The organism is Mycobacterium sp. NGS24 (assembly GCF_059813065.1).
In genome coordinates, this window is the sequence record NZ_JCALDW010000024.1 from 1 (window position 1) to 57671 (window position 57671).

45 protein-coding genes and 2 pseudogenes (1 of these 47 running past the window's edge) are annotated in these 57671 nt (G+C 67.8%); 26 read left to right on the top strand and 21 right to left on the bottom strand.

What is annotated here, in order from left to right; genetic code table 11:
* Positions 1 to 45: 45 nt before the first annotated feature.
* The 8 genes from AC5Y6Y_RS22900 to AC5Y6Y_RS22935 form a co-directional block, all read right to left on the bottom strand.
* The gene (locus tag AC5Y6Y_RS22900) at positions 46 to 1608 is read right to left on the bottom strand and encodes a PPE family protein (protein WP_473140242.1); all 1563 of its coding nucleotides are present in this window, start codon (positions 1606 to 1608) and stop codon (positions 46 to 48) included.
* A 2-nt stretch (positions 1609 to 1610) separates the two neighbouring features.
* Entirely contained in the window at positions 1611 to 1919 is a 309-nt protein-coding gene (locus AC5Y6Y_RS22905) for a PE family protein (RefSeq protein ID WP_463828709.1), read from the bottom strand.
* Positions 1919 to 5953 carry a type VII secretion protein EccCa gene (gene eccCa / locus AC5Y6Y_RS22910; protein WP_473140241.1) on the bottom strand — a complete coding sequence of 1345 codons (4035 nt, stop codon included), beginning with the start codon at positions 5951 to 5953 and terminating at the stop codon, positions 1919 to 1921. Before eccCa ends, AC5Y6Y_RS22905 begins: the two co-directional genes overlap by 1 nt.
* On the bottom strand, positions 5950 to 7548 hold the full coding sequence (gene eccB / locus AC5Y6Y_RS22915) for a type VII secretion protein EccB (RefSeq protein WP_473140240.1): 1599 nt from the start codon (positions 7546 to 7548) through the stop codon (positions 5950 to 5952). Before eccB ends, eccCa begins: the two co-directional genes overlap by 4 nt.
* Positions 7545 to 9422 (bottom strand): type VII secretion AAA-ATPase EccA, encoded by a 1878-nt coding sequence (gene eccA / locus AC5Y6Y_RS22920; protein WP_473140245.1) that lies wholly within the window; start codon positions 9420 to 9422, stop codon positions 7545 to 7547. The genes eccB and eccA overlap by 4 nt, the downstream gene beginning before the upstream one ends.
* A gap of 271 nt (positions 9423 to 9693) precedes the next feature.
* On the bottom strand, positions 9694 to 10596 hold the full coding sequence (locus AC5Y6Y_RS22925; RefSeq protein WP_473140239.1) for a class I SAM-dependent methyltransferase: 903 nt from the start codon (positions 10594 to 10596) through the stop codon (positions 9694 to 9696).
* A gap of 10 nt (positions 10597 to 10606) precedes the next feature.
* Positions 10607 to 12175, bottom strand: coding sequence for a PPE family protein (locus tag AC5Y6Y_RS22930; RefSeq protein ID WP_473140238.1), 1569 nt, complete (start codon positions 12173 to 12175; stop codon positions 10607 to 10609).
* 167 nt (positions 12176 to 12342) lie between these two features.
* Positions 12343 to 13254, bottom strand: coding sequence for an oxygenase MpaB family protein (locus AC5Y6Y_RS22935; protein ID WP_463828704.1), 912 nt, complete (start codon positions 13252 to 13254; stop codon positions 12343 to 12345).
* A 95-nt stretch (positions 13255 to 13349) separates the two neighbouring features.
* Here AC5Y6Y_RS22935 and AC5Y6Y_RS22940 point away from each other — a divergent pair, with 95 nt between their 5' ends.
* Entirely contained in the window at positions 13350 to 14015 is a 666-nt protein-coding gene (locus AC5Y6Y_RS22940) for a TetR/AcrR family transcriptional regulator (RefSeq protein ID WP_463828703.1), read from the top strand.
* Between the two features lie 10 nt (positions 14016 to 14025).
* On the opposite strand, the gene AC5Y6Y_RS22945 is transcribed toward AC5Y6Y_RS22940, so the two are convergent.
* Positions 14026 to 14610 (bottom strand): VOC family protein, encoded by a 585-nt coding sequence (locus tag AC5Y6Y_RS22945; protein WP_463828702.1) that lies wholly within the window; start codon positions 14608 to 14610, stop codon positions 14026 to 14028.
* A gap of 64 nt (positions 14611 to 14674) precedes the next feature.
* Between AC5Y6Y_RS22945 and AC5Y6Y_RS22950 the strand changes: the two genes are divergently transcribed.
* Genes AC5Y6Y_RS22950 through AC5Y6Y_RS22960 form a run of 3 tightly spaced genes read left to right on the top strand, consistent with a single transcriptional unit; the run spans position 14675 to position 18637 of the window.
* Positions 14675 to 15304, top strand: a complete 630-nt coding sequence (locus tag AC5Y6Y_RS22950) for a TetR/AcrR family transcriptional regulator (RefSeq protein ID WP_473140244.1) — start codon at positions 14675 to 14677, stop codon at positions 15302 to 15304.
* Positions 15301 to 16416 carry an alpha/beta hydrolase family protein gene (locus AC5Y6Y_RS22955; RefSeq protein WP_473140237.1) on the top strand — a complete coding sequence of 372 codons (1116 nt, stop codon included), beginning with the start codon at positions 15301 to 15303 and terminating at the stop codon, positions 16414 to 16416. The genes AC5Y6Y_RS22950 and AC5Y6Y_RS22955 overlap by 4 nt, the downstream gene beginning before the upstream one ends.
* A 58-nt stretch (positions 16417 to 16474) precedes the next feature.
* Positions 16475 to 18637, top strand: a complete 2163-nt coding sequence (locus tag AC5Y6Y_RS22960; RefSeq protein ID WP_499930472.1) for an acyl-CoA dehydrogenase family protein — start codon at positions 16475 to 16477, stop codon at positions 18635 to 18637.
* Between the two features lie 312 nt (positions 18638 to 18949).
* Here the strand turns inward: AC5Y6Y_RS22960 and fadD2 are convergent.
* A pseudogene (gene fadD2, locus AC5Y6Y_RS22965) lies at positions 18950 to 20611 on the bottom strand (long-chain-fatty-acid--CoA ligase FadD2); the annotation flags it as partial.
* Positions 20612 to 20679: 68 nt separating this feature from the next.
* Between fadD2 and ligD the strand changes: the two are divergent.
* From ligD to AC5Y6Y_RS23015, 10 genes and pseudogenes are all read left to right on the top strand, one after another.
* Positions 20680 to 21909, top strand: coding sequence for a non-homologous end-joining DNA ligase (gene ligD, locus AC5Y6Y_RS22970; protein ID WP_473140235.1), 1230 nt, complete (start codon positions 20680 to 20682; stop codon positions 21907 to 21909).
* A 32-nt stretch (positions 21910 to 21941) separates the two neighbouring features.
* Positions 21942 to 22919 (top strand): ABC transporter substrate-binding protein, encoded by a 978-nt coding sequence (locus AC5Y6Y_RS22975; protein ID WP_473140234.1) that lies wholly within the window; start codon positions 21942 to 21944, stop codon positions 22917 to 22919.
* An 87-nt stretch (positions 22920 to 23006) separates the two neighbouring features.
* Positions 23007 to 23663: a 5-oxoprolinase subunit B family protein gene (locus AC5Y6Y_RS22980; RefSeq protein ID WP_473140233.1), complete on the top strand. Its 657-nt coding sequence runs from the start codon at positions 23007 to 23009 to the stop codon at positions 23661 to 23663.
* A gap of 11 nt (positions 23664 to 23674) precedes the next feature.
* Positions 23675 to 24553: a 5-oxoprolinase/urea amidolyase family protein gene (locus AC5Y6Y_RS22985; protein WP_473140232.1), complete on the top strand. Its 879-nt coding sequence runs from the start codon at positions 23675 to 23677 to the stop codon at positions 24551 to 24553.
* A 29-nt stretch (positions 24554 to 24582) separates the two neighbouring features.
* Positions 24583 to 25115 (top strand): annotated as a pseudogene (locus tag AC5Y6Y_RS22990) (GNAT family N-acetyltransferase).
* A gap of 133 nt (positions 25116 to 25248) precedes the next feature.
* Entirely contained in the window at positions 25249 to 26655 is a 1407-nt protein-coding gene (locus tag AC5Y6Y_RS22995; RefSeq protein WP_473140231.1) for a nitrate/nitrite transporter, read from the top strand.
* Between the two features lie 176 nt (positions 26656 to 26831).
* Positions 26832 to 28241, top strand: coding sequence for a nitrate/nitrite transporter (locus AC5Y6Y_RS23000; RefSeq protein WP_463828693.1), 1410 nt, complete (start codon positions 26832 to 26834; stop codon positions 28239 to 28241).
* A 34-nt stretch (positions 28242 to 28275) separates the two neighbouring features.
* Positions 28276 to 29421: a uroporphyrinogen-III synthase gene (locus AC5Y6Y_RS23005; RefSeq protein ID WP_473140230.1), complete on the top strand. Its 1146-nt coding sequence runs from the start codon at positions 28276 to 28278 to the stop codon at positions 29419 to 29421.
* Entirely contained in the window at positions 29418 to 30155 is a 738-nt protein-coding gene (locus tag AC5Y6Y_RS23010; RefSeq protein ID WP_473140229.1) for a sirohydrochlorin chelatase, read from the top strand. Before AC5Y6Y_RS23005 ends, AC5Y6Y_RS23010 begins: the two co-directional genes overlap by 4 nt.
* A gap of 24 nt (positions 30156 to 30179) precedes the next feature.
* Positions 30180 to 30629 carry a TetR/AcrR family transcriptional regulator gene (locus AC5Y6Y_RS23015; protein ID WP_463828690.1) on the top strand — a complete coding sequence of 150 codons (450 nt, stop codon included), beginning with the start codon at positions 30180 to 30182 and terminating at the stop codon, positions 30627 to 30629.
* A 10-nt stretch (positions 30630 to 30639) separates the two neighbouring features.
* On the opposite strand, the gene nirD is transcribed toward AC5Y6Y_RS23015, so the two are convergent.
* Both nirD and nirB read right to left on the bottom strand, forming a co-directional pair.
* Positions 30640 to 31005 (bottom strand): nitrite reductase small subunit NirD, encoded by a 366-nt coding sequence (gene nirD, locus AC5Y6Y_RS23020; protein ID WP_473140228.1) that lies wholly within the window; start codon positions 31003 to 31005, stop codon positions 30640 to 30642.
* 15 nt (positions 31006 to 31020) lie between these two features.
* The gene (gene nirB, locus AC5Y6Y_RS23025) at positions 31021 to 33561 is read right to left on the bottom strand and encodes a nitrite reductase large subunit NirB (RefSeq protein ID WP_473140227.1); all 2541 of its coding nucleotides are present in this window, start codon (positions 33559 to 33561) and stop codon (positions 31021 to 31023) included.
* A gap of 217 nt (positions 33562 to 33778) precedes the next feature.
* On the opposite strand from nirB, the gene AC5Y6Y_RS23030 reads away from it, so the two are divergent.
* The 6 genes from AC5Y6Y_RS23030 (at position 33779) to AC5Y6Y_RS23055 (ending at position 38492) form a co-directional block, all read left to right on the top strand.
* A complete protein-coding gene (locus AC5Y6Y_RS23030) occupies positions 33779 to 34216 on the top strand; it encodes an Hsp20/alpha crystallin family protein (protein WP_463828687.1) in 438 nt (145 codons plus the stop codon).
* A gap of 160 nt (positions 34217 to 34376) precedes the next feature.
* Positions 34377 to 34673: an Rv0250c family protein gene (locus tag AC5Y6Y_RS23035; protein WP_463828686.1), complete on the top strand. Its 297-nt coding sequence runs from the start codon at positions 34377 to 34379 to the stop codon at positions 34671 to 34673.
* A gap of 79 nt (positions 34674 to 34752) precedes the next feature.
* Positions 34753 to 35583: a succinate dehydrogenase subunit SdhC gene (gene sdhC, locus AC5Y6Y_RS23040; RefSeq protein WP_473140226.1), complete on the top strand. Its 831-nt coding sequence runs from the start codon at positions 34753 to 34755 to the stop codon at positions 35581 to 35583.
* Between the two features lie 41 nt (positions 35584 to 35624).
* Entirely contained in the window at positions 35625 to 37538 is a 1914-nt protein-coding gene (locus AC5Y6Y_RS23045) for a fumarate reductase/succinate dehydrogenase flavoprotein subunit (RefSeq protein WP_463828684.1), read from the top strand.
* On the top strand, positions 37538 to 38284 hold the full coding sequence (locus AC5Y6Y_RS23050; RefSeq protein WP_473140225.1) for a succinate dehydrogenase/fumarate reductase iron-sulfur subunit: 747 nt from the start codon (positions 37538 to 37540) through the stop codon (positions 38282 to 38284). Before AC5Y6Y_RS23045 ends, AC5Y6Y_RS23050 begins: the two co-directional genes overlap by 1 nt.
* 46 nt (positions 38285 to 38330) lie before the next feature.
* Positions 38331 to 38492, top strand: a complete 162-nt coding sequence (locus AC5Y6Y_RS23055; RefSeq protein ID WP_463828714.1) for a hypothetical protein — start codon at positions 38331 to 38333, stop codon at positions 38490 to 38492.
* A gap of 9 nt (positions 38493 to 38501) precedes the next feature.
* Here AC5Y6Y_RS23055 and AC5Y6Y_RS23060 read toward each other — a convergent pair whose 3' ends face one another.
* Together AC5Y6Y_RS23060 and AC5Y6Y_RS23065 are read right to left on the bottom strand one after the other, a co-directional pair.
* Positions 38502 to 38993 (bottom strand): flavin reductase family protein, encoded by a 492-nt coding sequence (locus AC5Y6Y_RS23060; protein WP_473140224.1) that lies wholly within the window; start codon positions 38991 to 38993, stop codon positions 38502 to 38504.
* A gap of 50 nt (positions 38994 to 39043) precedes the next feature.
* Positions 39044 to 40039 carry an isopenicillin N synthase family dioxygenase gene (locus tag AC5Y6Y_RS23065; protein WP_473140223.1) on the bottom strand — a complete coding sequence of 332 codons (996 nt, stop codon included), beginning with the start codon at positions 40037 to 40039 and terminating at the stop codon, positions 39044 to 39046.
* 212 nt (positions 40040 to 40251) lie between these two features.
* On the opposite strand from AC5Y6Y_RS23065, the gene AC5Y6Y_RS23070 reads away from it, so the two are divergent.
* The gene (locus tag AC5Y6Y_RS23070) at positions 40252 to 42087 is read left to right on the top strand and encodes an acyl-CoA dehydrogenase (RefSeq protein ID WP_463828680.1); all 1836 of its coding nucleotides are present in this window, start codon (positions 40252 to 40254) and stop codon (positions 42085 to 42087) included.
* Positions 42088 to 42467: 380 nt separating this feature from the next.
* Here the strand turns inward: AC5Y6Y_RS23070 and AC5Y6Y_RS23075 are convergent, their stop codons facing one another.
* Positions 42468 to 43781 carry an acetyl-CoA C-acetyltransferase gene (locus tag AC5Y6Y_RS23075; protein ID WP_473140222.1) on the bottom strand — a complete coding sequence of 438 codons (1314 nt, stop codon included), beginning with the start codon at positions 43779 to 43781 and terminating at the stop codon, positions 42468 to 42470.
* A 121-nt stretch (positions 43782 to 43902) separates the two neighbouring features.
* On the opposite strand from AC5Y6Y_RS23075, the gene AC5Y6Y_RS23080 reads away from it, so the two are divergent.
* Both AC5Y6Y_RS23080 and AC5Y6Y_RS23085 read left to right on the top strand, forming a co-directional pair.
* Positions 43903 to 45267, top strand: a complete 1365-nt coding sequence (locus AC5Y6Y_RS23080; RefSeq protein WP_473140221.1) for a 3-oxoacyl-ACP reductase — start codon at positions 43903 to 43905, stop codon at positions 45265 to 45267.
* A 5-nt stretch (positions 45268 to 45272) separates the two neighbouring features.
* A complete protein-coding gene (locus tag AC5Y6Y_RS23085) occupies positions 45273 to 46115 on the top strand; it encodes a MaoC/PaaZ C-terminal domain-containing protein (RefSeq protein ID WP_473140220.1) in 843 nt (280 codons plus the stop codon).
* Between the two features lie 58 nt (positions 46116 to 46173).
* Here the strand turns inward: AC5Y6Y_RS23085 and AC5Y6Y_RS23090 are convergent, their stop codons facing one another.
* Genes AC5Y6Y_RS23090 through AC5Y6Y_RS23100 form a run of 3 tightly spaced genes read right to left on the bottom strand, consistent with a single transcriptional unit; the run spans position 46174 to position 49227 of the window.
* Positions 46174 to 47403 (bottom strand): chloride channel protein, encoded by a 1230-nt coding sequence (locus tag AC5Y6Y_RS23090; RefSeq protein WP_473140219.1) that lies wholly within the window; start codon positions 47401 to 47403, stop codon positions 46174 to 46176.
* Positions 47384 to 47998: a TetR/AcrR family transcriptional regulator gene (locus tag AC5Y6Y_RS23095; protein WP_463828675.1), complete on the bottom strand. Its 615-nt coding sequence runs from the start codon at positions 47996 to 47998 to the stop codon at positions 47384 to 47386. Before AC5Y6Y_RS23095 ends, AC5Y6Y_RS23090 begins: the two co-directional genes overlap by 20 nt.
* Before the next feature lie 41 nt (positions 47999 to 48039).
* Entirely contained in the window at positions 48040 to 49227 is a 1188-nt protein-coding gene (locus AC5Y6Y_RS23100) for a glycoside hydrolase family 3 N-terminal domain-containing protein (protein ID WP_473140218.1), read from the bottom strand.
* A gap of 98 nt (positions 49228 to 49325) precedes the next feature.
* Between AC5Y6Y_RS23100 and AC5Y6Y_RS23105 the strand changes: the two genes are divergently transcribed.
* Genes AC5Y6Y_RS23105 through AC5Y6Y_RS23115 form a run of 3 tightly spaced genes read left to right on the top strand, consistent with a single transcriptional unit; the run spans position 49326 to position 55083 of the window.
* The gene (locus AC5Y6Y_RS23105) at positions 49326 to 49499 is read left to right on the top strand and encodes a DUF2613 domain-containing protein (protein ID WP_463828673.1); all 174 of its coding nucleotides are present in this window, start codon (positions 49326 to 49328) and stop codon (positions 49497 to 49499) included.
* Positions 49450 to 53640, top strand: coding sequence for a DUF3367 domain-containing protein (locus AC5Y6Y_RS23110; RefSeq protein WP_473140243.1), 4191 nt, complete (start codon positions 49450 to 49452; stop codon positions 53638 to 53640). The genes AC5Y6Y_RS23105 and AC5Y6Y_RS23110 overlap by 50 nt, the downstream gene beginning before the upstream one ends.
* A gap of 39 nt (positions 53641 to 53679) precedes the next feature.
* Entirely contained in the window at positions 53680 to 55083 is a 1404-nt protein-coding gene (locus AC5Y6Y_RS23115) for a lipase maturation factor family protein (RefSeq protein WP_473140217.1), read from the top strand.
* Here AC5Y6Y_RS23115 and AC5Y6Y_RS23120 read toward each other — a convergent pair.
* The 3 genes from AC5Y6Y_RS23120 to AC5Y6Y_RS23130 all read right to left on the bottom strand — a co-directional run.
* Complete coding sequence (locus AC5Y6Y_RS23120) at positions 55050 to 56222, bottom strand: NAD-dependent formate dehydrogenase (RefSeq protein WP_463828671.1); 1173 nt, start codon at positions 56220 to 56222, stop codon at positions 55050 to 55052. The genes AC5Y6Y_RS23115 and AC5Y6Y_RS23120 overlap by 34 nt on opposite strands.
* Positions 56223 to 56320: 98 nt before the next feature.
* Positions 56321 to 57214, bottom strand: coding sequence for a LysR family transcriptional regulator (locus tag AC5Y6Y_RS23125; protein WP_473140216.1), 894 nt, complete (start codon positions 57212 to 57214; stop codon positions 56321 to 56323).
* Between the two features lie 24 nt (positions 57215 to 57238).
* Positions 57239 to 57671 carry the final stretch of an acetolactate synthase large subunit gene (locus AC5Y6Y_RS23130; RefSeq protein ID WP_473140215.1) on the bottom strand. The gene runs 1214 nt beyond the window's last position, so only the last 433 of its 1647 coding nucleotides appear in the window; its start codon lies beyond the right edge, outside the window; its stop codon occupies positions 57239 to 57241.

Here is a 57671-nt window from a genome sequence, read left to right on the forward strand (position 1 = left end):
AGCTCTTCCTTTCCATCTCTTCGATTCAGCCGAATCGCAAAACCATCACTGCCCGTTACGCGGTAAGTCATCTCGCTGACTTTCCGGCCCCCCTTCCTCTCCGGCCTGCTCCCAGGTACCTGGCATCATCGGAACCTTTGGGCCACCGCCGAATTCGTCGCCGGCCAGCGCCGTCAGCCCGGCGGCCTGCTGCACCGTCTGCCTGGGGATGGTGCCGGCGTAGCCGAACGTGCCGGCGCCGCGCTCGGACGCCTGCGCGTCGTCGCCGTTCCAGATGGGATCGACGGCGGAGTCCATGTCCAGGAACTCGTCGCTGTGGTCGTGCAGCGGTGCGCGACGCCGCCGCTTGGCCCGGGCCGCTGCGCTGCTCACCGCGGCCGCTCCGGCGGCGGGAATGGTCGCGGCGGGCGCCTTGGCCGCGGTACGGCCACCCACGGTCGGACCCAGACTCGGCCCCCAGTCATCCGGTCCGGCAACGGCATACGGGAAAGCCGCCGTCGCCGGGGCGGTCGCGGGCACCGAACCGGCGGGCACACCCGCGGCCGGCGCGGACGCCGGCGCCCCGGCCGGACCCGCCACCGTCGAACCGAGTCCCACGGCCGGGAAGCTCTGGTGCTGGGCGACCGGCATCGGCGCAGGCGGCGGTGCCGCCGCCGGGACCTCCGGAATCACGTCCACGTTCAGCAGACTCAGGAAACCCAGACTGGCCAGCCCGACGGCGAGCAGCGGGGGTGCCCACAGCGGCGCACTGAGCACCGTGCCCCAGGTACCCCAACCGACCGGCTGGAAGAACGCCTGGTAACCCAGCGCGAACAGCAGCGGCCCCCAAGTGACCAGGGCGGCCTGCGGGTTGGTGGCGAAGTCGATGATCATCTGCTCGATGGCCGGCAGCGGATTGGACAGGAAGTCCCACAGCAACTGGCCGTCGGGCAGCGTCAGCACGTAGGAACGCAGCAGGTCCACGATGATCTGCAGGATGTTGAACTGCGAACCGGCGTCGGCGGCGGGTGCGGCTGCGGCGGCCTGGGTGACGTCGGCCGCCGATGCTGCCTCCGCACCGGGGTTGACGATGGTCGGCGCCGCAGTGCTGCGGGGCGCCGAGGCCAGCGCCGTCCCCGCGGCCGCCTGGTACAGGCCCATCGTGGCCGCGGCCTGCAGCCACATCCGCGTGTAGTCGGCTTCGTTGAGCGCGATCGGGATGGTGTTGAGCCCGAAGAAGTTCGTCGCCACCAGCACGCCGTGCATGACGTGGTTGGCGGCCAGCTCCGTCAGTGTCGGCATGGCCCCCAAGGCGGCGGTGTATGCCGACGCCGCGATGTCGTGCTGGGCCGCCGTTCCGGCCGCATCGGCGCTGGCCTGTTGCAGCCACGCTACATACGGCAGATGTGCCGCGGCATATTGTTCGGCGGTCGGCCCCTCCCACGAACCCGCCTGTACTCCGCCCACCAGACCGCTGAGTTCTGCTGCCGTCGCCGCGTATTCGGCGCTGAGCGCGTTCCAGGCCCCGGCGGCCGCCAACAGCGACGCCGGTCCCGGCCCACTACTCAGCAACGCCGAATGCACCTCAGGCGGCGATGCAATCCAGATCGGCCCCAGGGGGGAGCTCATGGTCAGCCGCCCGCGATCCCGTAGGTCGCAGCGGCCGCCGCGTCACCGGCGAGGTAGCTGGCGCCCGCCGTGCCAACACCGACACCGGCCCGGCCCAGCTCTTCGACACCCTGCGCCGCGACGGCGGCGTGCTCCTGGCCCTGGGCGCTGAACCCGGCAGCGGTCTGCAGCGACACGGGGTCCGCGGCCGGTGGCACCACCGCGGTGATCAGCGGCGCCGCAGCGGCGTGCGCCGCCGCCAATCGGGCGGTCAAGGCTTCCACGGCGGCGCTCGCGCCGGCCAGTCCTTCAGGAACTACTCGCAACGCCATTACTGACTTCCTTTCTGTTGCGTATCACCGAATATCGCGGCTGCACCGACGAGCGGATTGACCAACTGGATGAAGGTCGGGTAGTCGCTGTCGGTGAGGAGCATGGCGCGGCCGGCGGGCAGCCGGCTGAACCGCTGGCCGCGAATCTTGCCGCTGTCCTGTGGATTTCCGGCCAGCATCAGGGTGGTCGCCTGCAAGTCGTTGAACCGGCGCAGCAACGGATTGGTCATCAGGCCGTGTGCCGACCCCGAGGCACGGCCGGTGACGATCACCCGCAGTCCCAGTTCGCTGGCCTGGCCGAGCAGACCGATCAGCGGGGTCCACGGTCGCTGCCCGAGGTAGGGGCCGCTGGTGGCCGGTGAGTCCGGGATCTGATCGACGTCGTCGATGATCAGGTAATGGGTGTGGCCGGACGGGTGGTCGGCTGACTGGTCCCGGAAGTTCCAGCGGGACAATTCAGCCGGCGACAGGCCCGCCGGCGGACGGCGCGATTCGATGAGGTTGGCCAGCCCGATCATCGCCGGGGTGATCCGGTCGATGTTGGCCGTGTACTCGTTGTCGGCGAACAGCGGCTCGTCCACCAGGTGCAACCGGCGGTCCAGCACGGTGAAGGCCACCTGGTCGGCGGTCGAGTTCTCGCGGATGGTCCGGATGATGTGGCGCAGCAGCGTGGTCTTGCCGGACTTGCTGTCGCCGAACACCATCAGCAGCGGGTTCTCGACGAAGTCGTGGACCACCGCCGCAAGGTCTTCCTCGCGCTGGCCGAGCACGACCCGTTCCGGTCCCCGATACAGCGCACCGACCGCTGCCGGCGTGAGGTCGGTGGGCAGCAACCGCACCGGCGGTGCGGCCTGGCCCGGGTAGCGCGCGTTGATCGCGGGGATCTGGTCCAGCTCCGGTTCGGCGAACAGGAAATGCTGGGCGGCCATGGTCAACCCCCGACCCGGCTGGTCGTGCGGCACCGCCTCGGCCGGGCGTTGCAGCGCTCCGGTCACCCGGACGTTGCTGTCCCGCGCGTCGTGCAGCTTGAGCTCCAGGCGCAGGCCCAGCCCGTCCCGCATCGCCAGCGGCACCTCCAGCCAGCTCGGCGTGGTGATGACCACGTGGATGCCGTAGGCCAGGCCGACGTTGACCAGTTCGGTCACCTTGGCCAGCAACGGGTTTCGAGTGTTGAACTGGTCGGTGTTGTCGCGGCCGAAACCGTACAGGTTGTCGATGACCAGGAACACCTCGCCGAACCCGTCGTCCGCGAGGCCGGAGTCCGGCGCGGCGTGCTGGCCGTTGCCGGGACGGTCGCGGAAGGTCTCGCGCTGCTGACGCGACAGCAGCAGCTGCTCGAGCTCGCCGAAGGTGCGCCGGATGCGTTCGGGCTCCAGCGCCGAGGCGACACTGCCGACGTGCGCCAGACCCTCCAGCGCGCGCAGCTGACCGCCGCCGTAGTCCAGGCAGTAGAACGTGACGTCGCGCGGCGAGTGCAGACCGGCCGCCGACATGATGAACGTCTGCAGCGCAGTCGATTTCCCGGACTTCGGACCACCGTGGATGACCATGTTGCCGGCCGACGAGGTCGCGTCGAACACCAGCGGGTCGCGCCGCATCTCGAAGGGCTTGTCGACCTCGCCGAGCGGCCAACGCCACTGCCGGGGCGGTATCCCGGCCCGGGCGAGCACCGAGGTCAGCGGGATCGGCTCGTCCAGCGGCGGCAGCCAGAGCTGCGGTGCCCGCGGCCCGTAGGCGGCCAGCTGCTCGCCGATGGTCGCGATCAGCTTGCGCGGCGGACCGGCCGGTTCGTCTTCCTCGATGCCGGAGATCACGGTGCCCGGGTCCGGCTCCACGGCGCCGGCCGTGAACAGCTTCGGTTCTGGAGCTGACTGCACGACAAGGGTTTTGGCGGTCTGCGGCGGCTCGTAGATGCCGTCGACGTAGGTGGACCGGAACTTGATCGGGGTCGCACCCGGCGCGGGCACCAGGAACCCGATGCCTTTGTGCTCCTTGCCCGATTCGATGTGGTAGGCGTCCTCGACGCCGATGATCTGCCGGGACACGCTGGGGCTGGCCACCTTCAGACCGATCCGGTACGAGGTGTTCTTGTCGATGTCCTTGATCTTGCCGACGTCCAGGGTCTGCGACGCGAACAGGATGTGGATGCGGAACGAACGGCCCTTGCGCGCGACGTAGTCGAACAACTCCGCGTACTCCGGGTGATCGGCCAGCATCAGAGTGAATTCGTCGGCGACCACGAAAAGTGTTGGCACGGGCGGTAAGTCGTGCCCGGCAGCCTGCGCCGCCTCGTACTCGGTCACCGAGTTGAACGCGCTGCCCTGCACCCGCCGGCCGGCCTCGCGCAGCAACATCTCGCGCCGGGCCACCTCGCCGCGCAGCGTGTCGGCGAACCGGTCGGCCAGCGACTTCTTCTCCGCCATGTTCGAGATGACCGCGACCACCTGCGGGAAATTGCGGAAGCTGTCGGCCCCGGCTTCACCCTTGAAGTCGGCGTAGATGACGATCAGGCGGTCCGCGGAGTGAGTGGTCAACAGCGACAACAGGATCGACATCAAGGTCTGCGACTTGCCCGAACCCGTCATACCGATCATCAGGCCATGCGGACCCATCCCGCCCTCGGCCTCGTCCTTGAGGTCGAACATCAGCGGCTCGCCGGTCGCGGTCACGCCGATCGGCACGCGCAACTCGTCGTCGCGGCGCCGCGGTGCGAACAACGCGGGCACATCCAGCCGGGAGGCATCCGGAATCCCCAGCAGCGTGGTGAAATTCGCCCCGCGGGTGGCCGCCGACCGCAGCCCGGTGTGGGTCGGGTTGGAGTCCCAGCGGGACAGCCGACGCGCCAGGTGCGACGCGTCCTCGGCCCCCAGTCCGTCGGCGGAGTCGATGTAGGGTTGCCAACCGCCGGTCTGCCAGCGCTGGATGCCGCCACCCGCGATCCGCAGGATCGGCTTCTCCGGGTCGGAGTACTGCTCGCGGTTGGGCGGTGTGGCCGAGATGTGCAGGACGGTGACGCCCGCGCGTCCGACGGCCAGCGTGGACGCGGTCAGGTCGTAGTCCGGGTCATCGACGACGATCAGCAGATGCCGCAGGGCGTCGACCGGCTGCCCGGTGAACGCCGGGCGGTCCTCCAGCGCCGGCGCCAGCAGCTCGGCCAGATCGTCGGCATCGGTGGTGAGGTAACGGGCCGGGCCGACGCCGTCGACCTGGCCGGGAATGTCGACGTGCGGCAACCACTTCAACCACGACCAGTCGGCACTCTCCAGATTGCGGGAGGCCAGCGCGACACTGAGCACGGTCGGGTCATGCCAGGTGACCGCGTGGGCGATCCACGCGCGTACCGCCGCGTGCACGTCCGGCTCGCCGCCATCGGGGCCGGGCAGCACGCTGATCCGCGAGACCTTGCTCAGGTCGATACCCGTCGGCACGTCGGCGACGGTCCGCTGGGTGTCGAGCAGGCTACGTAATGCGCTGTGCGACACCGGTTCCAGGTCGATCTCATCGGCGATGTCATTCACCCGTAGCGTGGTGGTGAGCGGCGCGGAGTGGCGACCGGCGCGCAGTACCAGGAAGTCCGGGTCGTGGGGGTCACGCTCCCACTGGCGCCGGGAACCGGGCACCGCGGCCAGCGCCCCGGGCTCCGGATGCGACCACTGCGCGGCGGCGCGCTGCTCGGCGGCGGCGGCCCGGATGTTGTCCCGGACCACCGACAGGTACCGCAGGTAGTCGGCACGTTCTGCGTCGACTTCCTCGGTACGCATCTTGTTGCTGTCGCCGCGGTAGAGCGCGGTGGCGGCCAGCAGCAGCACGAACGGGAAGAACAGCGTCTGCGGCGAGATCAGCCGCATGCCGGTGGCGAACAGCGCGACGATCATGCCGACGATCAGGATGCCGATCAGGTACGGCATCGCACGCCGGAACAGCGACGGCGGGATGACCCGCGGCAACTCCGGCGGCGCCTCGATGGTGATGGTGCCCTTGCGGGCATTCGGCGGCGCCAGCCGTCGGCGTGCCTCGAAGATCAGTCTGCTCATCGGGGCTCCCCTTCGGCGGATACCGGACGGCCCGGTCGGCTGTCCGGCGGCAAACCGTCATGCGCCAACAGCGCATCGGCGCGCGACAGCGTCGGACCTGCTGCGAACAAGGACAGGATCGACCACGGGATGGCCAATGGCGGCGACTGCAGCCCAAGTGCCTCAACGGCTTTGCCGTTGGTCCCGGACCGGTCGGACTCGTTGTCGATGCCGTACCGCACCCCGGTGTCGGAGACCCAGAACAGCGAGCCGGTCGCCGGCGCCGCCGCACCACCGCCCACCGTCTGGGTGAAGTATCCGGTGCCCGGGGTGAGCGCGATCTTGGCCCCACCCCCGACCAGATCGACGGTGCGCACGCCCTCGGCCACCGGCAGTGCCGAACCCGTCAACAGGGTCAGGGAACTGGTGGCGGCGCCGGACGGCTTGCTCCACAAGGCACAGGCGAGCGGGTTGCTGGCCGCGTTGACCAGGGTGACCGGCTGGGCGGGGTAACGCGAGGTGTCCAACATCCGCGAGACGGGCAGCTTGGCCACCTCGTCGGCGGCCAACCGCGGCGGTTGTTGCAGGCCATAGGAATTGGTGTTGCGCAGGATCGAGGCCAACACCGGCGAGATCGGCTGCAGACCGTCGGGCAGTACCGCGTAGAAGGTGTCCGAGCCGGCCCTGTCCAGCGAATAGGCCACCACCACGCCGCCGATCGGGGCGGGGACGGGGTAGCCCGCCGGGGCACCGGCGTTCGGGATGGGCGGCGCCGCCAACGGCGCCGACTCCGGAATCGCATTGAACAGTCCGGCCGCAACCGGCCGCGGCGCCGGCACCTCGGTGCCCAGGCCGAGCGCGTTGGTGACCGCATGGTCGGCCAGGTTGATCTGGCTGCGCTTGCCTTCCCACAGCAGCCAGGTGCCGTTGCCCCCGGAAGCGGCTGCGTCGACCAGGATCACCTGCGTCGGACTGATCGCCGCGGCCCGGGTGCCGTCGGTCTTCGGTTGTCCCGCAATAACAGTCACACCGGTGCTGCGGGCGCCGCGCCCACCCTGCCCGGTGACGCCGTCGCACACCGTCCAGGCCGCGTCGCGGGAGCTGCTCTGCACCATGCGCTCCGGGGCGCCCGGGATGCCGATCAGGTTGCCGCGCGCAAACCGGTCCAGCTCAGCACTTTTCACTGTGGTCGGGTTGACCGGCTGACCGGCGATCAGCCGGGCGGAGGTCAGGTTCAACACCGGGTGCAACTGATCGCCCACCCGCACATACAGTGCGGCCGTGGACCGGTCGGCCAGTACCACGTTGTTGCCGACCTGCCCATTGGGCCGGATCAGCGAGAACACGAAGCAGCCGATCAACCCGGTGATCAGCAGCAGCACGCCCATCATCACCGCGCGCGACTGGGTGCGCAGCGGGTCGACCAGCATCCTGGTGTCGTGCAGCGCGATCCCAGAAGCGATGCGGCGCATCACAAATCGCCAACCTGTCACCTGGTGCCGGGTGACGAAACCGCGCCGATATTCCACCTTGTCGGGGTGCTCGTTGACCGGGGTGCGAGAGGTGAACGAACGTCGGTCGTCCGCCCATTCGCCGTCGGCGTCGTTCTTGCTCATGCCGGCACCGACAGTCCCAGCCCGCGCAACAGCGGGGCCACGGTGTTGCCGACATCTTGTGCGGTGATTGTCATCAGGTCCTCATCGGTGAATTCACCCGTACCGGCCTGCTCGGAGTGGTCGAGCCGGAATTCGCGCTCCTCTTCCGACCGTTCGACGATGTTCCGGACGAACCGGCCGTTGCCCGCGATGTCGAGGCTGCGCCGGCTGATCCCGTTGCTGTCCGGCGAAGACGTCTGCGCCAGGTGGGTGAAGAGTCGCTGCATGTCCTCCAGCGCGGCCGGCTCGAATACGCTGTCCCGTTGCTGCGCCATGAGATTCGCGATCTCGGTCAGCTCCGCCGGCTGGTAGGACGGGAAGTCGATGCTGCGGGTGAACCGCGACCGCAGACCCTCGTTGGTGTCGAGGAACTTGTCCAAGTCGGCTCGATATCCGGCGATGATGACCACCAGCCGGTCGCGGTCATTCTCCATGCGCGCCAGCAGCGTGTCGATGGCCACCAGGCCGAAGTCGTTCTTGGCGCCGGTGGCCACCAGAGCGTAGGCCTCGTCGAGGAACAGCACGCCGTCCAGGGCGCTGTCGATGATGGCGTTGGTCTTGGCTTCGGTTTCGCCGATGTGCTGACCGATCAGGTCGGCACGGTGCACCTCGCGGATGTTCTCGCGTTTCAACAGCCCCAGGCCGCAGTAGATCTTGGCGACCACCCGGGCAATGGTGGTCTTACCCGTTCCGGGCGGGCCGGCGAACACCAGGTGGTGGGTGCGCTGCGCGACGGTCAATCCGCGCTGCTGGCGCAGCACCGCCATGGCGACCGAGCTCTTGAGCCGGGAAACCTGGTTCTTCACCTCGTCGAGACCGATGAATTCGTTGAGTGCCACCTCAGCCTCGGCCAGCAGGGTCGCCTTGCGTTCGCGGGCACCCGGGTCCACGAAGTCGGCGTCGCTGGGCTCGGTGTCGCGGTTCCACGGGTCGGTGCGGGCTTCGATACGCGCCGCGGTGGTGGTGACCATCCCGAAACTCGGGTCGGACAGCGCCTGCTCGATCTCCTGGTTCTCCGGGTTGGCCGCGTAGAGCTCGTGCAACACGTCGCTGGCCGCTTCTTCGTCCACGTGTGCGCGCAGCGCCAGCGCCTTGGCCAGCGCGCCGTCGACCGCGGCCACGGCGATAGGGCCCTCGGGTTCCTCGAGGTAGGACAGCGCCGGAGCGAACATGCCCAACCGGGCCAGCGAGGTGCCCAGCGCGATCTTCACCGCGTGCGCGAAGGCCTCGTCCAGGTCGGTGTCGTTGACGATCGGGGTCAGCAACTTCACGACGTCCGACCAGCGCTCCGCCCGGTAATTGATGACGACCGCGATCCAGCGCGCCTCGCGCGACTTGGGCCGGCGTTCGACGATGCGGCTGACGATGTCGTAGGCCTCGGCGAACTGTTCTTCGGAGGCCAGTGCGGCCGCGTAGGCCAGGTGGAAGTCGTCCGCGGTGGTGGCCCGAAACTGCAGGTACAGGCCGGTGTCGTACCGGTAGCCGAGTGCACCCGGGGTCAGTTCCACCTGTCGTTGCAGCACACCGGCCGTGGCCACGGTGCGCGAAATCTGTTCCAGCACACGCTTGGAGGTGTCGCCGGAGGCCGCCAGGCCGATCCAGGCGTCGCACTGTTCGTGCGCGATCCGGGTCAGCGCGCTGAAGCCCGAGCGGGCCGCGCTCAGGTCGGCGGGACGTTGCCGCTCGTAAACCGCGATGCCCAGGGCCCGGCAGCAGGTGGCGAACCTGCTGATCACGTCTTCGTCGACCCTGCTGTCGGTTCGGGAGGGTCGGGGTTCGGCCGCAACCATGCCCGTCGACAGGCCCGACCGACCACCTATGTCACCGCGTTCCACGCCCCCGCCTTCACCTGAGGTTAAGATCTCCATTGGCAGACTCCGCCCGTTAGCCCCCCGAAGTTAGCATTCCCTAAGCTAACTGTCGAGGCGGTCAATTGCGTGCGCTTCACCACACCAACTCCCGTCTCAGCCCTCTGACCAGCGAGTCTTCTGCTCTTCGCGGCCGAACGACGCCCAGCCGCCCAGCTTACTGAATATGGTTTTCATTAACAACGGCGGGGCGGAGCGGTGCCAGAACCGTTGCAGCGGCGCCTTTCGACACCCGGTGTTACGACTTCGCAGCACTCACCAGCGTGATGCGGGAGAACATCGGCGTGGCCTCGGAGTCCGGGCCGGGGACGGGCCGGCCCACCTCACGCAGGTAATCGTTCAGCGGCGTACCGACCGCCGTCCAGCCGCGCCGGCCGAACCATTCGGTGGCCGGGGCGCATTGCTCGTTGTAGACCAGCTGAAAGAAAGGACGCTGACCGGCATCCGGATCGGCGCGTTCTGCTGCCACCTTGGCCTCGTATTCGTCTCGGGGCAGCGGGGCGCCTTCCTCGATCGCCGCGTGACTACCTGGACCGGCCAACGCGTCGATCCCGGTGAACAGCGCCTCCTGGGCGGTGGCCGGCAGATAGATCAGCAGACCTTCGGCGATCCAGGCTGAAGGTCGTTCGGGGTCAAATCCTTTGTCCCGCAACGCTTGTGACCAGTCGTCGCGGAGGTCGACGGCGATCTCACGACGTTCGGCCCGCGGCTGCGCACCGTGCTCGGCGAGCACCTGCCGCTTGAAGTCGAGGACTTGCGGCTGATCGAGCTCGAAGATCGTGGTGCCTTCCGGCCAAGGCAACCGGTACGCGCGGGAGTCCAATCCGGCCGCCAGGATGACCACCTGCCGCACACCGGCCGCGGCGGCGCGCTCGAAGTAGGCATCGAAGTACCTGGTGCGGCAACCCTGGAAGTTGACGAAGTGCTGACCGAAGTCCTCGCTCTTCAATTCGTGGTCGGGATCCCTGCCGTCGAGGACATCCGCCCACGAACCACCGACCGCACGACAGAACAGCTCCGCGTAGGGGTCAACGACGAGCGGATCGGCCTTCTGCGCCTCCAACGCCCGCGCGGTTGCCACGAACAGTGCCGTCGATCCGACACTTGTGGTGATGTCCCAGCTGTCTCCGTCACTGCGCACCGGGCCGACCTTACGCGCGGCCGGGGTTCCAGCTGTTCGGCAGCATCGGGACCCGGGGGCCGCCGCCGTACTCGTCGCCGGCCAGGGCGGTCAGCCCCGTCGCATCGTCGGCCGACTCGTTGCGAACCGTGCCGGCAAAACCCAGCTTCCCCGCCCCCCGGTTCGACGCGAAGGACTCCGGTTCGGCATCCCAGTCGGGGTCGACGTCGACATTCATGTCGGCGAATTCGTTGCCGTGTTCGTGCAGCGCCGTCCGTCGGCGCCGCTGCCGGCGCGCCTGCTCGCGTGCCGCCGCGGCCGCCGCCACGGCAGCCGCATCGGGCTCTGACGCTTTTCTGCTGGCGTAGGCACCGGCACTCATACCGGAGCCGAACCCGACGCCGGGTCCCCCGCCCACCAGGAAGGGGAAGCCGCCGCCGGCGACCGGAGCCGGCGGGGGCGCCGACGGGGCACTGGTGACCGTGGCTGTTGCCGTCGCGGTGGTAGGTGCCGGGGCGGCCGACGCGGGCGCCGATGCGACGACGGACGGGGCCGCGGTGCCGACGGCCGGCAGCACCGGCGCGGCGGCGACCGGGGGGACGATCGCGGCGACGACGGGGGCTGGAATGGCACCGAGCCCCGCGAGCCCGGCGAAACCGGTGGTCGCACCCAGGTTGGCCACGGCGCTACCCATTGCGGCCGCCAGCAACTGCGGCGACTGTAGCAACGGCGCAAGTTGCGCAAGGTGCGTCGGCCAATCGAATTCGGCGAGCTCGACGACGTATTCCAGCGCCCCCGCGGGATTGGTGAACAGCTGCTGGACGAAGGTTTCGAACTGCTGACCGAACTCCAGGGAACGGGCGACCCACCAGATGGGCTGGGTCGCGTCGGTGATGTCATGCATGTGGACCCCGTTGAGGGTCTCCTCGAGCGGGTCCCAGTTGATCTGGCCGTTGGTCAGCGCGCGCAGCAAGTCCGCGACGAGGAAGTCCAATTGGGTCGGGTCGCCGTGCTCGTGACCCTCGTGGCCCTCCTCCCCCTCGTGTTCGTGGCCGTCTTCGTCCTCGTGCTCGTGCTCGTCGTGCACGATCTCCGGCGCCGGCGACGTCACTGGCGTCGCCGCCGCTGCCGCACCCGAGAGGGCGTCATAGGTCGCCATGGTGGTGGCCGCCTGCACCCACATCCGCGCGTAGTCGGCCTCGTTGAGCGCGATCGGGATGGTGTTGATCCCGAAGAAGTTGGTCGCGACCAGCACGCCGTGTATCGCGTGATTGGCCGCCAGCTCCACCAGCGTGGGCATGGCGGCCAACGCGGTGGTGTACGCGGCCGCCGCCGTCTCGTGCTGGGCGGCGGCGCTGGCGCTGTCGGCACCGGCCTGCGTCAGCCAGGCCACGTAGGGCGCGTGGGCGGCGACATACTGCGCGGCACTCGGCCCCTCCCAGGCCCCGCCCTGCACCGCTGCCAGGGTGGCCACGAGTTCGTCGGCCACCGCGGTGTACTCGGTGCTCAGCGCCGTCCACGCCGCGGCGGCCGACAACAACGGTCCCGGTCCGGGCCCGCTGCTGAGCAACGTCGAGTGCACCTCAGGGGGTGACGCCATCCAAGACATGCATCAGCCAACCATGTTGATGAATATGGTTTTCATTATCGGCCATTCGACACCATATGCGCGCCCTGCGCAAGTCCTGCGCAGCGTGCGTCAGGCGGTATTCGTCGCCGACCGGCAGGCGTCGACGTCCGCGTTCCTGCCGTGGGGCCGACGGCCGGCTACACCAGGGGACGACCGGCCTTGATTCGGCGGTCGAGATCCCACAGCAACACGTTGAACGGGAACTGCCGGACGACGCGCGGCAGCAATCCGTTGCCGATGCGCACCACCGTCATCAGCTGGTCGAACAGCAGTTGCCGGGTGCGGTCCCACGGGAAGCCCATCTCGTCCCGGAACTTCTGCGGCAGGAATCCGGTGGTGATCAGCAACGCGAGACTTTCCGGGAGCGCGGTCACCACGCCCGGCAGGGGCAACTTCTTCAGGCGCGCGACGGCGATCGGGTACAGGTACTCCCGTACCGCGTCGTCGATGTGCACCAGCTCCAGTGATTCCTGCCAATACCGGTCAAAAGCGGCCCGGTCGGCCGGCCACATCTCCGGCGGCACCTGCAACGTGGTGCCCAGGTTCATGCCCTCGCGGTAATGACGCTCGGCGTCGGCTTCGCTCAGTTCCCCGACGAACGTGCGGTGCACATCCACCGCGCCCTTGTACAGGCAGGCAGCCACCCACAGCTGCAGGTTCGGATCGAAGGCGTTGTACTGCACCGGGCTGTCCGGTGCCGAGCGAATCTGGGCGTGTACCCGGTTGACCGCGCGCCGGTAGGCCGCCTTCTGGCTGTCACTGCCGGCGGTGGCGACCGCCAGATAGGTGAATGTGGTGCGGGCCCGCTTGATCGGGTGCAGATCTACCCGCCCGCTGTCGACCGGGCTCTCCATCACGCCGTAGCCGACTCCGGGCCGCGCCAGCTGCATGATCACGTTGGCCGGTCCAGCCAGCAGCGCGACGCCCATCATGCCTTCGTCGATGCCCGGCCGGCGCTTAGGGACGGATCTTCGATCCCTGCGAGCCGGCTCCGCGATGGTCCGCTCGACGTGTTGCAGGGGCTTAGCTACCCCTTCGAGGATGGCCATTCCACGACCTTTCCGGTCCCGCGGGGTCCGCTAATTGTGCGTACCCGTGTTTCCAGATATTTGTCGGTACCTGGCCGCGGTGTCAATATGAACTGATGGCTTTGGATAGTGGGGGGGTGCCCGCCCGGCCGTACCGCGGCGTCGGGGCGGCAGCTCGGTTCGCCGAGCGACGCCAGAAATTGCTGACAGCCGGTCTCGATCTGCTCGGTGCAGATCAGCAAGACCTGTCCGCGGTGACGGTGCGCGGTATCTGCCAACGGGCGGGTGTCGCCACCCGCTACTTCTACGAGAACTTCACTGACAAAGACGAGTTCATCGGCGCGGTGTTCGACTGGATCATCGCCGACCTCGCGGCACAGACGCAGGCCGCGGTACTCACTGCACCCATACAGCAACAGACCCGGGTCGGGCTGAGCACCATCGTGCGCACAATCGCCGGCGACGCCCGGATCGGCCGGTTGATCTTCAGCAACAAACTCACCGACCCTGTCGTCATCCGCAAACGAGCGGAGTCCACCGCCCTGTTCGCACTGCTGTCCGGTCACCATGCGACGACCGCCCTGCACATCGGCGCCAACGAGCGCATCAAGATGGGTGCCCACTTCGCGGTGGGCGGGGTCGGGCAGGCGATCAGCGCCTGGCTGACCGGTGACGTCCGCCTCGACCCGGACGAACTGGTCGATCAACTGACGTTGCTGGTCGGCGAACTGACCCACCCCAGCCTGTACGGACTGTCGGGACGAGCCGACGCCGCCACCTGAGCGGCCTCGCTCATACCACCCCGGCCGTCACCGGCGGGCGGCGGTCGGCCGCCGTCCGGGGCACCGCCGGCGTGTCCGCCTCGTTGAATTCCCTGACCCAGCAAGCGAATTCCAGCATGATGCCGTCGGGATCCAGAAAGTAGAAGGAGCGTACGTACACGCCGGGATGCACGGTCGCCGAAACCTGCATAGGGCTCTCGTCGTGATTGAGCACCGGTCCGACCCGCACGCCTTTGTCCTTCAGCCGCTGCCGGTAGGCATCGAACTGCTCTGCCGGCACGTGGAACGCGAGGTGGTTCATGGTGCTCACCGCGCTGGTGATGTCACCCAAGCCCGGCAGCGCTCCGGGCGAGCTCAGTCCCGGGACCCGGTCGGCGGCCTCGGCGAACCAGAAGAACGCGACGCAGTCGCCGTTGCCGGCGTCGAAGAAGAAGTGCTGGCCGGCACCCCCGGGCAGGTCGAGCGACTTGATCAGCGGCATGCCCAGCACGTTGCTGTAGAAGTCCACCGTGCGCGCCATGTCCGAGCACACCAGCGCGACGTGGTTGATCCCGCCGAGTTCGAATTCGGTGTTGGGGTTGTTCGGCTTGATCATGATGCGTCTCCCTACCTAAGATCCAAACCTGAATCTAACATCAGATTCAGGTTCCGGGGAGGTGCTGGTGACGGCGGCGCAACAGGCAGATCCCCAGTACCCCACCGACCGCGGCCGGCGGACCCAGGCCGCCATCGATGCCGCAGCCCGAAAAGTGATCGCGCGCAAAGGAATTCTGGCGACGACCATCGCCGACATCACCACCGAGGCCGGACGCTCGGCGGCGTCGTTCTACAACTACTACGACTCCAAGGAAGCGATGGTGCGCCAGTGGGCGCTGCGCTTCCGGGACGAGGCCAACGAGCGGGCCATGGCGGTGACCGAGCACGGCCTGTCGGACCGCGACCGTGCCCACCAGGCGGCCGCCGCGCACTGGCACACCTACCGGCACCGGTTGGCAGAAGTGATCAGCGTCTCCCAGTTGGCGATGGTCAGCGAGGATTTCGCGCGGCATTGGGCCGAAATGTGTTCCATCCCGCTTTCATTCATTGCCGAGTCGGTCAGACGTGCTCAGCAGCAAGGGTTTTGCCCCGACGACGATCCGCAACTCATCGCCGAGGCGATTGTGGCGATGTTCAACCAGTTCTGCTACATCCAGCTGACCCGTCACCAGGTTCCGGACGACGAGGCGTGCATCCGGACGCTGGCCAACATCTACTATCGCGCCATCTACAGCGAGAAGGACCGCTCTTGAGTGAGATCGTCCGCGAGTTCCTCGGACTGACGTCCCCCACCGGAGCGCGGGCCGGCGCCGGCGGTCATCCCTGCCAGGGCCTCTACCACCACGCCGCCGGCCACCGTCCGAAAGTGGCGATGATCGCGACGCACTACCAGATCGACTTCGCCGAGCACTACATCGCCGAATACCTGGCCGCCCGCGGCATCGGGTTCCTGGGCTGGAACACCAGGTTTCGGGGTTTCGAAAGCAGCTTCGTGCTCGACCACGCACTCGTCGACATCGGGGTGGGGGTGCGTTGGCTGCGCGACGAAGCCGGAGTGGACACCGTGGTGCTACTGGGCAACTCAGGTGGCGGGTCACTGATGGCGGCCTATCAGTCCCAGGCGGTGGATCCGAATGTGACTCCGCTGCCGGGCATGCGGCCCGCCTCCGGTGTCACCGAACTCTCCGCCGCCGACGGCTACGTCGCCACCGCGGCCCACCCGGGCCGCCCGGATGTGCTGACCGCCTGGATGGACGGTGCCGTCGTCGACGAAAACGATCCCGTCGCAACCGATCCCGATCTGGACCTGTTCGACGAGAACAACGGGCCGCCGTATTCAGCGGAGTTCGTCGAGCGCTACCGGGCCGCTCAGGTGGCGCGCAACCACGCGATCACCGGCTGGGCCGAGTCCGAGCTCAAACGTGTTGGCGCCGCAGGCTTTTCGGATCGCCCGTTCACCGTGCAGCGCACCTGGGCCGATCCGCGCATGGTTGACCCGAGTATCGAACCGACCAAGCGGCAGGCGAATTCGTGCTATGCCGGTACCCCGGCGAAGGCCAATCGCTCCGCGCGGGGCATCGCCGCGGCCACCACGCTGCGTAATTGGCTGGGCATGTGGAGCCTGCGGGTGGCGCAGACCCGCGCCGAGCCGCACCTGGCCCGCATCACCTGTCCGGCGCTGGTGATCAACGCCGAGGCCGACACCGGCGTCTTCCCCTCGGATGCGGGTCGCATCTACGACGCGCTGGCCGCAACCGACAAGACACGCGTCGCTATCGACAGCGACCACTACTTCACCACGCCCGGTGCCCGCGATGAGCAGGCCGACACCATCGCGGACTGGATCGCCAAACGCTGGCCGTGAGATCCACCCAACCGACCGGTTGTTAGCTTGGTAGAAACCGCGCACGGGAAGGCGACCAATGCCGATCGCAATCAGCCCTGAACATCAAGACCTGGCCGACTCGGTGCGGTCCCTGGTGGCGCGGGTGGCGCCGTCGGAGGTGCTGCACGAGGCCATGGAAACTCCGGTTTCCAACCCGCCCCCGTACTGGCAGGCCGCCGCGGACCAGGGTCTGCAGGGAGTGCACCTCGCTGAAGCGGTCGGCGGCCAGGGCTTCGGTGTCCTGGAGCTGGCCATCGTGCTCGCCGAGTTCGGCTACGGCGCAGTACCCGGGCCGTTCGTGCCGTCGGCGATCGCCAGTGCGCTGATCGCCGCGCACGATCCCAAGGCGGCTGTGCTCACCGAGCTGGCCAGCGGGGCGGCCATCGCCGCCTACGCGCTGGATTCGAGCCTGACCGCAACGCGGCACGGCGACGGCCTGGTGATCCGTGGCGAAGTGCGCGCCGTACCCGCCGCCGCACAGGCCGCCATCCTGGTGCTGCCGGTAGCCATCGACAGCGGCGAAGAGTGGGTGGTGCTGCGGTCCGATCAGCTCGAGATCGAGCCGGTGGCGAGCATCGACCCGCTGCGTCCCATCGCCCACGTGCGGGCCAACGCCGTCGAGGTCGGCGACGACGTGGTGCTGGGCAACCTGAGCATGACCACCGCCCACGCGCTGATGACCACGCTGCTGTCCGCGGAGGCGGTGGGCGTGGCGCGCTGGGCGACCGACACCGCCTCCGGCTACGCCAAGATCCGCGAACAGTTCGGCCGGCCGATCGGTCAGTTCCAGGCCATCAAGCACAAGTGCGCGGAGATGATGGCCGACACCGAACGCGCCACGGCGGCGGTGTGGGACGCAGCACGCGCCCTGGACGGTGCCGACGAGCACGTCCCGTTCGCCGCGGCGGTGGCGGCGACCCTGGCACCGGCCGCGGCGCAGCGGTGCACCCAGGTGCACGGCGGCATCGGGTTCACCTGGGAGCACGACACCAACGTCTATTACCGCCGGGCGCTGCTGCTGGCCGCCGGTTTCGGCCGCAGCTCGGAGTACCCGCAGCGGGTGGTGGACACCGCCACCACCACTGGAATGCGGGCGGTGGACATCGATCTGGACCCGGAAACCGAGCAGTTGCGTGCCGAGATCCGGGCCGAGGTGGCCGCGTTCAAGGACATGGACCGCGCGGAACGCACCGTCGCGATCGCCGAGGCCGGCTGGGTGCTGCCGTATCTGCCCAAGCCGTGGGGCCGGGCGTCCAGCCCCGTAGAGCAAGTGATCATCGCCCAGGAGTTCACCGCCGGGCGGGTGAAACGGCCGCAGGTCGGCATCGCCGCGTGGATCATCCCGTCGATCGTCGCGTTCGGCACCGAAAAACAGCAGCAGCAGTTCCTGCCGCCCACTTTCCGCGGCGAAATGGTCTGGTGCCAGCTGTTTTCCGAGCCCGGCGCGGGCTCCGATCTGGCCGGGTTGTCGACGAAGGCGACCCGGGTCGACGGTGGTTGGCGCATCACCGGCCAGAAGATCTGGACCACGGCGGCGCAGTTCTCGCAGTGGGGTGCGCTGCTGGCGCGCACCGACCCCAGCGCGCCGAAGCACAACGGCATCACCTATTTCCTGCTGGACATGAAAAGCGAAGGCGTGACGGTCACACCGCTGCGTGAGCTCACCGGGCAGGAGTTCTTCAACACCGTCTACATCGACGACGTCTTCGTGCCGGACGAGTGCGTACTGGGCGAGGTGAACCGGGGCTGGGAGGTCAGCCGCAATACCCTTACCGCCGAACGGGTTTCGATCGGCGGCAGCGACCTGAACTTCTTGGCCAGCCTGCCGGCGTTCGTCGAGTTCGTGCGCGACGGCCACTTCGACCAGGCCGCCCGGCAGCGGGCCGGTCAGCTGATCGCCGAAGGGCACGCCGCCAAGGTGCTCAACCTGCGCTCCACGCTGCTGACGTTGGCGGGCGGCGATGCCATGCCCTCGGCCGCGATATCCAAACTGCTCTCGATGCGCACCGGCCAGGGCTACGCCGAATTCGCGGTGTCGTCCTTCGGCTCGGATGCGGCGATCGCCGATCCTGAACAGCCGCAAGGCAAGTGGGGCGACTATCTGTTGTCCAGCCGAGCCACCACCATCTACGGCGGCACCTCGGAGGTCCAGCTGAACATCATCGCCGAGCGGCTGCTCGGCCTGCCCCGCGACCCGTAACGACTTGGGGACACTCCCATTCGAGCGTGAAGCTACGGCGTCCGGAGTGAACAGGTGGCGGGATTATTTTGCCGAATTTCCCGCCGTGCCTTCACTCGCAACGCCGCAGCGTCACTCGGCTTTGGCCTTGTCGTCTTCGGCCTTGTCGTCGTCGGCCTTGTCGTCGTCGGCCTTGTCGTCCGTTGCCTCGTCGCCCTCGGCTTTGTCGCCGTCCGCGGAGTCCTTGTCCGAACCCTTCTTCGAGCCCTTCTTATCGGACTTCTCGTCCAGGTCCTTGGCCTTCTCCTTGGCCTCGTCCTTGTCGTCGACGTCCAGCTCGCGCAGCTCGCGCTTGAGGATCTTGCCGGTGGGGTTGCGCGGCAGCTCGTCGAGGAAGATGACCTCCCGCGGCACCTTGTAGCGGGCCAACTCCTCTTTGACGTGCTTCTTGAGGGTGTCCTCGTCGACGTCGGAGCCGTCCTTCTTGACCACGAAGGCGCGCAGCCGGTGCCCGTACTCTTTGTCCTCGACACCGATCGCGGTAGCTTCCACCACCTCCGGATGTCCACTGAGGCAGTCCTCGACCTCGGCCGGGAACACGTTCTCGCCGCCGGAGACGATCATCTCGTCGTCGCGGCCGCTGACGAAGAGCAGGCCTTCTTCGTCGAAGTAGCCGACGTCACCCGAGGACATCAGGCCGTCGATGATCTCCTTGTGGCCGCCGCCGGTGTAGCCCTCGAACGGGAACGCGTTGCCGACGAAGATCCGCCCGACCTCGCCCTGCGGCTTCTCCTTGCCGTTGTCGTCGAGAATCTTGACCTTGACGCCCTTGACCACCGGACCGCACGTGGCCGGGTTCTTCTCCAGGTGCTTGGGCTCGGCGATGGTGGCGAACGCGATCTCGGTGGACCCGTACATGTTGTAGATCACCGGACCGAAATCCTTCAGCGCGCGGCTGGCCAGTTCCCCACCGAGCTGCGACCCGGACACGAAGATGATCTTGAGCTTCGACAGGTCCGGCTTCTCGTCCATCTCCTCGATCGCGTCGAGCAGCCGCGTCAACATCACCGGCACCACCACCATGGCGGTCGCGCCGTGCTTCTCCAGGTCCTTGAGCACCAGCGGCGGCTTGAACTTGCGGCGCAGCACCAGCGTGGAGCCCAGGAACATCGCGATGGTGGCGTGCAGGAATCCCAGCGCGTGGAACATCGGCGCCGGCAGCGAGGTGATCTCGTTGGCCTTGAACGGGACGTGCGACAAGATGCCGCCCACCGGGGCCAACGTCGGCGGCGTGCTGCGATTGGCGCCCTTCGGGGTGCCGGTGGTGCCGCTGGTCAGGATGATGATCGAGGCGTGCTTGGCGGCCTTCGGCGCCGGATCCTTACTGCTGCGCTCGATCAGGTCGGCCAGCGTCTCGTCCTCGCTGCCGGAGTCCTCGTCGCTGTCCGGGTTGGTGCCCAGCGCCCGCAGGAAGCCCAGCTCCGGCTTGGCCTTGCTGACCACCTTGGTGTACTCGTCGTCGTAGATGATGATCTTGGCGCCTTCGCGCTCGGAGACCTCTTTGACCTGTGGCCCGGAGAACTCGCTGTTCAACAGGATGATGCGGGCACCGACGCGGGCCGCACCGAAGTAGGCGACGAGGAACCAGCGGCTGTTGCGGGCCAGGATCGCGACGCCGTCGCCGGCTTTGACGCCTTTGTCGATCAAGCCGTTGGCGACGGCGTGCGCGGCATCGTCGAGTTCCTTGAAGCTGAATTCGCCGTCTTCGTCGATGCACGCCGCGCGGTCCGGGGTGCGGGCGGCATTCAGGGCGGGCAACATGCCGAACTCGCCCCATTTGACCAGGCCGGTGGCCAGCGCGGCATAGTTCTGCGGCGGTTCCAGCCGGAATGCGCCCGATTCAAAAATCTTGCGCACGTAATGCAGTTCGGCTGCGCCGCGTTCCACGTACTGCTGAAGTTTTCCGACCCCGGGTACATCGCTCAGGCTAGGCATGGTCCTCACCATATGTGACGGAGGTCGCAATGCGACCAGTGGTTTCCCCCGAATTACCATCAATTTCCATGACCAAACCCGTGTCGCTGGAAGTGAGCGGCCGCCCGGTCACCGTCACCCACCCGGACAAGGTCGTCTTTCCCGACCCGGGCATCACCAAAATCGAGCTGGTCCGGTATTACCTGAGCGTGGCCGACGGCGCCCTGCGTGGCGTGCGGGGTCGGCCGATGATCCTCAAACGGTTCGTCAAGGGCATCACCGAGGAGGCGGTGTTCCAGAAACGCGCTCCCGCCAACCGACCGGACTGGGTGGACGTGGCCACCCTGCGTTACGCCTCGGGCACCTCCGCCGACGAGGCGGTCATCCACGACGCCGCCGGTCTGGCGTGGGTGGTCAACCTGGGCTGCGTGGATCTCAATCCGCATCCGGTGCAGGCCGACGATCTCGATCATCCCGACGAGCTGCGCGTCGACCTGGATCCGATGCCCGGGGTGTCCTGGTCGGGCATCGTCGATGTGGCGCTGGTGGCACGCGAGGTGCTCGAAGACCACGGTCTGACCGCGTGGCCCAAGACCTCCGGGTCGCGGGGTTTTCACATCTACGCCCGGATCCACCCACACTGGCCGTTCGCCAAAGTGCGGTTGGCCGCGCAGACCGTGGCCCGCGAAGTCGAACGCCGCGTGCCCGACCTGGCGACCAGCCGGTGGTGGAAAGAGGAACGCGAAGGCGTATTCGTCGACTTCAATCAGAACGCGAAGGACCGCACGGTCGCCTCGGCGTATTCGGTGCGTGCCACCCCCGATGCCCGGGTGTCCATGCCGCTGCGCTGGGACGAGGTCGCCGATTGTCGGCCCGAGCGGTTCACCGTGCGTACCGTCCCGGATCGGTTTGCCGCGCAGGGCGATCCCTGGGCCGGCATGGACGATGCGAAGGGCGGCCTGGACAAGCTGCTGGCGCTGGCCGACGAGCTCGGTCCACCGGAGAAAGCACCCAGGGGCGCCGGCAAGAGCGGCCGGCGGCAGTCGGTGATGCCGCTGATAGAGGTCGCCCGGACCAAGACCCGGGACGAGGCGATGGCCGCCCTGGACACCTGGCGCGCCCGCCATCCGGCCGCGGCTGAACTTCTGCAGCCCGCCGACGTCCTGGTCGACGGGATGCGCGGACCCAGCTCGATCTGGTACCGGATCCGGATCAACCTGCAGCACGTGCCCGCCGCGGCCCGCCCGCCGCAGGAGGAACTGATCGCCGACTACTCCCCCTGGGTGGGACACACGCCCAAGCAGCGGCCACGCGACTGACGGCCGAGGAAGACACGCGCTACTCTCACGCTGTGACCGGGCTGAGTCGACGCGGATTCCTGCAGGTTGCCGCGGCGTCCGGGCTGCTCGCGGCGTGTTCGGACCCGAAGCCGAAGCCGGGCACCCCCGGCGGCGGGTCGGTCACCGTCACCCACCTGTTCGGCGAGACCGTCGTCAAGGAGCCGCCCAAGCGGGTGGTCAGTGCGGGCTACACCGAGCAGGACGATCTGCTGGCGGTGGGTGTGGTGCCCATCGCGGTGACCAACTGGTTCGGTGATCAGCCCTTCGCGGTCTGGCCGTGGGCCCAACCCAAACTCGGCGCGGCGCAGCCCGCCGTGCTGACCCTGGACAACGGGATTCAGGTCGATCAGATCGCCGCACTCAAGCCCGACCTGATCGTGGCGACCAACGCGGGCCTGGACGCCGACACCTATCAGAAGCTGTCGGCCGTCGCCCCGACTATCGCGCAGTCCGATGGCGACGCGTTCTTCGAACCGTGGCAGGACCAGGCCGCCGCGATCGGTCAGGCCGTCTTCCAGGCCGACCAGATGAAGTCGTTGGTGGACGCCGTCAAGGCCGGGTTCACCGATGTCGGCCAGAAGAATCCCTCCTGGAAGGGCAGGAAGGCGCTGCTGATGCAGGGCCGGATGTGGCAGGGCACGGTGGTGGCGACCGCGGAAGGCTGGCGCACCGACTTCCTCACCCAGATGGGCCTGGTCATCTCCGACGGCATCAAGGCGTACACCACCGACCACCGCGCGCTGATCCCTCGCGATCACATCAAGGACGTGCTCGATTCAGCCGATGTGGTGATCTGGTGCACGGAGAGTCCGGAGGAACAGCAGGCGATTCTGGCCGATCCCGAGGTGGCGGCAGCGCAGAACACCGCCCGCCAGCGCCATCTCTTCACCGGCAAGGACCTGGCCGGCGCCATCGCGTTTGCGTCGCCGCTGAGTTATCCCGTCGTCGCCGATCAACTTCCCCCGCAGCTCGGTAAAATCCTGGGCTGATTGAGTATTCGCTAAGGCACCTCTGGCAGTGCTCCACATTCAGTGCCGAGTGCCCGACGGCGGCGTTACCGTCGAATTATGACTGTGATGGAGATCACTACCATCGAGGGGGACCGCGACCTGCCCGACGCCGTGGTGGACTACGGCGACCAGGCGTTGCTGGTGCAATGTGCTTGCACCGCTGACGTTTTGGCGTGGGCCGAGGCACTGCGTGCGGCGCGGCTGCCCGGTGTCGTCGACATCGTCCCGGCCGCGACCACGGTGCTGGTCAAGCTCGACGGGCCGCGGCGGCAGGCGATCACCCGGCAGCGGTTACGCACGCTGCGCATCACACCTGGCGCGCAGCCGCACCCGCACCAGGCGACGCGCGAAGTCGTCATCGACGTCGGCTACGACGGCCCCGATCTGGCCGAGGTCGCCGAACTCACCCGGCTCAGCGCGGCCCAGGTGATCGACGCCCACACCAGCACCCGGTGGCGGGTGGGCTTCAGCGGATTTGCACCCGGGTTCGCCTACCTGATCGGTGGTGACGAACGGCTGCGGGTACCGCGACGCCCGGAACCGCGGTCCGCGGTCCCGGCCGGATCGGTGGGACTGGCCGGCGAATTCAGCGCGGTTTACCCGCGGCGATCGCCCGGCGGGTGGCGACTCATCGGTCGCACCGATGCGGTGCTGTGGGACATCGACCGACCGGACCCGGCCCTGCTCACCCCGGGCACGTGGGTCCGGTTCCGGGCCGTGTGACGGAGGTCGGCATGGACACGGACACCACCCTGGAAATCCTGCGCACCGGGCCGCTGGCGGTCATCCAGGACCTCGGCCGGGCCGGGCTGGCCCACCTCGGCGTCGGCCGCTCCGGGGCCGCTGACCGTCGGTCCCATACCCTGGCGAACCGGCTGGTCGCCAACCCCGACGACCGGGCCACCGTCGAAGTCACCTTCGGCGGCTTCTCGGCCCGGGTGCGCGGCGGCGACCTGGACATCGCCGTGACCGGCGCCGACACCGAGCCGACGGTAAACGGAAAAGTATTCGGCACCAACAGCATTCAGCATGTACGCGACGGCGAGGTGATCTCGCTGGGCACTCCGCGCACAGGCCTTCGCACCTATCTGGCGGTGCGCGGGGGCATCTGCGTCACACCGGTGCTGGGCTCGCGCAGCTACGACGTGATGTCGGCGATCGGACCGCTGCCGCTGCAGGCCGGCGACGTGGTGCCGGTCGGCGAACACACCGACGACTACCCCGAGCTCGACCAGGCGCCCGTCGCAGCGATCGACAACCACCTGGTCGACATCATGGTGGTGCCCGGGCCGCGGGACGACTGGTTCGTCGATCCCGACGCCCTGGTGCACACCGTCTGGATGGTCTCGGATCGCAGCGACCGGGTGGGCATGCGCCTCGAGGGTCGCCCCATAGCGCACCGCTGGCCGGACCGGCAGCTGCCCAGCGAGGGCACCACCCGTGGCGCAATCCAGGTGCCGCCCAACGGATTACCGGTCATCTTGGGTCCCGATCACCCGATCACCGGCGGTTACCCGGTGGTCGGCGTCGTGGTCGACGAGGACATCGACAAGGTCGCCCAGGTGCGGCCCGGCCAGTACGTACGTCTGCACTGGGCGCGGCCCCGGTCGTGACGGCGGCTGGATCCTGGTAGACAAGGACGGTGCACACCGCACGCCTGGTCCACACCGCTGATCTCGACGACAGAACCCGGCACAGCGCCTGCCGGATGGTCACCGAGGCATTCGACGGTGACTTCGCCGAGACCGACTGGGAACATGCGCTGGGTGGCATGCACGCATTGATCTGGCACCACGGCGCGATCATCGCGCACGCCGCGGTGGTGCAGCGCCGGTTGCTCTACCGGGACCGCGCGTTGCGCTGCGGCTACCTCGAAGCTGTTGCGGTACGCGAGGATTGGCGTGGCAAGGGCCTGGTGACGGCCCTGCTGGACGGCGCCGAACAGGTGCTGCGCGCGCCTACCAGCTCGGTGCGCTGAGCTCGACCCTCGCGGCTCGCGGACTGTATGCCGCCCGCGGCTGGGCGCCGTGGCTCGGTCCGACGTCGGTGCTGGCCCCCGCGGGTCCGACCCGCACACCTGACGACGACGGCACGGTGTTCCTGCTGCCGGTGAGTGTGACCCTGGACACCTCCGCTGAGCTGATGTGCGACTGGCGCGACGGCGACGTCTGGTAGTCCTCACACGGTCACCGGCACGATGGTGAGCGGAAGTTCACCGCCCGGGGTCACTGCGGGAAGCGCCCGGGCAACAAAGGATTTCTAGCGTGGCGACCAGGTCTGCAACAGGTCAAGCCATGAGGAGTCCTTCGTGTTCGCCAAGCTCACGCGCCGTTCACACACCCTTTCCGACTGGGATCCCGAGGACGTGGCGGCGTGGGAAGCCGGCAACAAGCACGTCGCGCGCCGCAACCTGATCTGGTCGGTGGCCGCCGAACACGTCGGCTTCTCCGTCTGGTCCATCTGGTCGGTGATGGTGCTGTTCATGCCCGCCTCGGTGTACGGCTTCTCCGCGGGCGACAAATTCCTGCTGGGCGCCACCGCGACCTTGGTGGGCGGCTGCCTGCGGTTTCCCTACACCTTTGCCACCGCCAGATTCGGCGGCCGCAACTGGACCATCTTCTCCGCGCTGGTGTTGCTGGTCCCCACCGTCGGCAGCATCGTGTTGCTGGCCCACCCAGGTCTACCGCTGTGGCCGTATCTGGTGTGCGCCGCGTTGGCCGGTCTCGGTGGCGGCAACTTCGCCTCGTCGATGACCAACATCAACGCGTTCTATCCGCAACGGCTCAAGGGCTGGGCGCTGGCCCTCAACGCCGGCGGTGGCAACCTCGGCGTCCCGATGATCCAGCTGGTCGGACTCCTGGTGATCGCCTCGGTCGGCGACCGCGAACCCTATTGGGTATGTGCGATCTACCTGGTATTGCTGGGCGTCGCAGGCATCGGCGCGGCCCTGTACATGGACAATCTGACCCAGTTCAGCATCGAGATGCACACCATGCGTGCGGTGTTGGCCGAACCGCACACCTGGGCAATCGCGCTGCTGTACATCGGCACCTTCGGTTCCTTCATCGGCTTCTCCTTCGCTTTCGGCCAGATGTTGCAGATCAACTTCGTCGCCGGCGGGCAGAGCACCGCCCAGGCTGCCCTGCACTCGGCCCAGATCGCCTTCCTGGGGCCACTATTGGGCTCGCTGTCCCGCGTGTACGGCGGCCGGCTGGCCGACCGCGTCGGCGGCGGGCGGGTAACCCTGGGTGTCTTCTGCGCGATGATCCTGGCCGCCGGAATCCTGGTCAGTGTCAGCACTTTCGGCGCACACCGCCATGGACCTGTGCCCTCGGCGGTGATGGCCGGCTATGTCATGGGCTTCGTCGCCCTGTTCATCCTGTCCGGGATCGGCAACGGCTCGGTCTACAAGATGATTCCGTCGATCTTCGAAGCGCGCAGCCATTCCCTTTCGCTCGCCGAGACGCAGCGCCGCCAGTGGTCGCGCTCCATGTCGGGTGCCCTGATCGGTTTCGCCGGGGCCATCGGCGCGCTGGGCGGGGTGGGCGTCAATCTGGCTCTGCGCCAGTCGTATCTGAGCAGCGGCACCGCCACGTCAGCCTGCTGGGTCTTCGTCGTGTTCTACGTCGGTGCCGCACTGCTGACCTGGGTGGCCTACGTCCGCAAGCCCCTTCGGGCCACTGGTCACCCGCGCGCGGGCCTGGCCTATGTATAGCGACGTCGCTCGGACTATCAGTGTCCTGCCAGAGAACTGAGACTCAACTTTCAGGCGATATCGGTCCTGTGGAGTTGACTGGTTTACGCCACCGATGTGAGCATCGAAACCGACAGCGGCGCAAGCCTCTTGAGCTGACGGCGCCGCCACGTGCGCCTGGAAAGGTGCACATCCTGATGGGTCGCGAGCATCACCTCACCGACTGGAATCCTGAAGACGTCACGGCGTGGGAAGCCGGCGACAAAGCGGTCGCTCGCCGCAATCTGCTGTGCACCATGGCCGGTGACCACGTCGCCTTCTCGATATGGTCGCTGTGGTCGGTGATGGTCCTGTTCATGCCCACAGCGGTCTACGGCTTCTCGGCCGGGGACAAGCTGCTCCTGGGCGCGACAGCGACCCTGGCCGGCGGCTGTGCGCGCATCCCCTACACGTTGGGGATCGCCCGATTCGGTGGCCGCAACTGGACCGCGTTCTCGGCCTTTGTGCTGCTGATACCGACCGCGGCCACCATCGTGTTGCTGGCCAATCCGGGCCTGCCGCTGTGGCCGTACGTGGTGTGCGCGGCACTGACCGGACTGGGCGGCGGCAACTACGCGGCATCGCTGGCGAACGTCAACGTGTTCTATCCGCAGCGCCTCAAGGGTGCGGCGCTGGCGGTCAACGCCGGAGTCGGCAACCTCGGCGTGGCGGTGATCCAGCTCGTCGGGCTGCTCGCCCTGGCCACGGCCGGTCACCAGGCACCGTACTGGGTATGTGCGATCTACCTGGTGCTGCTGGCGATCGTGGGTGTCGCCGCGACCTTATCGATGGACAGCGTCGAACACGGCGTGCAGGTAAAGACCATGGGGGCTGTGCTCTTCGTCCGGCACACCTGGGTGATCTCGCTGCTCTACATCTGCACCTTCGGTTCGTGGATCGGGTTCGCGTTCACGTTCGGTCAGGTGTTGCAGGTCAACTTCGAACACCACGGTGAAACCGCCCGGCACGCTTCGCTGCACGCCGCGCAAATCGCCTTCGTCGGACCGCTGTTGGGTTCGCTGGCACGCATCTACGGGGGCCGGTTGTCCGATCGCATCGGCGGCGGCCGGGTCACCCTGGCCGTGCTGGGCGGCATGATGCTGGCCGCCGGTGCACTGGTGACGCTCAGCAGTCGTTCCGAAAACCAGTCCAGTACAGACACTTTCATGGTGGCCGGCTATGTGTCGGGCTTCCTGGCGCTGTTCATTCTGGCGGGCATGGGAAACGGCTCGGTGTTCAAGATGATCCCCTCGATCTTCGAGGCACGCAGCCGCGCACTGGAGGTGAGCGAGGCCAACCGCCGCGAATGGTCCCGCGCCATGTCGGGATCGCTGATCGGGTTCTGCGCCGCGGTCGGCGCACTCGGCGGCGTGGGCATCAACCTGGCACTGCGCGAGTCCTACCTGCGCACCGGCAGCGAAACGCTGGCCTACTGGGCTTTTCTGGTCTGCTATGCGGTGGCCGCGTGGCTCACCTGGGCGATGTACGTGCGACGTCCGGCCACCGCGGTTCCGGCGGCTGTGACCGAGAACGCAGGTGAGGGCAATGCCGCAGCAATTGCCAGGTAACGTCCCGGAAACTTGCGGGGCATACACAACTGGTATGGCCCAGAAGCCTTCTGTGCCACTGAGTGGCTACCGGATTGCCGTGACCTCAGCTCGTCGTTCCGAGGAGCTGTGTGCGTTGCTGCGCAGACACGGGGCCGAGGTCTACAGTGCGCCCGCGATCAACATGATCGCCCTGCCGGACGACGATGAACTGCACAGCAACACCCAGTCCCTGATCGCCGACCCGCCCGACATCCTGATCGCACACACCGGTATCGGTTTCCGCGGCTGGGTCGCCGCCGCCGAAGGCTGGGGGCTGGCCGCTGAACTCCTCGACTCGTTGGCGCGCGGGCGGGTCATCTCCCGCGGACCCAAGGCGACCGGGGCGCTGCGCGCAGCGGGACTGCGGGAGGAGTGGTCACCGGATTCCGAGTCCTCGCAAGAGGTCCTGGACTACCTGCTCGACACCGGGGTGGACGGCAAACGCATCGCGATCCAGCTGCACGGTGCCGCCGACGGGTGGGATCCGTTCCCCGAATTCCTCGCCGGCCTGGAGGCCGCCGGTGCCGAGGTGATTCCGATCCGGGTATACCGTTGGAAGCCAACGCCTTTGGGCGGGGATCTGGACCAGTTGGTCACCGGCATCGCGCGGCGCCAGTTCGACGCGGTCAGCTTCACCTCGGCCCCGGCGGCGGCGGCGGTTTTGGAACGCAGTCGCGAACTGGACATCGAAGAACAGGTGCTCGATGCGCTGCGCAGCGGCGTGCACGCGATGTGTGTCGGCCCGGTGACATCCCGGCCCCTGATCAGGCGGGGTGTGCCGACCTCGTCGCCGGCACGGATGCGGCTGGGCGCCTTGGCCCGTCACATCGCCGAGGAGCTGCCGACATTGGGCTCGTGCAGCGTGCAGGCCGCCGGCCACCTGGTCGACATCCGGGGCACCTGCGTCCTGGTCGACGGCTCGGTCAAAACGGTGTCCGGATCGGGAATGGCCATCCTGCGCGCCCTGGCCCATCGCCCCGGCGACGTCGTCGCGCGCACCGAGCTGCTGCGCGTGCTACCGGGCAACGGCTACGACACCCATGCGGTGGACACCGCGGTGCTGCGGCTGCGAACTGCACTGGGCGACAAGAACATCGTCGCGACAGTAGTCAAACGCGGTTACCGGTTGGCCCTCGACAACGAACACGACGCCGCATGAACCTGGTCCTGGCGGCGCACGGCACCCGCCGGTCCGCGGGCGTCGCGATGATCGGCGACCTCGCGGCCCGGGTGGGTGAACTCCTGGACCGCAGCGTGCATGTCGCGTTCGTCGACGTGTTGGGACCCACGCCCAGCGAAGTGCTGTCGCGGCTGGCCGACCGGTCGCCGGACTGCCCGCCGGTCATCGTGGTGCCGGCGTTCCTGTCCCGCGGCTACCACGTCCGCGCAGACCTACCGGCCCACATCGCGGCCAGTGGCCACCCGCACGTGACCGTCGCCACGGCTCTGGGCCCGGGTCCGGAGATCATCGCCGTGCTCGGCCAGGTGTTGCAGGAATCCGGTTGGCGTCCCGGCGATTCGGTGATCCTCGCCGCGGCCGGTACCTCCGACGCCCGGGCCCGTGCCGACCTGCGTTGCGCGGCCGCGTCGTTGTCGGCACTCATCGGGTCGTCAGTCGAGTTGGGATTCGCCGCCGTCGGCGCACCGACGGTATCCGACGCAGTCGCCGATGCGCGCCACCGGGGCGCCCGCCGCGTGGTGCTCGCGTCCTACCTGCTGGCCGACGGGCTGTTCCAACAACGGTTGCACTGCAGCGGCGCTGACCTGGTGACGCCCCCGCTGGGCACCCATCCCGGATTGGCCCGCCTGGTGGCGAACCGGTTCCGCAGGGTGCTGCCGCTCGCAAAGCGCTGCCGACCGGGCGCCCCCACACCGGCGCGGCTTGATCTTTAGTGATATCCAGGTAATCCTGGCACCATGGCCCGTAACGAAGAGCCCTCCCGCGGGCTCCTCGACCCGGTGGCGAAGATGCTGCGTTTACCCTTCGCCACACCGGAGTTCATCGATCGGATCGTCACCGGCAGTGTCAATCAGGTAGGCAGGCGCACGCTCTACATGCTCATCACGACGTGGGATGCGGCCGGCGGGGGTCCGTTTGCTGCCAGCGCGATCGCGTCCACCGGGCTGGCCAAGACCGCCGAGATCGTGCAGTCCATGTTCATCGGGCCGGTATTCAATCCGCTGCTGAAGACGCTGGGGGCGGACAAGGTGGCGGTTCGGGCTTCGCTGTGCGCCTCGCAGCTGGTGGGGCTGGGCATCATGCGCTACGGGGTGCGTTCCGAGCCGTTGCACTCGATGACGGTGTCGCAGGTCGTCGACGCGATCGGGCCGACGATGCAGCGTTACCTCGTCGGCAAAATCGACTGAACCAGAGGTTCTAGGCCGCCAACCGCGCGGCAAACCGACCGATCTGAATGCGACCGTCGGCCGTCAGCCGCACCGGGTAGACCGGCACCGACACCGCGGGGTCGTCCAGGCAGCTGCCGTCGTCGAGCGCGAAAGCCTGCTTGAGAATTGGTGATTGGACCATGGCGCGGCCACCGCGGTCCCCGACGATGCCCCGGGACAGCACGGCGGCGCCGGAGAACGGGTCGACGTTGCCCAGGGCATGCACCGATCCATCGTCAAGGCGGAACAAGGCGGCCTGGTTGCCGTCGTCGAGCAGCACGCCCACCCCGCGGCCGGGGATCAGGTGCGCGTAGTCGCAGGCTGTGGTCCAGACTCGAATATCGGTGCGGCTCATCAGTTTTCTCCTTGCTCAGCGGATCCGCGGGAAGCCCAGGACTACCGGCACTTTGCGACCGGCCCGTTCGGTGAATACCACCGTGTCGTCGACGGCGTCCGGGGCGTTGACGAAGGACACAAACCGCGACATCTTGTCCGGGTCCTCCAATACGCCTTTCCATTCACACTTGTAGTTGTCGACGTGACGTTCGACCGCGGCCTCGAATTCTGCGGCCAGGCCCAGCGAGTCGGCGCAGACCACCTCCCGCACGTGGTCCAGACCCAGTGCTTCCACCCACGGCGCGGTGCGCTGCAGCCGGTCGGCGGTGCGGATGTAGTACATGAGAAACCGGTCGATATAGCGGACCAGTGTCGCGGTGTCCAGATCGCCGGCCAGCAGTTGGGCGTGCCGGGGGGTCATGCCCCCATTGCCGCCCACGTAGAGGTTCCACCCCTGCTCGGTGGCGATCACGCCGACGTCCTTGCCGCGCGCCTCCGCGCACTCGCGGGCACAGCCCGACACGCCCAACTTGATTTTGTGCGGCGCCCGCAGCCCCCGGTAGCGCAGTTCCAGGTCGATGGCCAGCTGCACCGAATCCTGCTGTCCGTACCGGCACCAATCGCTGCCCACGCAGCTCTTCACGGTGCGCAAGGCTTTTCCGTAGGCGTGCCCGGACTCCATGCCGGCGTCCACCAGGCGCTTCCAGATCGCGGGCAACTGGTCCACCCGCGCGCCGAACATATCGATGCGCTGGCCGCCGGTGATCTTGGTGTACAGCCCGAAGTCCTGGGCGATCTGCCCGATCAGGATCAGATGCTCGGGTTTGATGTCGCCACCGGGTACCCGCGGTACCACCGAGTAGCTGCCGTTCTTCTGGATGTTGGCCAGAAAGTGGTCGTTGGAATCCTGCAGCGAGGCCTGCTCACCGTCCAGGATGTGGTCCGAACCGGTGGAAGCCAGGATCGAGGCGACCACGGGTTTGCAGATGTCGCAACCTTTTCCGGTGCCGAAGCGCTGCAGCAGCCCGGAGAAGGTGCGGATCTCGGTGGCCGCGATGATCTGGAACAGTTCGGCCCGCGACTGGCTGAAGTGCTCGCAGAGCGCCTTGGACTGCGCCACACCCTCGGCCTCCAGCAGCTGCTTGAGCAGCGGCACACACGACCCGCACGAGGTACCCGCTGCCGTGCAGGCCTTCAAGGCGGGGACGTCGGCACAGCCGTCGGCGATGGCGCACTTCAGGTCACCCTTGGTGACGTTGTTGCAGGAGCAGATCTGCGCGGATTCGGGCAGTGCCCCGATGCCCGGGGCGCCGGCACCGTCCCCGGAGCCGGCGGGTGCGATGAATGCCATGGGGTCTCCGGGCAATTCACTGCCGACCAGCGGTCGCAGCACACCGTAGGAGGACGCATCGCCGACCAGCACTCCGCCGAGCAGGGTCTTGGCGTCGTCGGAGAGCACCAGCTTGGCGTAGGTGCGGTTCACCGCGTCGTTGACGACGACCTCGAGGCAGTTCGGGGTGGTGCCCATCGCATCGCCGAAGCTGGCGACGTCGACCCCGAGCAGCTTGAGTTTGGTGGACAGATCCGCCTCGGGGAATTCCGCGACCCCGTCGAGCAGTCGGTCGGCCACCACCTCGGCGCTGGTGTATCCGGGCCCGACCAGGCCGTAGCACTTACCGTCGATCGCAGCGACCTCGCCGATCGCGTAGATGTCGGGATCGCTGGTGCGGCAGGACAAGTCGGTGAGGACGCCGCCACGCGGCGCGATCTGCAGCCCGGACGCGCGGGCCAACTCGTCCCGCGGGCGGATGCCGGCGGCGAAGATCAGCACGCCGGCGTCGATGACGTGGCCGTCGGACAACCGCACCCGCATCGAATCACCCTCGGCCTCAATCGATTCGGTGCCGGTGCCGACATGGATCTCGATACCGAGATCGCCGATCATCCTGGCCAGCAGGGCGCCGCCGGCCGCGTCGATCTGCTGGGCCATCAGCCGGGGCATCATCTCGACGACATGCGTCGGCATGCCGAACTGGCGCAACGCATTGGCGGCTTCCAGGCCCAGCAGGCCGCCACCGATCACGACGCCGGCGCTGCCGCGTCCCGCGGCCACGGCGTGCCGGGCGCCGGCCCGGATGGCATCGAGGTCGTCCAGCGTGCGGTAGACGTGACAGGACGGCAGGTCGTGGCCGGTCACCGGCGGGACGAAGGCATAGGACCCGGTGGCCAGCACCAACGCGTCGTAGTCGTGCCGCCGGCCGTCGGCGGTCACCACAGCCTTTGCCGCGCAGTCGATCTCGACGACGCGGGTGTTCAGCAGCAGTTGCACCGCGTTGTCGCCGGCGTAGTCATTGCCGGGCAGCGCCAGCAGGCTGCGGTCCCAGTTCTCGGTATAGGACGTCAGGCCGACTCGGTCGTAGGCGGCGTCGGCTTCCTCGGCCAGCACGGTGATGTTCCAGGCGCCGTCGATGTCGCGGGCGCGCAACGCCTCGACGAACCGGTGCCCCACCATGCCGTGGCCGACCACCACCACCTGCCGGGTGGCAGGGCGCACGGACGTTCCGGCTGCAGGCATGTCCCCGACCTTACGAAGGTGATGTTGCCGAAAATGACGCCGAATGTGACGCGCGCATCAAGGCGTCCTCACAGCTGAAAGCCGGCTGTGTGACAACCGTTCGCGGTGGGCGAACACCCAGGTGGAACTTAAGCGTAGGCGACTCATGTTCTATCGGGTAGCCGACCGATACAGCGTCGGGCACAGCAAACTCACAACGAAGATCAAGGAGTTATCCATGAGCAATCTCGCCTTGTGGTCGCGTCCGACGTGGGACACCGACCGGTGGTTGCGGGACTTTTTCGGTCCGGCCTATTCGGACTGGGCCAAGCCGGTGACCAGCGGTTTCAGCCCGGCCGCCGAGGTCGTGAAGGACGGTGACGACGCGGTAGTCCGCGTCGAGCTGCCCGGGGTGGACGTCGAGAAGGACGTCAACGTCGAGGTGGACAAGGGTCGCCTGGTGATTCACGGCGAACACCGTGACGAGCACGCCGACGAGCAGGACGGCCGTACCCTGCGAGAGATCCGGTACGGGTCGTTCCGCCGGTCGTTCCAGCTGCCCGCACACGTCACCGGGGAGGCTATCTCCGCGTCCTACGACGCGGGCGTGCTGACCGTGCGGGTCGCCGGCGCGTACGCCGGTGCCCAGGCGCAGCGGATCGCGATCACCAAGTAGCCGCCGCTGCCTGTCAACAGCCGCAGAAGCCCACGCACGCCCACCGTGTCGCGGGCTTTTGTGTCTGCTGGGCGGTTGCTTGGCCGACACGTCGGTGGGCCAGCGGTTAGTATCGGGGCCGTACTGTGATTTGTGCCACCTTCAGCCCAGGGGAGATCTCTTGTCCACCACCACTGAACTCGCTGAACTGCACGACCTGATGGGCGGGTTGCGGCGGTGCGTGAGTTCACTCAAAGCTCGCTACGGAGACAATCCGGCGACACGTCGCATCATCATCGACGCCGACCGCATTCTCAGCGACATTCAATTACTCGACAGTGATGTTGCCGAATTAGATCTCGCCCGCGCCACCGTGCACCAATCCGGTGAAAAGATCGCCATTCCCGACACCCAATACGACAGCGATTTTTGGCGCGATGTCGACGACGAGGGTGTCGGAGGTCACAACCGGTCTTGACGGCGAAGCCCGACTAAAGATCGGGCACCGTTTCTGTGTACCCTTCGGTTACAGCCCGTTCGAAGAGGAACACAAATAGATGAGCGCACCAACGGCGAGTCGTGCTGACTCCGGCGTCTTTTCCCCCACCCGAGCAAAAATCGGGCAGAAGACGCTTCGCACCGACAGATGGTGGCTGCAGCCACTGCGGATCAACCTCGGCTTCGCCGCGTTCGTCATTTACGCGACGTTCCGCGCCTTTCAGCAGAACCACTACTTCGTCGAGAAGTACCACTACCTGACGCCGTTCTACTCGCCGTGCGTCAGCCAGGGCTGCAGCAGGGAGGCCAGCGAGTTCTGGCCGCAGATCCTGCCGCATGTCTGGTGGCTGCCGTTCGCCGCGCTGACACTGCCGTTCCTGCTGCTGTTCCGGCTGACCTGCTACTACTACCGGGGCGCCTACTACCGCACGGTGTGGCAGTCGCCGTCGGCCTGTGCGGTAGCCGAGCCGCGGGTGCACTACACCGGCGAGACCCGGTTCCCGCTGATCATCCAGAACACCCACCGGTATTTCTTCTACGCCGCCGCGCTGATCTCCATCATCAATACCTACGACGCGATCGTCGCGTTCCACTCTCCCGACGGGCCAGGCGGATTCGGCTTCGGCCTGGGCAACGTGATCCTGCTCGGCAACGTCATCATGCTGTGGGTGTACACGCTGTCCTGCCACTCCTGTCGGCACGTCACCGGCGGCCGGCTCAAGCACTTCTCCAAACACCCTGTGCGGTATTGGATCTGGACCCAGATCAGCAAACTCAACACCCGCCACAAGCTGTACGCGTGGATCACGCTGGGCACGTTGATGCTCACCGATTTCTACATCCTGCTGGTGTCCAGCAACACCATCTCCGACTTGAGATTTATTGGCTGACAAGCCGATTCATCTATCACAGAACTTAGCGAGGAATTCTCATGGTTGAGGTCGAACGGCACGCCTACGACGTGGTCGTGATCGGAGCCGGCGGCGCGGGGTTGCGCGCGGTCATCGAAGCGCGCGAACGCGGCCTGAAGGTCGCGGTGGTGTCGAAATCGTTGTTCGGTAAAGCCCACACGGTGATGGCCGAGGGCGGCTGCGCCGCCTCCATGGGCAACGCCAACCCGAAAGACAACTGGCAGACCCACTTCGGCGACACCATGCGCGGCGGGAAATTCCTGAACAACTGGCGGATGGCGGAACTGCACGCCAAGGAGGCACCCGACCGGGTCTGGGAGCTGGAGACCTACGGCGCGCTGTTCGACCGCACCAAGGACGGCCGGATCAGCCAGCGGAACTTCGGCGGGCACACCTACCCCCGGCTCGCGCACGTCGGTGACCGCACCGGCCTGGAGTTGATCCGCACCATGCAGCAGAAGATCGTCTCGCTGCAGCAGGAGGACTACGCCGAGTTCGGCGATTACGACGCGCGCATCAGGGTGTTCGCCGAGTGCACCATCACCGATCTACTCAAAGACGGCGACTCGATCGCCGGAGCATTCGGCTATTGGCGCGAGACCGGCAATTTCGTGCTGTTCGAGACACCGGCAGTGGTGTTGGCCACCGGCGGAATCGGCAAGTCGTTCAAAGTGACTTCGAACTCCTGGGAGTACACCGGCGACGGTCACGCGCTGGCATTGCGGGCCGGTGCCACGCTGATCAACATGGAGTTCGTCCAGTTCCACCCGACCGGCATGGTCTGGCCGCTAAGTGTGAAGGGCATCCTGGTCACCGAGGGTGTGCGCGGTGACGGCGGAGTTCTGAAGAACTCCGAGGACACCCGCTTCATGTTCGACTACATCCCCCCGGTGTTCAAAGGCCAGTACGCCGAGACAGCCGAAGAAGCCGACCAATGGCTCAAGGACAACGACTCGGCTCGGCGCACCCCGGACCTGCTGCCCCGCGACGAGGTGGCGCGCGCGATCAACTCGGAGGTCAAGGCCGGCCGCGGCAGTCCGCACGGTGGGGTCTACCTCGACATCGCGTCCCGCCTCACCGCCGAGGAGATCAAGCGGCGGCTGCCGTCGATGTACCACCAGTTCATGGAGCTGGCCGAGGTCGACATCACCAAGGAGGCGATGGAGGTCGGGCCGACCTGTCACTACGTGATGGGCGGGGTGGAGGTCGACGCCGACACCGGCGCGGCCAAAGTGCCGGGGTTGTTCGCCGCCGGTGAATGCTCCGGCGGCATGCACGGCTCCAACCGCCTGGGCGGCAACTCGCTGTCGGACCTGCTGGTGTTCGGCCGGCGCGCCGGACTCGGGGCAGCCGACTATGTGCGGGCGCTGAGCAGCCGTCCGTCGGTCTCGCCCGACGACGTCGACGCCGCCGCCGAGCGGGCCCTGAAGCCCTTCCAGGGGCCGACCGATGGCTCGGCTCCGGAGAACCCGTACGCGCTGCAGTCGGACCTGCAGCATGTGATGAACGACCTGGTCGGCATCATCCGCAAAGAGGACGAGATCACCAAGGCGTTGACGCTGCTGAAGGAACTCTGGGCGCGATACCAGAATGTGCAGGTCGAGGGACAGCGACGGTACAACCCAGGCTGGAACCTGGCAGTCGATCTGCGCAACATGCTGCTGGTCAGCGAGTGCGTGGCCAGGGCTGCGCTGCAGCGTACCGAGAGCCGCGGCGGGCACACCCGCGACGACCATCCCGGCATGGACTCGGGGTGGCGCAAGACGCTGCTGGTATGCCGCGAGGCGCAGGGTGACGGCGACGCGCACATCACCATCGAGCGGCAACCGCAGGTGCCGATGCGCCAAGACCTGCTGGAATTGTTCAAGATCGCTGAACTCGAGAAGTACTACACCGACGACGAGCTCGCTGAGCATCCGGAACGGAGAGCGTAATGGCATACAACGCGAGCTTGCGGGTGTGGCGCGGCGACGAGGCCGGCGGCGCGCTGGCGGACTACACGGTCGAGGTCAACGAGGGCGAGGTGGTGCTCGACGTCATCCACCGCCTGCAGCAGACCCAGACGCCCGACTTGGCCGTGCGCTGGAATTGCAAGGCCGGCAAATGCGGATCGTGCTCGGCGGAGATCAACGGCCGGCCCCGGCTGATGTGCATGACCCGGATGTCGACGTTCGAAGAGAACGAGGTCGTCACCGTCACCCCCATCCGGACCTTCCCGGTGATCCGCGACCTGGTGACCGACGTGTCGTTCAACTACGAGAAGGCCCGCGAGATCCCGTCGTTCGCGCCGCCGAAGGAACTGCAGCCGGGCGAGTACCGGATGGCCCAGATCGATGTGCAGCGCTCCCAGGAGTTCCGCAAGTGCATCGAATGCTTCCTGTGCCAGAACGTCTGCCACGTGATCCGTGACCACGACGAGAACAAGCAGGAATTCGCCGGGCCGCGCTACCTGATGCGCATCGCCGAACTCGACATGCACCCGCTGGACACCGTGGACCGGCGCGACATGGCGCAGGAGGACTTCGGTCTGGGTTACTGCAACATCACCAAGTGCTGCACCGAAGTGTGCCCGGAGCACATCACGATCACCGACAACGCCCTGATCCCGATGAAAGAGCGGGTCGCGGACCGCAAATACGACCCGGTGGTGTGGCTCGGCAACAAGCTGTTCCGACGCTGAGACTTGCCGGGGTTAGGCCCGTAGCGCCTTCGGGTATGCGATGGGGATGCTAGATCCCACCAGCATTGACGAGATCAAGACCGCGATCGACGAGCTCTCCACCCGGGTGGACGCGGCCCGCAAGGAAGGTCGGGACTCCGACGCCGCCGAGATGGAGCAGCGTATCCAGGGTCTCCGGGAAAGACTTGCCGACCGCTCGCCGACCTAGACCGCGCAGCTACTTGATGCCGAGCCGGCGCAGTTCGCTGCGGTGAAACACGATCGGCGCCACGTCTGGATCGACCGTGACCTCGCTGACCCGCAGCACCACGATAGTGTGATCCCCAGCAGGTATCAGCTGCTCGATCGCACTTTCCAGCCAGAGGCCGGTGCCTTTGATGAAGACGGCACCGCTCTGGCTGACCACCGTTTCCAACCCGGCGAACCGGTCGCCGGTCTTGGCGGCCAGCGTCCGCACCGCCGCGTCGTGCGCCTCGCCCAGCACACTGATGCCCAGTGAGGGCACGTCCTTCAACTTCGGCCAGGTAGTCGAGGTGTTCTGCACGCAGAACGACACCAACGGCGGTTCCAGCGAAACGGGGACGAAGGTGCTGGCCGCCAAACCGTGCCGCACCCCGTCCACGTGGGCGGCGATGGCCACCACCCCGGTCGGGAAGTGACCGAATGCCTCACGTAGCGACGTCGGGGTCAGATTGTTGTGGGAGTTCACCGGACTTCATTCGCTCCTCGAGCCGAGAACGGGATTCTCGTTTTCGCAGCCTACCCGGCGCGGTATCCGTGCCGGGCAGCCACGTCGGGGTGCGCGCGCAGCCGGCTCTTCCAGGCGTTGCGGCCGTAGACCGGGTGAATCGGGTCGGACGGATCCTGCACCGCCGGCGGGGCCGATCTGGCCAGGTCCGGGGGCAGCGTCAGTACGGGAATCTGGGCGTCCAGACGAGGATTGAAGAAGTACGGCACGGAGATCCGGTCGGCGGTGGCGTCGGTCAAATTCACCCGGTGCTCGGTTGCGCGCAGGTAGCCGCCCGTCGCGAACTGCAGCAGCTCCCCGATGTTGACGACGAAGGCACCGTCCAGCGGGGGCACGTCGACCCAGCCCGCCGCGTCCGCAGGACGCACCTGCAGGCCGCGGCTGCCCGGCTCGGCCAGCAGCAACGTGAGCACACCGGAGTCCTTGTGCGCGCCCACCCCCTGCGCACCGGCCGGGTTGGCCGGGTACCGCACGACCTTGATCAGCGTCGCCGGGGCCTCGGCGAAGGCCGCGTCGAATATCCCGGCCGGGCTGCCCAGTGCGGCCGCCCAGTGCCGCAGCAGCGTGCGCGACACCTGCGCGAGTGCGGCGTCCCATTCGGCGATGATCCCGGGCAGTTCGGGCAGCGCGGCCGGCCACTGGTTCGGACCCTGCAGCCACAGATAGTCGGGGCGGCCGGGACCTCCGACGGGCGGGCGCTCCGGACCGATGTCGATCTGTTCGCGCCAGTCGGTCTCGCCGCGGGTGAGCTCACCGCCCAGCCGTGTGTAGCCGCGGAAATGTGGGCTGCGCACCATCGCGACGGCATCCTTGTCTGCTTGCGGCAGCCCGAACAGCCGGCGCGCCGCATCCAGCACCCGAGCGGACAGCTCGCCGGGGACGCCGTGCCCCGTCAGATAGCAGAAACCGACCCGGTGTGCGACGTCGCGAAGACCCGCACGCAGCACCGGCGGCTCGGCTCGTAGATCGACCACGGGCAGGGCCGTGACGCTCCCCACACTGTTCATCAGACCCATCATCGTCGCAGGTGAGGATGGTTGCCAGGGATGCACTCAGCGCCATCCCAACTGGTTGGTTAGTTAGCCGGTGAAATTTAGCTCACACTCGCTTGCGATCAAGTTACCGACGGGTATATTTAGAACCGTTACTGGTGGGTAACTTAGGCGAGCCCAGTCCTGGTACCCAACCACAGGTGGCATTCTCAATGAGGAGGACCGTAGTGAGCCACTACAAGAGCAACGTCCGCGACCAGGAATTCAACCTGTTCGAGGTGCTCGGCGTCGACAAGGCGCTGGGTCAAGGCGAATTCAGCGACCTGGACGCCGACACCGCCCGCGAAATGCTGGCGGAGATGGCTCGCCTGGCCGAGGGACCCGTCGCCGACTCGTTCACCGAAGGTGACCGCAACCCGCCGGTCTTCGACCCGAAGACGCACTCGGTGACGCTGCCCGAGTCGTTCAAGAAGTCGGTCAAGGCCGTGATGGACGCCGGCTGGGACAAAGCCGGCCTCGACGAGGCGCTCGGCGGCATGCCGATGCCCAAATCCCTGATGTGGGCGCTCAACGAACACATCCTGGGTGCCAACCCGGCGGTATGGATGTACGCCGGCGGCGCCGGCTTCGCGCAGATCCTCTACCACCTCGGTACCGAGGAGCAGAAGAAGTGGGCGGTGCTGGCCACCGAGCGCGGCTGGGGCTCGACCATGGTGCTCACCGAGCCGGACGCCGGCTCCGACGTGGGTGCGGGCCGGACCAAGGCCGTGCAGCAAGAGGACGGCTCCTGGCACATCGACGGCGTCAAGCGCTTCATCACCTCCGCCGACTCCGACGACATGTTCGAAAACATCTTCCACCTGGTGCTGGCGCGCCCCGAGGGAGCCGGACCCGGCACCAAGGGCTTGTCGCTGTTCTTCGTGCCCAAGTTCCTGATCGACTTCGAGACCGGCGAACCCGGTGAGCGCAACGGGGTCTTCGTCACCAACGTCGAGCACAAGATGGGCCTGAAGATCTCGACCACCTGCGAGCTGTCCTTCGGCCAGCACGATGTGCCCGCCAAGGGCTGGCTGGTCGGCGAGGTGCACGACGGCATCGCGCAGATGTTCGAGGTGATCGAACAGGCCCGGATGATGGTGGGCACCAAGGCGATCGCCACGCTGTCCACCGGCTACCTGAACGCGCTGGAGTACGCCAAGTCCCGCGTACAGGGTGCCGACCTGACCCAGATGACCGACAAGACCGCCCCCCGGGTCACCATCACCCACCACCCGGACGTGCGCCGGTCGCTGATGACCCAGAAGGCCTACGCCGAGGGTCTGCGCGCGCTGTACCTGTACACCGCCACCTTCCAGGACGCGGCGGTGGCCGAGGCGGTGCACGGCGTGACCCCGGAGTTGGCCGCCAAGATCAACGACCTGATGTTGCCGGTCGTCAAGGGGGTCGGCTCCGAGCAGGCATACGCCAAGCTCACCGAGAGCCTGCAGACCTTCGGTGGGTCCGGCTTCCTGCAGGACTACCCGATCGAGCAGTACATCCGGGACGCCAAGATCGACTCGCTCTACGAGGGCACCACTGCCATCCAGGCGCAGGACTTCTTTTTCCGCAAGATCATTCGGGACAAGGGTGTGGCCCTGGCCCACGTGTCGGGCGAGATCCAGAAGTTCGTCGACAGCGAGGCCGGCAACGGCCGGCTCAAGGGTGAGCGAGCGCTGCTGGCCAAGGCGTTGACCGACGTCCAGGCGATGGCCGCCAGCCTGACCGGCTACCTGATGGCCGCGCAGGAGGACGTCACCAGCCTGTACAAGGTGGGCCTGGGTTCGGTGCGCTTCCTGATGAGCGTCGGCGACCTGATCATCGGCTGGTTGCTGCAACGCCAGGCCGCGGTGGCCATCGAGGCGCTGGACGCCGGGGCCACCGGTTCCGAGCGGTCCTTCTACGAGGGCAAGCTGGCGGTGGCGGCGTTCTTCGCCAAGAACTTCCTGCCGCTGTTGACCAGCACCCGCGAGGTGATCGAGACCCTGGACAACGACATCATGGAATTGGACGAAGCCGCTTTCTGAGCAGGTCTTCGCGTGACAGCCCCCGCTTCGGCGGGGGTTTTCGCGTTCTGGGTCTCAGCCCGGTTGCGCCGACACTGAACTGACGCCGACGACACGCCGGGGTGGGGCGCCTACGTTCAGTCTCGATGCCGTGGGTGCAGGCTCGCGGGCCGGATGTAAAAAGACCGCCGCTGGATCCCCTCATTCCAGCGGCGGCCCTTTTCGTTCGCCCGTCTCCGCTGACCGGCGGTCGACCAAGGATTGCCCCGCGTTGCCGTCGGGGTCGGGGGGTCAGACCACAACACGGGGCTATCCGGACCCACGGATACCCACAGCCTCCAGTACCAAAACTCCGACAAAATAATCTTTTCGGATGTTTTCGGTGGCCCAAGTGCGCCGCGTCAGGCCTCCAAAATCGCGGCGACGCCCTGTCCCCCGGCGGCGCAGATCGAGATCAGCGCCCGAACCGGGCCGCCACCCTGCTGCTCGGCTTTCTTCTCCGAAAGTTGCTTGGCGGTCTGGGCCAGGATCCGTGCGCCAGTGGCCGCGAACGGGTGCCCGGCGGCCAACGACGACCCGTTGACGTTGACCTTGGACCGGTCCACCGCACCCAGTGCCGCGTCCAGACCCAGCCGTCCCTTGCAGTACTCGTCGGATTCCCAGGCCTGCAGGTGCGCGAGCACCACCGAGGCGAAGGCCTCGTGGATCTCGTAGAAGTCGAAATCCTGCAGGCTCAGCCCGTTGCGGGCCAACAGCCGGGGCACGGCGTAGGTCGGCGCCATCAACAGGCCGTCGTGCCCGTTGACGTAATCCACGGCGGCCGTCTCGGCGTCCACGAAATAGGCCAGCGGCGACAGCGAATGGTCGGAAGCCCACTGTTCGTTGGCGAGCAGCGCGACCGACGCGCCGTCGGTCAGCGGAGTGGAGTTGCCCGCCGTCATCGTCGCGTCGCCGGCCTTGACCCCGAAGACCGGACGCAGTTTGGCGAGGTTCTCCACGCTGGCGTCCGGGCGCAGGTTGTCGTCCCGGTACAGCCCGAGGAAGGGCGTGATCAGGTCGTCGAAGAAGCCACGATCGTAGGCCGCGGCCATGTTGCGGTGGCTGGCGACGGCCAGCTCGTCCTGGTCGGTGCGCTTGATGCCCATCTCCTTGGCGGTGATGGCGGCGTGCTCCCCCATCGACAGCCCGGTGCGGGGTTCGCTGTTGGCCGGCAGGTCCAACCCGAGGTTGGCCGGCAGCGCGCCCAGCAGCTTGGCCCGCTGCACGTTGGATTTGGCCCGACGCACCTTGAGCAGCGTCTTGCGCAGCTCGTTGCCCAGCGCGATCGGCGCGTCCGAGGTGGTGTCCACACCGCCGGCGGCGGCCACCTCGTAGCGGCCGGCGGCGATCCCGTCAGCGGCGGCGATGGCGGCCTGCAGGCCGGTTCCACACGCCTGCTGAATGTCGAAGGCGGGCGTCTCCGGGGAGAGGTCGGAGCCCAGGACGCATTCGCGCATCAGGTTGAAGTCGCGGCTGTGCTTGAGCACCGCGCCGCCGATCACGGCCCCGAGCCGCTCACCGCTCAGCCCGAACCGGTCCACCAGGCCGCCGAGCGCGGCGGTGAACATGTCCTGGTTGGAGGCTTCGGCATAACTCCGGTCTGAGCGGCCGAACGGGATACGGTTGCCGCCCAGCACAACGACGCGCTGTCTCGACTCAGAACTTCCAGTGGCCATTATTTTCTCCGTGTGTCGGCGCTCGTGTGGGGGTTAGTTTTGGGGTACCCGGCTCAGCAGGCAATACTACTCACTGTTCTTACTCGGAAGTAAGTTCGTCCCTGACACGGAAGGCAACCCAGTGGCCACCAAGCGTTCGCCGGACCTGTTCTCCCAGGTCGTCAACTCCGGACCCGGATCGTTCCTGGCCAAGCAGCTCGGCGTCCCGCAGCCCGAGCCGCTGCGCCGCTACAGTCCGGGTGACCCGCCGCTGGCCGGACCGCTGCTGATCGGCGGTGCGGGCCGGGTGGTCGAGCCGCTGCGGGCGGCGCTAGACGGCGACTACGATCTGCTCGGCAACAATCTGGGCGGTCGCTGGGCGGACAAGTTCGCCGGCCTGGTGTTCGACGCCACGGGCATCACCAAACCGGCCGACCTCAAGGCGCTGCACGAGTTCTTCACGCCGTTGCTGCGCAATCTCGAACCGAACGCGCGCGTGCTCGTGATCGGCACCACGCCGGAGGCCGCGAGCAGCACCGACGAACGCATCGCGCAACGCGCGCTGGAGGGGTTCACCCGGTCGCTGGGTAAGGAGGTCCGCAACGGGGCCACCGTGAACCTGGCGTACCTGGCGCCGGACGCCAAGCCGGCGGCCACCGGGCTGGAATCCACCGCCCGGTTCATCCTGTCGGCCAAGTCCGCCTACGTCGGCGGCCAGGTCTTCTACGTCGGAGCCGAGGATGCCACGCCGCCGGCCGACTGGGACAAGCCGCTGGACGGCAAGGTCGCCGTGGTGACCGGGGCCGCGCGCGGCATCGGTCGCACGATCGCCGAGGTGTTCGCCCGCGACGGTGCCCGCGTCGTCGCGATCGACGTCGAATCCGCCGAGGAGGCCCTGGCCGAAACCGCCAACAACGTCGGCGGCACCCCGCTGTGGCTGGACGTGACCGCGGAGGACGCCGTCGACAAGATCACCGAACACCTGCGCGATCACCACGGTGGCCACGCCGACATCCTGGTCAACAACGCCGGGATCACCCGCGACAAGTTGTTGGCCAACATGGACGACGGGCGTTGGGACTCGGTCCAGGCGGTCAATCTGCTTGCCCCGCAACGGCTTACCGAAGGCCTGATCGACGGCGGCACGATCGGTGCGGGCGGCCGGGTAGTCGGCCTGTCGTCGATGGCCGGGATCGCCGGCAACCGCGGTCAGACCAATTACGCCACCACCAAGGCCGGCATGATCGGCCTCACCCAGGCGCTGGCACCGGTGCTCGCCGAGAAGGACATCACGATCAACGCCGTGGCACCGGGCTTCATCGAAACCCAGATGACGGCGGCCATCCCGCTGGCCACCCGCGAGGTGGGTCGCCGGTTGAACGCGTTGCTGCAGGGCGGTCAGCCCGTCGACGTGGCGGAGACCATCGCCTACTTCGCCAACCCGGCGTCAAATGCGGTGACCGGCAACGTGATTCGCGTCTGCGGCCAAGCCATGATCGGGGCTTGATCCAGATGAGTCAACCAAGCGGTCTGACGAACATGCTGCGCGCGGTGGCCGGGGCGCTGCCGGTGGTGCCCCGCTCGGACAAGCTGCCCGACCGCACCGTGACGGTCGAGGAGTTGTCGATCGACCAGTCCAATGTGGCGGCCTACGCCGCGGTCACCGGGTTGCGGTACGGCAACAACGTGCCCCTGACCTACCCCTTCGCGCTGACCTTCCCGTCGATCATGTCGCTGGTGAGCGGGTTCGACTTCCCGTTCTCCGCAATGGGATCGGTGCACACCGAGAACGAGATCACCCAGTACCGGCCGATCGCGGTGACCGACACGGTGAGCGTGCAGGTCCACGCCGAGAACCTGCGGGAGCACCGCAAGGGATTGCTGGTCGACCTGTTGACGGACGTCCACGTCGGCAACGAACTGGCCTGGCACCAGGTGACCACCTTCCTGGACCAGCAGCGCACCAGCCTGTCCGACGAACCCAAACCGCCGCCGCAGAAGCAGCCCAAGCTGCCCCCGGCGTCGACGGTGTTGCGGATTTCGCCCAGCCAGATCCGGCGCTACGCGGTGGTCAGCGGTGACCTCAATCCGATCCACACCAGCGGCCTCGCCGCCAAACTGTTCGGTTTCCCGACCTCCATCGCGCACGGAATGTTCAGTGCAGCAGCGGTTTTGGCGAACATCGAGAACAAAGTGCCGGATGCGGTGCGGTATTCGGTGCGCTTCGGCAAACCGATCCTGCTGCCGGCCAGCGTGGGGTTGTACGTCGAGGAAGCTGAGGGCGGCTGGGAGTTGTCCCTGCGCAACCTGTCCAAGGGCTACCCGCACCTGACCGGGTCGCTGAGGCCGCTCTAGCCCGGGTTCACCCCGCACGCTGGTCGCGGTGCGGCAGTCGGCGTCCGAGCACGAATGTCTAAAGCGCGTGGGCGCCGACGGCGGTCACCGCGAAGGCCAACAGCATCCGGATCGGCGGGTGCGCCAGTTCCCAGACGAACAGCGCCGCCCACACCGGTGAGCCCTGGGTGACCGCCAGCACGCCGGCGGCCCCGCAGAGCGAATTGACCGGGCCGTGCCAGTGCGTCCCGAACACCGCATTCAGCGTCAGCACCAACACCGTACCCGCCGCCGCCCCGGTGGCCAGGGACGGCGTGAGCAGGCCGCCGGCACCTCCGGCCCGCAGAAACAGCGCTGTCAGAAGCGGTTTCAACACCAGGAGCACCGCCGCCGACGCCAGCGTCAGCCCGCTGGCCAGGCTGATCGACAGGATGCTCCTGCCGTTGCCGGGCAGCTGCGGCCACCAGTGGGAGCAGATTCCGGTGAGCAGTCCGGCGGCGGCGAGTCCCGGGATCAGCAGCCACGACCGGATGAGGGTGGCCGGCCGCGCCGCAGCGATGATTGTGTTGAAGACCCATCCCACCGCGAAAGCCACCGGCACCAATGCCAGCGCATGCGCACTGAGGAGATAATTCGATTCGGCGCGTGGCCAATCCAGCTCGGGACGGTTATGGGTGAGCAGCGAGCCGACCGCCACAGCAAGCGCGGAGGTGAGCAACGCCGCGCCCATCGCCCGTAACCGCCAGGTGTTCAGCATGATGCGCAGGGTGAAGAGCGCCCCGGACAGCGGCACCGCATAGACCGCACCGAGCCCCGCCCCGGCCGCACACGCCAGCAGGATCTCGCGGTCGCCCGGCGACAACCTTCGCAGCCACCCGGTGCCCAAATCGCTCAACACAGCGGCGAATTGGCGCGGCGCGCCCTCCCGGCCCAGCGAGGCACCCGAGCCGACCAGCACGATCTGCAGCACCGCGTCGACGCTCCAGGTAAGACGTGGGATTCGCTCATGGCGGGCGATGGTCCCGGCCAGCGGTGGCACCCCGGCGCGCCGGCGCAGCAGCCACCACCCCAGGCCGGCCAACCCCGCGCCCATCATCGGCGCGAGTGCCCGACGCACCGCGCTGCTGCCGGTGATGCCGTCCAACAGCGAACCGAAAGTGTAGTGATACGTGAGGTGTTCGACCGACCGCAGCACCACCGTCGTCGCCAACCCGGCCAGGCCGGCCAGCAGCCCGACGATGACGACGGCACAGAAGAAGTCGAGGTCGCGTCGGGGTGCGAACCCAGACCTAGCTGGTGCCGGCGTCACGATCGGCCGGGGCGCCGCGCAACCCCGCCCAGAACAGATCGATCATCATCTGGGCCGCGGTGTCGACATCGGTGTCGCCGGTGCTCAGCCGGTTGGCGATCGCCTCCCCCGCACCCACCAAAGCCACTGCCATGATGTCGATTTCGGTATCCGTGGCAGGGCTGCGGGTGCCGGCGCGGACCAATCCCGCCACCAGTTCGATGATCTGCTCGCGGCCCTCGCGTACCGTGTGCGCGAACGCCTGCGAGCTGGTGGCCTGGGTGTACATCACGATCCACGACGCGCGGTTCTCGTCGATGTATCTGAGGAACGAACTGATGGTGTTGCGCAGCAGGTCTTTTGGACTCTGGGTGAAATCCACGTCAGCGCGCAACGCGCCGATGAACCGGTTCATCTCACGGTTCAGGCACGCGCCGAACAAATCCTCTTTGGAGCCGTAGTACAGGTACAGCATCGGTTTGGAGATCTGCGCCTCGGCGGCGATGGCATCCATGGACGTCTCGTGATAGCCGTTGACCGAGAACATCTGGACGGCAGCGTCCAGCATCTGCTGTTCGCGCACGGCACGGGGCAACCGTTTGGTACCACCTGCCATTGCGCTGCGCCTCTCTGACCAGTCCGGGTATTTTAGACCGGCTAACGGCCACAGCCTGGTTTGACGCCTTTCATCGTGGCCACGCGCACCAGGGATGCGTTGACCGACTCCATGGACAGCTCCTTGGCGTTCACCGCCTGCTCGAGGCGGTCCAAGACCGCAGGCACCTCTTTGGTGGTGATCCACAGCGCGACGTCGGTGCCGGCTTGCAGCGTCTTCAGCACCGCCTCGGGCACGGGGAACCGGTCGGAGATCGCGGCCATGCTGGACAGGTCGTCGCTGAAGACCGGGCCGTCGAAGGCCGGGCCGCCGTAGCCGGTGCCGCTGCGCAACAGGTCCAGCGCGGGCTTGCTCAGGCTGGCCGGATCGGTGCCGGTCAGACCCGGAACCTGCATGTGACCGACCATCACCCCGACCGGCGACTTGGCCAGCAACGTCTGGTAGGGCACCAGGTCATTGCCGACCAGCTCCTGCAGGGGCGGGGTGCTGACCCCGCCGGTGTGCGAATCGCCGGAGCCATGCCCGTGACCGGGGAAGTGCTTGAGCACCGGCAGCAGCCCCGCGTCCCGCAGACCCTGCGCGTACTGACCGGCCCACTCGGTGACCTTGGCCGGGTCCGGGCCGAACGAGCGGTCCCCGATCACCGTGTCGTCCGGGGCATCGGTGACGTCGACCACCGGCGCGAAATCGATGGTGAAACCCAGCTCTTTCATCTTGCGGCCACGCTCGAACACCAGATCGTGAACCTGCTGCGGGGTCAGGGTCTGACCCATCTCTTTGGCCGTGGGACCCCGGCCGCCCAGCAGCGTGCGCAACCGGGAGACCCGACCGCCCTCCTCGTCGACGCCGACCGCCAGCGGCAACGGTGTCGCGACGGCGGCGATCTCGGCCAGCGGGCCGGGCAGCATGGTCAGGTCGGTGTCGCTGTCGATGATGATGCCGCCGACGTGGAATTCGGTGACCACCGCCTTGGCGTCGGCGGCGTCTTTCACCCCGACCATCAGCAGCTGGGCCAACTTGTCACGCAGGTTGGGTATCGCTGCGGGCACATCCTTGGGATCGGCACACACCCGGGGTCCGGACGCGGCGGCCGGTGTCGTCGAGCTGGTCGGGGCGGTGCTGCCGGGCGTGGCAGTGGTCGAGGAGGACCCGCTCTTGGTGCCGCCGTGACAGGCCGCGACCAGCGTGGATACCGCAACCAGAACGAACAGAGCGCGCGGAAAAGCCATCCGGACATGCTGTCACGAGGCATTTCACTGCGCGGGTGCGGGTGCGACCGCTGCCCGGAGCCCCGGGCTGGGACCGCCGTTCTGCTAGGTTGGCCGCTATGAACCGGATCATCGTGCCGGCCGCGGCCAGCGTGGTAGTTGGTCTGCTGCTCGGCGCGGCCGCGATCTTCGGAATCACCCTGATGGTCCAGCAGGACACGAAACCGCCACTGCCCGGGGGCGATCCGTCGTCGTCGGTGCTCAACCGGGTCGAGTACGGTAACCGCAGCTAGCCAGGCAGCGCCCCAGTCGCGTCGCTGGCTGCTGCTCGTCGGGGCCGTCTCGCTGGTTTTGACCTTCGCGCAGTCCCCCGGGCAGGTCTCGCCCGACACCAAGCTGGACCTCACCGCCAACCCGCTGCGGTTCCTGGCCCGCGCCACCAACCTCTGGAACAGCGAACTGCCGTTCGGCCAGTCCCAGAACCAGGCGTACGGCTATCTGTTCCCGCACGGCAGTTTCTTCCTGGCCGGCCACCTACTGGGGCTCCCCGGCTGGGTCACCCAGCGGTTGTGGTGGGCGCTGTTACTGACCGTCGGGTTCTGGGGGCTGCTGCGGGTCGCCGAAGCGCTGGGTATCGGCAGCCCGTCGTCGCGGGTGCTGGGCGCGGTCGCGTTCGCCCTGTCACCGCGGGTGCTGACCACTGTCGGGTCCATCTCGTCGGAAACGTTGCCGATGATGCTGGCGCCGTGGGTGTTGTTGCCGACGATCCGGGCAGTGCAGGGCACGTCGGCCCGTTCGGTGCGGGTGCTGGCCGGGCAGGCCGCGCTGGCGGTGGCGCTGATGGGCGCGGTGAACGCGATCGCGACGGCCGCAGGTTGTCTGCCGGCGGTGATCTGGCTGGCGTGTCACCGTCCGAACAAGCGGTGGCTGCGGTACGTGGGGTGGTTGGTGCCGGCTGTGCTGGTCGCGGCGCTGTGGTGGGTGGTGGCGCTGAGTCAGCTGCGCGACGTCAGTCCGCCGTTCCTGGATTTCATCGAATCCTCCGGGGTGACCACCCAATGGTCCTCACTGGTGGAGCTGCTGCGCGGCACCGACAGCTGGACGCCGTTCGTGGCGCCCACCGCGACGGCGGGCGCTCCACTGGTCACCGGCTCGGTCGCGATCCTGGGCACCTGCCTGGTCGCGGCGGCGGGCCTGGCCGGGCTGGCCGCCCCGGCGATGCCGGCGCGGGGCCGGCTGGTGACCATGCTGCTGGTCGGGGTGGTGTTGCTGGCGATCGGCTACAGCGGCGGGCTGGGTTCTCCGATCGCCCATCAGGTGCAGGCGTTCCTGGATGCCGGCGGTACGCCACTGCGCAACGTGCACAAAGTCGGGCCGGTGGTGCGGATCCCGCTGGTACTGGGTTTCGCCCAGCTCCTGGGCCGGATCCCGCTGCCCGGCAGCGCGCCGAGGTCGGTGTGGCTCGGCGCCTTCGCGCACCCCGAGCGCGACCGCCGAGTCGCCGTCGGCATCGTGGCGCTGATCGCGCTGCTGGTCAGCGGTTCGCTGGCGTGGAGTGGCCGGCTGACCCCGCCGGGCACGTTCAGCGCGATTCCGGACTACTGGCACCGGGCCGCCGACTGGCTCACCGAACACCGCAGCGGCCGGGTGCTGGTGGTGCCGGGCGCGCCGTTCGCCACCCAGGTGTGGGGCACCAGCCACGACGAGCCGCTGCAGGTGCTGGGCTCCAGCGCCTGGGGGGTCCGCGACTCGATCCCGCTGACACCGCCGCAGACCATCCGTGCGCTGGACTCGGTGCAGCGCCTCTTCGCCGCCGGGCGGCCCTCCGCCGGACTGGCCGATACCCTTGCCCGACAGGGTATTTCGCATGTGGTGGTGCGCAACGACCTGGACCCGGAATCGTCGCGGTCGGCGCGGCCGATCCTGGTGCACCGCGCGATCGCGGGGTCGGCGGGTTTGACCGAGGTGGCCGAGTTCGGCGAACCCGTCGGCCCCGGCACGCTGGCCGGGTTCGTCAACGACAGCGGGTTGCGCCCGCGCTATCCGGCGGTGCAGATCTACCGGGTCGATGCGGCGGGTTCGACTGCGCCGTACTTCGCCGACACCGACCGGCTGGCGCGGGTCGACGGCGGTCCCGAGGTACTGCTGCGCCTCGACGAGCGGCGCCGTCTGCTGAACCAGCCCCCGCTGGGGCCGATGTTGATGACGGCCGACGCACGCGCGGCGGGCCTGCCGACGCCGCTGGTCACCGTCACCGACACCCCGCTGGCCCGCGAAACCGACTACGGCCGTGTCGATCTGCATTCATCAGCCATCCGCGCGCCCGGCGATGCCCGGCACACCTACAACCGGGTGCCCGACTACCCGGTGCCCGGCGCCGAGACGGTCTACGGCGGCTGGACCGGCGGCCGCGTCACCGCGTCGAGTTCATCCTCGGATGCCACCGCCCTGCCCGATGTGGCGACGGCCACCTCACCGGCTGCCGCGATCGACACCGACCCGGCCACCGCGTGGGTGTCCAACGCACTGCAGGCGGCTGTCGGGCAGTGGCTGCGGGTAGATTTCGACCACCCGGTGACCAACGCCGTGCTCACCCTGACGCCCAGCGCCACGGCCGTCGGAGCCCAGATCCGCCGCATCCTGGTCGAAACCGCCAACGGCAGCACCACATTGCGGTTCGACGAGGACGGGAAGCCGCTGGCCGCCGCCCTGCCGTACGGCGAGACGCCGTGGGTGCGCATCACCGCGGCGGCCACCGACGACGGCTCGCCGGGCGTGCAATTCGGCATCACCGAGTTGTCCATCACCCAGTACGACGCCTCCGGATTCGCCCATCCGGTGCCGCTGCGGCACACGGTGTCGGTGCCCGGGCCGCCGCCGGATGCGGCGGTGGCGCGCTGGGACCTGGGTGCCGAGCTGTTGGGCAGACCGGGCTGCGCCGCCGCGCCGGACGTGGTGCGCTGCGCCGCTTCGATGGCACTGACCCCGGAGGAGCCGGTCACCCTCAGCCGCACCCTGACCGTGCCGCGCCCGGTGTCGGTGACACCGACGGTGTGGGTGCGCCCACGGCAGGGTCCCAAGCTGGCCGACCTGATCGCCGAACCCGGCGCCACGCGGGCGCGCGGCGACGCCGACCTGGTCGAGATCCTCGGCTCGGCCTACGCGGCCACCGACGGCGACCCGGCGACCGCGTGGACGGCACCGCAGCGGGTGGTGCAGTACAAGACCCCGCCGACGCTGACGCTGACGCTGCCGCGCCCGACCGAGGTGACCGGCCTGCGGCTGATCCCGAGCCGGTCGGTGCTGCCGGCGCATCCGACCATGGTGGCCGTCGACCTGGGTGACGGGCCGCAGGTGCGGACGTTGTCCGGTGCAGACCTGTCGCTGCATCCCACCGTGACCGACACGGTCACGGTGAGCCTGCTGGACTGGCAGGACATCATCGACCGCAACGCACTGGGCTTCGATCAGCTCAAGCCGCCGGGGTTGGCGGAGATCGTCGCGCTCGGCGTCGACGGTCAACCCGTCGCGCCCGCCAACCCGGACCGCGCCCGCGAGATCGTCGTCGACTGCGAGCACGGACCCGTGATCGCGGTCGCCGGCCGGTTCGTCCACACCTCGATCCGGACCAGCGCGGGAGCCCTGCTGGACGGCGAGCCGGTGGCGGCGCAACCCTGTGACACCGAGCCCATCGCGCTGCCGGCCGGGCAGCAGGAACTGTTGATCAGCCCGGGGGCGGCATTCGTCGTCGACGGCACCCAGTTGGCTGCCACACCGGAATTACCCGGTGCTGCAGTAACTTCCGCCGTCACCGGGACGTGGGGACCGGCTCGGCGGGAGGTGCGGGCGGCCCCGTCGGGCACCTCGCGGGTGCTGGTGATCCCGGAGAGCATCAACCCCGGCTGGGTCGCACGCACCAGCACCGGGGCGCGTCTGACGCCAATCGCGGTGAACGGGTGGCAGCAGGGCTGGTTGGTACCCCCCGGGGATCCCGGCACCATCACGCTGACCTTCGCGGCCAACACGGTGTACCGCGCCGGCCTGGCCGTAGGGCTGGCCCTGCTGCCGTTGCTGGCAGTGCTGGCGTTCTGGCGCCGCCGCGCCGGTCGCGACGACGATCCCGCTGCGCCGCCGTGGGCACCCGGCCCCTGGGCTGCGGTGCCCGTACTCGCGGCCGGGGGGCTGATATCGGGTGTGGCCGGCGTAGTGGTGTTCGGCGCGGCGCTGGGGGTGCGGTATGCGCTGCGCGGCCGATTACTGGTGACACTCGGTGCGGGCGGGCTGATCGCGGCCGGGGCGGCGTTGTCGCGGCATCCGTGGCGCTCGGTGCACGGTTACGCCGGACACTCCGCGAGTGTGCAACTGCTGGCGCTGATTTCGCTCGCAGCGGTGGCCGCATCGGTGGTGGTACTGCGATCCGGTGGTGCGGAGTAGTTGGCGGCCGGCAGTTCGGCTGGTTGACTGGACACCGCCATGGAATGGTTTTCGGCACCCGGATACTGGCTGGGCACCGCGGTGCTGCAGCGGGGGGTGGCGCTGATCTATGTCATCGCGTTCGTCGCCGCCGCGCGGCAGTTCCGACCGCTCATCGGCTCGGATGGGATGCTCCCGGTGCCTGGATACCTGGCCCGGCGGCCATTCTGGCAGGCGCCCAGCATCTTTCAGTTCCGGTATTCGGACCGGCTGTTCGCCGCAGTGTGCTGGCTGGGCGCGGTACTGGCGGCGGCCGTGGTCTGCGGACTGACGCGGGTGGTGCCGCTGTGGGCCGGGATGCTGACCTGGCTGCTGCTGTGGGTGCTGTACCTGTCGATCGTCAACGTCGGCCAGGTCTGGTACGGATTCGGTTGGGAATCACTGCTTTTGGAGGCTGGTTTCCTGATGGTGTTTCTCGGCGGGGAACGGGTGGCGCCGCCGCTGCTGACCCTGCTGCTGGTGCGCTGGCTGCTGTTCCGGGTCGAGTTCGGCGCCGGTTTGATCAAGCTGCGCGGCGACTCCTGCTGGCGGGATCTCACCTGCCTGTACTACCACCACGAGACCCAGCCGATGCCCGGACCGTTGAGCTGGTTATTCCACCACCTGCCCAAGCCGCTACATCGAATCGAAGTGGCCGGCAACCACTTTGCCCAACTGGTGGTGCCGTTCGGGTTGTTCGCACCGCAACCGGTGGCCGGCATCGCCGCGGCGACCATCATCGTCACCCAACTGTGGTTGGTGCTGTCCGGTAACTTCGCCTGGCTCAACTGGCTGACGATATTCCTGGCGTTCAGCGCGGTCGAGGTGTCCGCGGTGTCGTCCACGCCGCGACCGCCGGGGTGGTTCGTGGTCGTGGTGGTCGCGTTCGCGGCGGTGATGGTGTGTCTGAGCTACTGGCCGGCGCGCAACATGTTGTCACCCCGGCAGCGAATGAACGCGTCCTTCAACATGTTTCACCTGGGCAACACCTACGGCGCGTTCGGCAGCATCTGCCGCACCCGTCGGGAGGTGGTGATCGAAGGCACCCGGGAGCCGGACGTCACCGGCCAGACCGTCTGGCAGGAGTACGAATTCAAGGGCAAACCCACCGGATTGCGCCGGCTGCCACGCCAGTTCGCGCCGTATCATCTGCGACTGGACTGGCTGATGTGGTTCGCGGCGATATCGCCGGGTTATGCGCTGGCCTGGATGACGCCGTTCCTACACCGGCTGCTGCGTAACGATGCCGCGACGCTGCGGTTGTTGCGGCACAATCCTTTTCCGGATGCACCGCCCCGGTATGTGCGGGCGCTGCTCTACGAGTACCGCTTCACCACGCCCACCGAGTTGCGCCGGGAGCACGCGTGGTGGCACCGGTCCCTGATCGGCAGTTACGTGCCGCCGACGTCACTGCCGGACTTCTGATACGAGAGTGCCCCGGTGCCGGCCAGTTTCCCGCCCTCGACGATCAGGTAGTCGGGACGGATCGGCCTGCCGTCGAACCAGCACTCGAGGATCTCCCGGGTGCCCGCGGCATAGCGCGCCTGCGCCGACAGGGTGGTGCCGGAAACGTGCGGCGTCATCGCATTGTTCGGCATGGTGCGCCAGGGGTGGTCGGCCGGCGGCGGCTGCGGGAACCAGACGTCGCCGGCGTAACCCGCCAGCTGGCCGCTTTCCAAGGCCGCCACAATCGCTTCGGGCACCGTTTCTTCGGCGCGCGCGGTGTTGACGATGTAAGAGCCGCGCCGCATCGACGACAGCAGCTGCTCGTCGAACATCGCGCGGGTGTCCGCGTACAGCGGCGAGTGCACCGACACCACGTCGACCGCTTTGACCAGCGACTGCACGTCGGGGTGGAAGGTGAGGTTGAGCTCGGTCTCTACTTCGGCCGGCAGCCGGCGGGTGTCGGTGTAGTGCAGGTTGACGTCGAACGGGGCCAGCCGGCGCAGCACGGCCCGCCCGATCCGGCCGGCGGCGATGACGCCGACGTCCATGCCCTCCAGGTCATAAGCGCGCTGGACGCAATCGGCGATGTTCCAGCCGCCGTCGGCGGCCCAGCGGTGCGACGGCACGAAGTTGCGTACCAACGCCAGGATCTGCATGACGGCGTGCTCGGCGACGCTGATGCTGTTGCTGTAGGTCACCTCGGCGACGGTGATGCCGCGCTCCTGGGCCAGGTCGAGGTCGACGTGGTCCGAACCGATGCCGGCGGTCAATGCCAGCTTCAGCTCGGGCGCCTTGGCGATCCGTTCCGCGGTCAGGTATGCGGGCCAAAATGGTTGGGAGATAACGATATCGGCGTCGGCCAGTTCACGTTCGAACTCGGGGCCGTCCTTGTCCGACGTCACCACCAGCTGGTGTCCGCCCGATTCGAAGAACTCGCGCAGACCCAGCGCGCCCGAGACGCAGCCGAGCAATGCGCCCGGGGTGAAGTCGATTTTCGACGGCGTGGGCACGGTGCTGCCGCCGGGGTAGCTGTGGATCTTGGGAATGCTGTCGCGGGCGTAGGCCGGCGGGTAGCCGTCGACCGGGTCGGGGTACAGCACCATCACACACTTGGCCATCGGACTCTCCTCGCTTGCGTTTGAACTGATTTCAGTCTCGCGGTGCGGTGCAGCGGGTGTCCAAGACGTGGTTCCGAACGACCGATAGGCGCGACCGATCAGAGCGGCGGGGCGATGGAGTGCGCCATCTGGACCAGCGCGCGGGTGAGCGGTGAACCAGGCTCGGCCGCGTTGGTGACGAGTGCGATCAGGGCGGTCACCGACGGCTCCTCCAGACGCAACACGGTAGCGCCGGCCGGCGGACCGAGGGCGTCCACCCAGGTGTGTGGCACGATGCTGGCCCAGCGCCCGGTGGCGACGTGGGCGAACAGCGCGCCGACCGAGTCGGTCTCGAGTTGCGGCGTGATCACCAGGTCCTTGGTGGCCAGTGCGTCGTCGATGAGCCGCCGGCCCCGCATGCCCTTGCTGAGCAGACACAGGGGCAGCCCCAGCGCCGCTGGCCAGCTGACGGTGCCGGTCGTGCCGGGCAGCAGATCCGCGCCGACTAGCAGCACCTCCTCCTCCCGGTACAGCGGAGTGAACAGCAGGTCGTCGGCGTCGTGCTGATCGGGATAGACGATGCCTGCGTCGAGCTCGAACTGACGAATCCGCTCGATGATCCCGGCCGATCGCAGATTCGTCTCCAGCTGTACCCGTACCAGTGGATGGGCGGTACAGAACGGATCGGTGAGCAGCGCAACGGTGGTCGCGGCGGCCGGGACCACCCCGAGCCGGAGTTCACCGCTGAGGCCGGTCTGCAGGGCGGTGACTTCCTGTTGCAGCGCATCCCGGTCGGCCAGGATGCGTCTGGCCCAGTGCACCAGCCGCTCACCTTCGGGAGTGAGACCTTCGAACTTCTGCCCGCGCCGGACCAGTGGGACCTTGAGCTCTTGCTCCAGCTTGCGGATGGATTCCGACAGCGCCGGCTGCGAGACGAAACAGGCGGCCGCGGCTCGCGCGAAATGCCGCTCATGGGCAAGGGCGACGAAGTACTCCAGCTGTCGGAACAGCACGGATCTATTCGACCACGGGTGAGCTCACAGCGTTTCGTCCAACTCCCCCAGCCGGTCGGTAAGCCGCAGGTTCTCCGAGTAGTCGACCGGACAGGAGATGATGGTCACCCCGTCGTCATCCAGTGCCGCCCGCAGCGTGGGCAGCAGTTCGTCGGCACTCTTGATCCGATATCCTTTGGCGCCAAAGCTTTCCGCGTACTTCACCACGTCCGGGTTGCCGAACGAGATGTGGTGGTGCTCGCCCAGTTCGAGGTCCATCTTCCACTCGATCAGGCCGTAACCGCCGTCGTCCCAGATCAGCACCACCAGCGGAATATTCTCCCGCACCGCGGTTTCAATCTCCTGGGAGTTCATCAGGAACGCGCCGTCACCCACCACGGCCAGCACCTTCGCCTCCGGCCGGGCCAGCTTCACCCCGAGCGCGCCGGGCAGCGCAAATCCCATGGTGGACAGGCCA

What these genes read in the sequence shown, in the direction of transcription:
- AC5Y6Y_RS22900 (WP_473140242.1), bottom strand. Translation starts at nt 1,608, where the DNA reads ATGAGCTCCCCCCTGGGGCCGATCTGGATTGCATCGCCGCCTGAGGTG.
- AC5Y6Y_RS22905 (WP_463828709.1), bottom strand. Translation starts at nt 1,919, where the DNA reads ATGGCGTTGCGAGTAGTTCCTGAAGGACTGGCCGGCGCGAGCGCCGCC.
- eccCa (WP_473140241.1), bottom strand. Translation starts at nt 5,953, where the DNA reads ATGAGCAGACTGATCTTCGAGGCACGCCGACGGCTGGCGCCGCCGAAT.
- eccB (WP_473140240.1), bottom strand. Translation starts at nt 7,548, where the DNA reads ATGAGCAAGAACGACGCCGACGGCGAATGGGCGGACGACCGACGTTCG.
- AC5Y6Y_RS22930 (WP_473140238.1), bottom strand. Translation starts at nt 12,175, where the DNA reads ATGGCGTCACCCCCTGAGGTGCACTCGACGTTGCTCAGCAGCGGGCCC.
- AC5Y6Y_RS22935 (WP_463828704.1), bottom strand. Translation starts at nt 13,254, where the DNA reads ATGGCCATCCTCGAAGGGGTAGCTAAGCCCCTGCAACACGTCGAGCGG.
- AC5Y6Y_RS22940 (WP_463828703.1), top strand. Translation starts at nt 13,350, where the DNA reads ATGGCTTTGGATAGTGGGGGGGTGCCCGCCCGGCCGTACCGCGGCGTC.
- AC5Y6Y_RS22945 (WP_463828702.1), bottom strand. Translation starts at nt 14,610, where the DNA reads ATGATCAAGCCGAACAACCCCAACACCGAATTCGAACTCGGCGGGATC.
- AC5Y6Y_RS22960 (WP_499930472.1), top strand. Translation starts at nt 16,475, where the DNA reads ATGCCGATCGCAATCAGCCCTGAACATCAAGACCTGGCCGACTCGGTG.
- ligD (WP_473140235.1), top strand. Translation starts at nt 20,680, where the DNA reads ATGACCAAACCCGTGTCGCTGGAAGTGAGCGGCCGCCCGGTCACCGTC.
- AC5Y6Y_RS22980 (WP_473140233.1), top strand. Translation starts at nt 23,007, where the DNA reads ATGGAGATCACTACCATCGAGGGGGACCGCGACCTGCCCGACGCCGTG.
- AC5Y6Y_RS22985 (WP_473140232.1), top strand. Translation starts at nt 23,675, where the DNA reads ATGGACACGGACACCACCCTGGAAATCCTGCGCACCGGGCCGCTGGCG.
- AC5Y6Y_RS23000 (WP_463828693.1), top strand. Translation starts at nt 26,832, where the DNA reads ATGGGTCGCGAGCATCACCTCACCGACTGGAATCCTGAAGACGTCACG.
- AC5Y6Y_RS23005 (WP_473140230.1), top strand. Translation starts at nt 28,276, where the DNA reads ATGGCCCAGAAGCCTTCTGTGCCACTGAGTGGCTACCGGATTGCCGTG.
- AC5Y6Y_RS23010 (WP_473140229.1), top strand. Translation starts at nt 29,418, where the DNA reads ATGAACCTGGTCCTGGCGGCGCACGGCACCCGCCGGTCCGCGGGCGTC.
- AC5Y6Y_RS23015 (WP_463828690.1), top strand. Translation starts at nt 30,180, where the DNA reads ATGGCCCGTAACGAAGAGCCCTCCCGCGGGCTCCTCGACCCGGTGGCG.
- nirD (WP_473140228.1), bottom strand. Translation starts at nt 31,005, where the DNA reads ATGAGCCGCACCGATATTCGAGTCTGGACCACAGCCTGCGACTACGCG.
- nirB (WP_473140227.1), bottom strand. Translation starts at nt 33,561, where the DNA reads ATGCCTGCAGCCGGAACGTCCGTGCGCCCTGCCACCCGGCAGGTGGTG.
- AC5Y6Y_RS23030 (WP_463828687.1), top strand. Translation starts at nt 33,779, where the DNA reads ATGAGCAATCTCGCCTTGTGGTCGCGTCCGACGTGGGACACCGACCGG.
- sdhC (WP_473140226.1), top strand. Translation starts at nt 34,753, where the DNA reads ATGAGCGCACCAACGGCGAGTCGTGCTGACTCCGGCGTCTTTTCCCCC.
- AC5Y6Y_RS23045 (WP_463828684.1), top strand. Translation starts at nt 35,625, where the DNA reads ATGGTTGAGGTCGAACGGCACGCCTACGACGTGGTCGTGATCGGAGCC.
- AC5Y6Y_RS23050 (WP_473140225.1), top strand. Translation starts at nt 37,538, where the DNA reads ATGGCATACAACGCGAGCTTGCGGGTGTGGCGCGGCGACGAGGCCGGC.
- AC5Y6Y_RS23055 (WP_463828714.1), top strand. Translation starts at nt 38,331, where the DNA reads ATGCTAGATCCCACCAGCATTGACGAGATCAAGACCGCGATCGACGAG.
- AC5Y6Y_RS23065 (WP_473140223.1), bottom strand. Translation starts at nt 40,039, where the DNA reads ATGAACAGTGTGGGGAGCGTCACGGCCCTGCCCGTGGTCGATCTACGA.
- AC5Y6Y_RS23075 (WP_473140222.1), bottom strand. Translation starts at nt 43,781, where the DNA reads ATGGCCACTGGAAGTTCTGAGTCGAGACAGCGCGTCGTTGTGCTGGGC.
- AC5Y6Y_RS23085 (WP_473140220.1), top strand. Translation starts at nt 45,273, where the DNA reads ATGAGTCAACCAAGCGGTCTGACGAACATGCTGCGCGCGGTGGCCGGG.
- AC5Y6Y_RS23095 (WP_463828675.1), bottom strand. Translation starts at nt 47,998, where the DNA reads ATGGCAGGTGGTACCAAACGGTTGCCCCGTGCCGTGCGCGAACAGCAG.
- AC5Y6Y_RS23100 (WP_473140218.1), bottom strand. Translation starts at nt 49,227, where the DNA reads ATGGCTTTTCCGCGCGCTCTGTTCGTTCTGGTTGCGGTATCCACGCTG.
- AC5Y6Y_RS23105 (WP_463828673.1), top strand. Translation starts at nt 49,326, where the DNA reads ATGAACCGGATCATCGTGCCGGCCGCGGCCAGCGTGGTAGTTGGTCTG.
- AC5Y6Y_RS23115 (WP_473140217.1), top strand. Translation starts at nt 53,680, where the DNA reads ATGGAATGGTTTTCGGCACCCGGATACTGGCTGGGCACCGCGGTGCTG.
- AC5Y6Y_RS23120 (WP_463828671.1), bottom strand. Translation starts at nt 56,222, where the DNA reads ATGGCCAAGTGTGTGATGGTGCTGTACCCCGACCCGGTCGACGGCTAC.